This is a genomic window from Kribbella sp. NPDC050124 (assembly GCF_044460355.1).
Taxonomy (GTDB): domain Bacteria; phylum Actinomycetota; class Actinomycetes; order Propionibacteriales; family Kribbellaceae; genus Kribbella.
This window is the reverse complement of record NZ_JBITJU010000006.1, coordinates 224,665-280,465: the sequence shown is the minus strand read 5'-3', so window position 1 is coordinate 280,465 and position 55,801 is coordinate 224,665. Positions and strand designations below refer to the sequence as shown.

The following is a 55,801-nucleotide window of genomic DNA, read 5'->3' as shown; positions in this document are numbered from 1 at the left end:
GGCGAGGTCGTGTTGGAGAACGTGAATCCCACGCTGATCCCGCGCGACCAGATCGAGCGCAAACGCGAGCGTCGCGAGAAGACTGCCTAAGTCTCTTCTGAAGGAGGCCGGGTCCGCTGTACGGCGGAGTCCCGGCCTCCTTCTGTTGGTGGACGTAACGGTAGTGGCGCTCCGCATACGGTCGATTGCGTGAAGCCGACAAGACTCCTTCGAAGACCGTCCGTTGCTGCCGCCGTCGGTGCGCTGCTCGCGCCGGCCACACCCGGTTGCCGGCGACGGACCCGGCGCGCAAGATCGGGACGCTGTTCACCAACCCGGGTGGTCCCGTGGGTCCGGGGTGGACTTCATCCAGCACATGGGTCAGGCCGCGTACCAGCCCGAGGTACGGGCGCGGTTCGACATCCTCGGGTTCGACCCGCGTGGTGTCGGCAAGTCCGATCCGGTGACCTGCTTCCCGACGGCTGCCGAGGAGGCGGCCGCGTTCGAGGGGCAGCCGGCGTACCCGGTGACGACCGACGAAGAGCGCGCGTACACGAAGCTCTGCCGGACGGCTCGACCGTCACGGTGACCTACCAGCTGGCGGTCCAGGCGAGCTTCTTCTCGATGTACAGCCCGTCCGACTGGCCGGCGCTGGCGGAGTCGCTGGCCCAGCTCGCGACTGCTTCGGAGATGACACGGGCGAAGTCTGCCGCCGGGCGGGCGTCCGAGTTGCTGGTTGAGTGGAACCGGCGCGAGGAGGAGTACGCGTCGATCGGCACCGCGCTGCAGCCGTGTGTCGAGGCTCGGCAGTCGGGTCGGCCGCTGGCCTATCCGCAGTACGCCGATGCGGCCGACAGTCGGCACCGCACTTCGGACGGATGCGGTTGTGGGTCGGTCAGCCGTGTGAGTTCCTGGGTGTGCGGGACCACGACGCCTTCCTCGGTCCGTGGAAGCTCAGCACGAAAACGCCGGTGATGGTGATCGGCACCCGCTACGACCCGGCGACGCCGTACGAAGCGACTCGTCCGTACGCCGACCTGTTCTGCAACGCCAGCATGGTCACGGTCGAGGGCTACGGCCACACGGTTCTCGGCAGGAGCACCTGTGCCGACAACCTGATCACCACCTATCTCACCACCCTGACGTCACCGGCCGACGGCTCGACCTGCACGCAGGACCGCAAGCCGTTCGACCCGGCCCCGGCTTCGGCCAAGTTGTTACAGGGCCTGGGCCTGTACTAGAGGGACGCAAACACTGAGTCGGCGACCGCGATCGTTTCGGCGATCTGGGCGTCCGTGTGCTCGGTGGACAGGAACCACAACCCCCTCGGGACGATGTTGATCCCGGCCGCGAACAAGCCCGCGTGGAACTTCGCCATCGCGGGCCTGTCGCAGGCCGCGAAGTCCCGGTAGTCGGTCACCGCCGGCTGGTCGGTGATGTACGTCTGGAACACCGGCCCCGGACCGTCGACCAGCAGCGGCACACCATGTCGCCCGGCGGCCTCGCGCAGCCCATCCATCAATCGTCGGCCCGTGGCGTTCAGCGGGGGATAGACCGAGTCGCGGTCCACATCGAGGTACTGGAGTACGGCGTCCGCTGCCGCCATCGCTACCGGATGTGAGTTGAAGGTCCCGGCGTGGGCCACGGCCCCGTTCGCGATCGACCCCATCACCTCACGCGAACCGACGAGCGCGGACACCTGCATCCCACCGGCCATCGCCTTCCCGAACGCCGACAGATCCGGCACGACGCCCAGCAGTTCCTGAGCACCACCGGGAGCCACCCGGAAGCCGGAGATGATCTCGTCGAAGATCAGCAACGCGTCATGCTGTTGTGTCAGCTCCCTCAGGCCCTCGAGGTAGCCCGGCGCTGGAGTGATGCAGCCCGTGTTGCAGAGCAGGGGCTCGAGGATGACCGCGGCGATCTCGTCACCGTGCTGATCGAACACCGCTGACACTGCTTCGAGATCGTTGTACGGCAACACGATCAGGTCGTCCGCGCCGCCGCGTGGCTGGCCCGCCGTACCGCCGACTGCTGTCGGATGGCGGGCGTCGCCGGCCAGCGCGAGGTCGGGATGCACGCTGTAGAGGACCGGGTCGAGCCAGCCGTGGTAGTTGCCCTCGAACTTCACGATCTTCGGGCGGCCGGTGTGTCCACGCGCCAGCCGGATCGCGCCATGCACTGCTTCCGACCCGACGCTGTTGAACCGCACGAGCTCGGCGGACGGGACCATCCGGCACAGGCGCTCGGCAACGATCGCTTCGAGCTCGTGCTGCGCGGCGTACGCGACCCCGCGGCTGACCTGGGCGGACACTGCCTCGGCGACGATCGGGGAGGCGTGGCCGAGCAGGTTCGGTCCCTGGCCGAGGACGTAGTCGAGGTACCGGTTGCCATCCACGTCCCAGAGCTCGGCGCCGCGGGCGTGGTCGACGAACAGCGGTTTGTCCGCGCGACGGGCGTCGCTGGACACCCCGCCGGCGATCACCTGTTTGGCGCGGTCGTACAGGCGATCCGTCTGTTCGTGGCCTCGGGCAACGGTCTGCACAGCTCCTCCTAGGGGCGGGGTCAGTCGAGCTTCTCGGTGAGCAGCCGGAACTGCTGGCGGGGCCGGCCGCCACCGGTCGAGCGGGCCGGTGGCACCGGCCAGGCCAGGCCCGCCTCGACGAGTTCCTTCAGCATCCGGCGGCCCGTTCGCGGGGTGACCTGCATGATGTCGGCGACGCTCTCGACGTCCACGACGACCTGCTGACCGGCTTCCGACGGGGTCGCGGCCGCGATCGAGCTGACGATCTCGTACGCGCGTTGGTCGACCGGCGAGATGAGATCGAGCGCGGCCGCCGGAGCAGCTGGTGTGGCGGCCGGCAGCTCGGTCCGGACGGTCGTGCCGTCCAGGTAGACCGCGACCTTGCCCTCGCGACCGACCGAGTCCTCGACAGCCATCAGTGCGTTGGCCTCGGCTGCACGCGCCGTCTGTCCCGCCCCGGCGCCGACTGCCACTGGCACGCCGAGCTGCGCGGTCAGCGCACCGAGGAACGGCGCGACGGTGAACTGCTCGGTCAACCGGACGAGCGAACCGTGCGTCGTGGTGACGAGGAACAACGTGTCGGAGCGACGCGCAACCGTCGCTCCCACCTGACGCGCTTCCGCCAACAGCTTCTGATGGGTCAGTACGGCGAGCTCCTGCTGCCAGTAGTCGCCGGACTCGGCCCGCGACGACCCGGTCGGAATCAGCTGTACCGCGATCATCGCGAGCTGATGGGCACCCATTCGCGTGCCCTGGCCGAGTAGCACCGCGGTCTCGAGCGCATCGCGCACACTCGACCGCGTCGGCGCGATCCGCAACACCGGAACGCCCTGCGCCCGGAGCTCACGTTCCACCGAGAGGATCGTGGTCAGCGCCAGCGTGGTGCCGTCCTGCTCCCACTTCTCTCGGTGGAAGGCGGCGAATCGCGGCACCGACTCGGGTCCCTCGTACGGAATGTCGTAGACGTCGGCGGTGTCGAGGCCGATCTCGCCGTACGCCTCCTCGACATCGGCTGCGGAGAGCGAGTCGATGCTGACCCGGCTCAGGTCGACGTCCTCGACGGTCAGCGATGCGCGGAGCAAGGCGGCGTACAGCGCGGCGCCGGTGAGTGGTAGGTGGGTCGACGGGACCGTGAGCCAATGGCCGGCTGTGGCGAGGTCGAACACCCACGGGCCAGGGAATACGGCAGCGTCGATCCGGTCCCGCAGCTTCAGGTACCGCTCCTCGGCTTCGGTCTGGTCGTCGTACCCGCCCGTCACGAACTTCACGCCGTGCGGAGAGCGGTCGGCGAGCTGCTGCCCGACCTCCGCCATCGTCTTCACCAGCTTGCGCGGCCCGAACAGCCCGACCGTGACCGGTGGCAGCCGCTCGCCCGCCGTGGAAAACGCTTCTTCACTCATCTGGATCCCCCGGAAGTGGTCGCCATCGGAACAGTCTGCGGGCGTTCCCGCTGAGAACATCTTGACGTTGACCATCCGTCAGAGGCGCGCACACCACTCGGCCGAGCGACATGCGTTGGTCGATGAACGGGAAATCGGAGCCGAACAGCACCCGCCGGCTGCCGACCTGTTCGACCATCTCCATGATCAGCGGCCCGGTCATCTGCGAGCCACACACCTCCAGCCACAGCGACTCGTGCCGTACGGCGGCCTCGATCGACTCGTCCACCCCAGCCGGCGTGATCCCGGCGTGCCCGAGGATTACGGCAGCGCCCGGGTACCTCGTCGCGACGGCCTCGAACATCGGCGGGGCGTCGTACGCCGACTGGTGCTCGGAGTGGCTGAGCACGGGGCAGCCGGTCGCCTCGGCGAACTCCCACACCGCGGTGTACCGCGAGCCGGTCACCGGGTACCGGTGGAGTGTCGGGTGCACCTTGATTCCGACGAACCGGTCGTCGTCCGCGAGCCGTTTCAGCTCCCGCTCGGGGTCCTGCCAAGGGTTGATCACCGCGTAGGCCGCGATGCGGTTCGGGTAGGCGTCGACCGCGGCGAGAGCTTGGGTGTTGCCGAGGTGGGCGTCCTGCTGGATGGCGCGGTTCGCCGCGATCACGGTGACCTCGGTCCCGGTCCGGTCCATCACCCCGACCATCGCGGCGGCGTCCGGCTCGGGGATGTAGAACAGCGAGTACGGTCCGAGGTGGGCGTGGACGTCGACCACCCTGCGCTGCGGCTGCCGGCCGATCATGACGGCCCTCCGGAGTCCACCAGCGCAGTACGACGGCCGCCGAACAACCGCAGCGCTGTACCGGCACCGATCTGCGCCACGGTGTCGTTGTCGAGACCCGACCAGGCGAGGCGGACGATGCTCTCACCGGGATCGCGCAGCCCGAGCCCGGTCGCGAACAGCAGCCGATCCGCGGCACCGTGGCTCGCCAGCCACTCGATCGCCTGGTGACTGGCGAAGTCGACCTGATCGACGTACAGGTTCCGGTGGTCCCGGATCGCCGCCCATAGATTGCGCAGTTGGCGATACCCGAGGCTGGAGATCACGATCGGCAGGGCGGGGAACCGCGTGGCGATGTGGTCGAGGTGATGCCAGTCGATCTCGGTGAGGTCGATGCATAAGGGCAAACCGTTGGCGGCCAGGCCCGAGTAGAGGCCGTGCATCGCGGTGTGCACCGGCGAGTAGCCATGAGACCGCGGGTACAAGCGGAACGCCGCTACCCCGTCGGCCACCGCTTGGTCGACCAGACCGCCCAAGGAGTGCAGCTCACCAGGCGTTGGCGGCACTGCGGTCCAGCAAGCCAGCACGCCGCGGTCTGCCAGGCTGTGCGCCACTGCGCTGGCCTCCGCGTTCCCGCCGATCGGATCGTGCAGCCACGAGGCCATTGAGCTGACGAGAGCACCCGACATCGAGTACTTGTCCAGGTGAGCCGCGATCGCGTCCCGGTCGCTGGCCGGCAGGAGTGACGCGGGATGCGCACCCGTCACGATGCGAGCGTCGAACCACCCGCTGGTCACGTCGTCACACATGATGCACCCCGTCAATCGTCCAGCGACCGGCGTACGGCAACGTCAGCTGTGCCCACCCCTCGTCGTCGCTCTCGGCGGCAATCGGTACTCCGTCCAGCCGCAACACGTCACCTGGCCGGATCCACAGCGCGCACCGCCCAGAACAGGTCACCTCGAATCGCAGTCCACCGTCGACAATCGTCGCCTCGACATCCACCTCCGCCGCACTCCGCAACAACACCTGATCCCGGTCCCGCAACTCACGAAGCCGCCAGCCGGTTGCCCACGACAACTTCCCGTCGACGGTCCGCACCCAGCTGGACGCGCCGACCCGGTCAACCGTGCACCCGTGATCGACTACGAGCGTCGCCCCATCAATGGCCACCCGAACATCAGCCGCCCGCGCCCCCTCATGCGGAACAAGCACAGTAGTGAAGTCCCCGCTGTCCCGCGTCAACACCAGCGAATACAACGCCCCATACTCCGCCACCCCATCACCAACCGGGCGCCGAGCAACCCCCTCGACCAACTCAACCCCACCCACCCCGACCGAGCTGCCGCCGGTGGCGTCGACGCCGATCACAGCTGGGTCGCCGCCGGCTAGGCCGGATGAGTCGACGCCGGCGACACCGTTCGAGTCGGCTCCGGCCGCACCGTGGTCGCCCGCTTCGATTAGGAGTAGGCCTGGGCCGTTTGGTGGTGAGGCGTCGTAGGTGAGTGGTCCGACTTGTTGCCAGGGATGTAGTGACTGCCAGTGTGCGCGGAAGACGTGTCCGGGGGCCGGCGCGCGGTCGGAGATGACCGCGAAGGCGGGCTGCTCGCGGACCATTGCGATTGTGCGTGACTGGGGTAGGCCGCTGCCGTGGTGCTGCCCGGTGAAGACAGCGACGTGGCTGGTGTCGACTAGCGGGTCGATGGTCACACCGCGATCGGTACCCAGCTCGCGGTCGTCCACCAGCACCGAGTTGTGGCCCCGACCCGACTGGTACCAGGTCAGGTACTCCGGATCGTCATAGCTCGGCGGACCACCTGCCTCCCACAGCAGCGGCTGTCCCCAGCCCTCCAACACCAGATCGAGCACGGCGCGATGCGAATGCGACTCCAGCTCATGCTCGATGTGCGGCCCGAAGTTGATCACCGCACGCAGCTCGTCGCCACGAAGGATCACGTAGCCGGAATCGGCCATCACAGTGGCACCCGCCGGCTGCGGCACCGGAATTTCGCGGGCAGTGGCCAGCGTCTCCATCCACCGCTGCTGCCTGGCCGCATCGTCCCACGCCGGCAACATCGCAGCCTCGGTGGCGAACTGCGCAGGCGTCAGCCACTGCGCCGCGACCCTCGCCAAGGCTGGGTTGTCGAGCACGTAGCTGCCGCGAAGCAGGCTCAGCGCCGGCCACTCGATGTGGCTGTCCTGCAGATGCGGAATCCAGCCCTCGGCAGACGCCAGCTCGGCCAGCCACTCGTGCATCGCACTCAGCTTCGGATGCTCAGCGAACTGCCGATCGACCAACGCCGCCGTCTGCAACGCGGTCAGGCACATCTTGTGATAGCCGGGGGAGCGCTCATAGTGCCCACCGTCGCCGTACACATCCAGCAGCAGGTGCTCGTGGATTCGCTCCCGCGCCCGCGACGCCCAACCCTCCGCCTCGACCAGATCAGGCAGTACGGCGCTGAGGTGCAGCAACTCGGTCGCGCACACGAGCTGCCAGTTCCCGTGCCGGAAAACGTCGTGCTCGTCGTACGCCCATCGGGCACCGCCGACCAGGGTCGCCACCAGCCGGCCCCAGACTCGATCCGAGAGAGCCGACTCGGTCAGAACCTCCAACGCAGGCAGGAGATTCCGGCAACGGGCCCACGTGCCGAGTGAGTACCAGATGACGTCGAGCCCTGGCCACTCGCCGGTCACCGAGTCACGCTGCGAGTACCAATCGTCGAAGTGCTGCTCGAAGGCGGCGAGGTACCGCTCGTCGCTCGTCAGCAACCACGCGTGGACCCCGGGAGACAACCAGCCCAGGTAGTGAAACCCGTACCGCCGGGACCTTCCGTGCTCGCGCCCCGTCACCTCCACACCGGTAAGCAACGGCTCCGCAGCCGCAAGCACCGCATCCACCGCCGCCGATGAGCCGGTCTCGCCGGTGCGACGCGACGAGGTATCTGTCCCGTCAGCGTCCGCCGTGGAGCGGATCGCCTCGATCCATTCCGGCAACGGCCAGGCGGGCCTCCGCATCCGCCTGGCCACGAACGCGCGGAGGGTGCCGAGGTCGTCGACGCCGGCGGGGGCCCCGAACGCCTTGATCAGGTCGTCGGTGCCGATCCGGTTGATCCGGCCATCGATGTGCCGCGGCTTCTCTGGACTCTTGATGGTTGTCATCCGTTCCCCGGGTCGGCCAGCATGGAGACGTCGACGGGTTGCCGAGTCTCGATCGAGGTGTGAGCGGCTTCGAGCACGGCGGTCACGTTCCGGCTGCTCTCGATCGTGATGAGCGGTTGCGCACCGGTGCGGCAGCAGGTGATCCAATGTGCGATCGCGTCCGCGTACGCACCGGCCGGAATGCCGTGCATCACTCGTTGCAGCATGTTCCTGGGATAGGTGTAGCGATCCGGGGTCGCCAGTACGACGCTCTCCTTCTGCCGGTCCAGTTGCACTACGCCGTTGTCGGTGACGACCGCGACGTAGGAGTCGACCGTGGTCGGGAACGTGTTCGGGTAGATCCACGCGGATTCGAACGTGGCCACCGCGCCGCGGGAGTACTCGGCCTGGATCTGGATGGCGTCCGGTGTCTCGATGCCGAGCGAGCGCAGCTTCCCCCAGCGGGCGGTCGCGTAGACCCGTTGCACCTGGTCGCGGAGCAGCCAGGACACCAGGTCGATGTCATGGCTGGACAGGAACCACGCGCAGGTCGTCCGGTCGGCCCAGGACAACATCTCGGTCGGCACGAAGATGGTGTCGTCCTTGCGGGCGTACGCGACCGCGGCCTCGCCGAGATCCGCCAGCAACTCGTGCGCCTGGGCGTAGGCCGGAACCCAACGGTGGTTGAACAAACACATCGCCACGACACCGTGCTCGCGGATCGCCTTGACTGCGGCGTCCGCCTCGGCGACCGAGGTGGTCAGCGGCTTCTCCACCAGGATGTGCTTCCCGGCCTCGGCGGCCCGGACCATCATTTCGCCGTGCAGATGGTCCGGGGTGGTCAGGACGACAGCGTCGACGCCGTCGTCCTGCAGCAGGGTGTCGAGGTCCGAATGGATCGCGGGCCGCGGGGCGCCGCGGCCCTGGATCTCGCCGGCCAGCCGTTCGGCGCTGTCCGCCGAGCGGCTGGTGACGGCGGTGACCTCGACCTCGGGCAGCCCGGACAGGGACAACGCATTGCCGCGTCCCATGATCCCCGCGCCGACGATGCCGATCCGGATGGTGCTGCTCATTTGCTGCCCTTCGCGAGCGTTTCGTTCCAGGCCTTCTCTGCCTCGTCCAGCGCGGACTTGGCCGGCTTGGTGCCCGACATGTACGCCCGGATCTGGTCGTCGAACAACTTGCGCAACTGCTCGTCGTTCCCGGAGCCGAGGGAGGCGTCCACGCTGTTCTTGAACGTGCCCAGCAGGATCTTGCGGGCCTGGTCGGCCGGGGTAGTGCCGCTGATGTCGGTGAAGAACGGATCGGCCAGCGCCTTCAGTGACGACGGGTAGATCGGCACCAGTTTGCACAGTGCGAGCTGCTGCTCGGGGGCGGTGACGAACTTCAGCCACGCGGCCGCGGCGGCCTGGTTGTCCGACTTCGCCGGGATCGTGACGATCTGCTGGCCGGACATGTAGTACTTCCCGTCCGCCCCGGTGACCGGTGGGCCGACGACGATCGAGCCGTAGACGGCCGGCGAGTTCTTCTCGATGTTCAGCAGGCTGCTGGACACGGCCGCGGGGTTGAACGCGATCTGCTTGTTCTCCAGCGACTGGGGGAGCTCACGCGGGTTGGCGCCCAGGCTTCCCGGGGCGATCGCACCGGCGTCGAAGAGCGGCTTGAACTTCTCCACCAGCGCGAGCGTCTCTGGAGTGTTGAACGCGGCCTTCTTCTTGTCCGGTGACAGCAGTGGGATCCCGTTGGCCTGGACGACGGCGGAGTAGGCCATGAAGTTGGTCGCCGACTTCCCGGTGGCGTTCTTGTACGCCGTGGCCAGCGCGAGCGCGTCGTCGTACGTCTTCGGTGGTTTGGCCGGGTCGAAGCCGGCCGTGGCCAGCAGGTCCTTGTTGTAGAAGGCCAGCGACGTGCCGCCGTTGTACCAGGGGATGGCGACTCGCTTGCCGTCGACAACGAGCGGGTCGGAGAGGTTGGTCGCGTAGTCCGCGAGTTCTTCCTTGCTGAACAGGGAGTTCAGGTCGGAGAGCGAGCCGGCGAACAGCCCGGTCGTCGCGGAGGTGATGTTGACCGCGTCCGGGACCTTGCCGCTGGCCAGCGCGGCCAGCAGCTTGGTCGTGATGTCCTGGCCCGGCACGTCGACCCACTTGATGGTGACGTCGGGGTGCTGCTTCTCGTAGGCGTCGATCCACTTCTGGATGTCCGGCCCGTAGTTCTTCTGCAGGTTGATCGTCCACCACTCGACCTCACCGGAGTACGCGTCGCCCGACTGCTCGGGCGCATCTCCGGTGGCCGGGTTGCCGGACACACAGGCGCCCAGGGTCAGCGACAGCCCCAGGGCCATGGCGAGCGTGGGAACCAGCCGGCCCCGCAGCAAGGATCGTGTGCTTCGCGCCATGGCGCGCTCCTCTGAAAGATGGAATGTCCCAAACGGCGTTTCCAGACATCATGTTCGCCGAGTCCGGCCGCGATCGTCAACTGAAGGGTGTGGAAAATTCCTTGAAGTTACGGGTGGCGACCAGCAGGGCATCTGAGCTACGGTCTTCTCCATCGCAAATCCGTAAGCTGGGTTTCAGACGCGAAGGGCGGGATGCCTATGTCGGGTCTCAGCGGCCGAGTGGTCGGCCAGCGCTGGTACACGCCGTACGTCTTCATGCTGCCCGGGCTGCTGCTGTACGTCGCGATGTTCGCCTGGCCGGCGGTGATCGCGATCCAGCTCGCGTTCTCCGACTACGACATCGTCCACCCGATCCAGTGGTCGGGGCTGGACAACTTCGCCCGGCTTGTGGACGACCCGCGGGTCTGGATCGCGCTGCGGAACTCGCTGCTGTTCGTGGTGATGTTCCTGCCGCTGACCGTGGTCGCACCGCTCTTCCTGGCCATGCTGGTGAACGTCAGGCTCCGCGCGATCCAGACGTTCCGGATGCTCTACTACCTGCCGGTGATCACGTCGATGGTGGCCGTCGCGGTCGCCTGGAAGTACGTGTTCAACCGTGAGGGCGTGGTCAACTGGCTGCTGCAGGTGGTCGGACTGGGGCCGATCGACTTCCTGCTCGACCGGCACTGGGCGCTGCCGACCGTTGTCCTGCTGGAGGCGTGGAAGAACGCGGGCCTGTTCATGATGATCTACCTGGCCGGCCTGCAGGCGGTGCCGTCCGAACAGCTCGAAGCGGCGACGATCGACGGCGCGAACGGGCGGCAACGGCTCTGGCACGTGATCGTGCCGTCGTTGCGGCCGACGTTCGCGGTCACCTTGATTCTCAGCATGCTCGAGGCGATGCGTGCCTTCGAGTCCGTCTACGTGCTGACCCGCGGCGGTCCGCTCGACTCCACTCTCACCCTCGGCTACTACATCTGGTCGAAGGCCTTCGAGGACTACGACATGGGCTACGCCAGCGCGGTCGGCCTGGTGCTGTGGGCGATCATGATCGTCCTCGCGGCGGTCAACCTGGTGGTCACCCGCCGGAAGGACGTCTGATGGCGACCCGGCGGCTGTACCGCCAGTCTCGGTGGACGGCGCGACCGAGCCGGCCGACGGTACGACGGATCGCCTTCTACCTCCTGCTCATCGCGGTGGCCGCGCTGTTCATCGGCCCGTTCCTGATCCTGCTCAGCTCGGCGATCAAGCCGGCCACCCAGGACGTCTTCGGGTTCCCGCCGGACCTCATTCCGCGGCCCCCGGTGCTGGACTGGTTCCGGGAGGCGTGGACGACGATCCCGTACGCCCGCTTCCTGGTGAACTCCCTGATCTACGTCGGGATCACGGTCCCGGTCTACCTGGTCGTGTCGGCGCTGACGGCGTACCCGCTGGCCCGGATCGCGTTCCGCGGCCGCGGGCTGTTCTTCATGCTGTTCCTGTCGATCATGTTCCTGCCGGGCGAGCTCATGCTGATCCCGCGCTTCCTGGTGATGAGCCAGCTGGAGCTGACCGACACCTTCGCGTCGGTGATCCTGCCCGCGATCCTGTCCTCATTGGGCATCTTCCTGCTCCGCCAGGCGTTCTCGCAGATCCCGGACGAGATCGTCGAGGCGGCCCGAGTGGACGGTGCCAACGAGTTCGCCATCTTCTGGCGGATCGCCGTCCCGATCGTCACGCCGACGCTGGCGGTGCTCGCGATCCTCGGGTTCGTCTCGGTCTGGAACAGCTTCATCTGGCCGATGGTCGTGCTCACCAGCCAGTCCAAGTTCCCGATCGCACTCGGGATCGCCTACCTGAGCGGCGTGGCCGGCACCGACGTGCGCGGGCTCGCGGCCGGCACGGTGATCTCGCTGATCCCGGTCATCGCGGTCTTTCTCCTGCTCCAGAAACGCATCCTCGACAGCATGGGCGGCGCCGTCAAAGGCTGACCGCTGTACCTCCGCCCAACCCCTCTCCCCGCCCACCCCCTGCCAGCAAGTGAGGCCATCAGATGACCCCGCACATCACCAGACGCACACTGCTGCTGGGCTCCGCTGCCACCGGAGTCCTCGCCTGCACAGGCACGTCCGCCGTCCCCGCCTTCGCCGACGCCCTCGTCTACGACTCACCCGAGGCTTTCGACGCCGCCCAAGCTGCCTATCTCGCGACCGATGCCCAACACAACGAAGCCGGCCTCTACGCCTGGGGTGAGTCCTACTTCCTGCTCGGGCTGCTCAGGATGTACGAGGCGTACGGCGACCTGCGGTATCTGCAGACCTTCGAGCAACGGGCCGCCCACGTGCTGGCGACCACCGACCAGGGCCGCGGAGTCACCGACTACCTCGGCCGCTCAGGCAAGGTCTGGCGCACCGCCGGCAACTACACGGCCGGGCATGCCGAGCTCCCCGACAGCAGTGGAGGCGCGGCAATCCAACTCCGCTGGGCCGGCGCGCGGTCGGCCGAGTCCACAGCGGAGGTAGCCAACGTCGCCGGCAACACCTTCGACCTGATCCTCCGCAACCCTGGCACCACCGCCGTTGTGACCCTGCGCGGCGTCTCGCTCGACCCTTCAGGTGCGTCGTACGTCGTGACCGCGGTCAACAACGCCTACACAGCAGGGCTGCGCTGGACGGCCGTCGACGTGAGGACGTCGCCCGCGGCGGCCAGCCCGCCGAGCCCGCGGACGATCATCTTCCAACCTCAGTACTACGTGTTCGCCGTGCACACCGGGATGGTCGCGTTCCCGCTCGCCCGCTATGTGCGGATGGTGTTCGAGTCGCCGAGGCTGAAGCGAGGCGCGCGGATGCGGACGGCTCTCCAGCTGCTCAGCGCGGTCCGCGAGGCCGTCGCCTTCCACGACTCCGAGTACGTCGCGCGCGCGGACGGATCAGGCGACTACGTCTGGCCGAAGGGTGCGCCGATTCCCTTCGACGGCACGATCCAGCCGTACAACCAGAGTCATGGCCTCGGCCAGGCGCTGGCGGAGCTGTATCGCGCGACCGGAGAACAGCGCTACCGCGCCAAGGTCGAGCAGATGCTCAAGGCCTACCGGGTCGCTCTCGCCCTCGGTGCCGACGGCGCCTACGTCTGGCCCTACTGGCCGCCGTACAGCGAGTTGTATTCCGGTTACCCCAAGACCGCGGGCGTTTCGGAGTACACCCCGTCGTACCCGGCCTCCCGGCAGATCGAGGACATCAGCCACGCGGCGATCAGTCTCGAGTTCGTCCAGGCGGCGTACGAGGCGGGCATCGATGACGGTCTGGCGGCGGATGTGCATCGGTTCACTGCGACGTTCACGAAGAAGGTGATCCGGTCGGCGACCGAGGTGTGGCTCCGCGTCGACGGTACGACGGACGCCGTACCGGCCAATGCGGTCCAATGTGCGCGCTGGGGTGCTTACGCTGAACACGATCCACTCGTCTACCGGCAGTCCCTGCGGGTGTACGACGCCGTACAACTCGTGCCGTCGCAGGGGTCGCACGCACTCGGGATCGCGTACTTGAACTGGGCCAAACAAGGAGCTTGGAGGAAGCAGTGAAGTTTCTGCGTGTCCATACCGACGAGGGTCTGCGGGACGCTGTGCTGACCGAGGACGGCCGGGTGGCGACGCTGCCGGGGGAAGCCGAGGCGTTCGATCCGGATCGTCTGCGCGAACGTGGCGCAGCGGCTGGCGATGGTGTGCCGTTCGAGGACGTGCGCCTTGCCGCGCCACTCAGTCCCGGCAAGGTCGTGTGTGTCGGGTTGAACTACGCCGACCACGCGGCTGAGGGCGGTCAGGCGGCGCCGCCCGAGCCGATTCTGTTCATGAAGGCGCCCGACACCGTGGTCGGTGCGCACGACGACGTGGTCATCCCGCGCGGTAGCGAGAAGACCGACTGGGAGGTCGAGCTCGGGGTGGTGATCGGGCGTACGGCGTCGTACCTCGAGACCGATGCGGAAGCGCTCGAGCACGTCGCTGGGTACGTGCTGGTGAACGATGTCTCCGAGCGGCATTTCCAGCTCGAACGCGGCGGGCAATGGGACAAGGGGAAGAATGCGCCGACGTTCTGCCCACTCGGACCGTGGCTGCTGACTGCCGACGAGGTTGCCGATCCGCAGGCGATCAAGCTTGGCCTCGACGTGAACGGTGAAGTGTTGCAGGACAGTTCGACCGCGGAGATGATCTTCGGCGTCGCCTACCTGGTTCGCTACATCTCGCAGTTCATGACGCTGTATCCAGGCGACGTGATCAGCACCGGCACGCCGGCCGGGGTTGGCGCCGGCCAGAAGCCACCTCGCTATTTGAAGGGGGGCGACGTGCTCCGGGTCTGGGCCGACGGGCTCGGCGAACAGCACACCCGGCTGATCTCTGCATGAACGTCGAGACTTGGCCCGATCCAGCCGCCCTCGGGACGGCCGCGGCAGCCGCGGCGGCGGAGTCCTTGCGGCGGACCATCGACGAGCGGGGCACGGCCCGGCTCGTGCTGGCGGCTGCGCCGAGTCAGCTCCACACGCTCGCCGCGCTCGCCGTTGCTGAGGGCATCGACTGGCGACGGGTCGAGGTCTTTCACATGGACGAGTACGTCGGCCTGCCGCCGGACGCAGAGCAGCGGTTCGGCCAGTGGTTGCGCCGGCACTTCGTCAACCAGGTGCCACCGACCGACCAGCTGCGGTCGACCGACCGGGTGCTGTCGAGCGAGCGGGTGGGACGGGCCGATCAGGTGGGGTCGGGTGGCCGGGTGGGGTCGGGTGACCAGGTGGGGTCGGGCGATCGGGTGAGGTTGGCGGTGATTGATCCGGAGGGTGGGGCGGAGCCGGGGGCGGAGGCGGCGCGGTACGCGAGGCTGGTGTCGGCTGCGCCGATTGACATTGTGCTGGCCGGGATCGGGGTCAACGGGCATCTCGCGTTCAACGATCCGCCGGCTGACTTCAGTACCACCGACGTCGTGCAGGTGGTTGCCTTGGACAACACCAGTCGGCGGCAGCAGGTCGACGAAGGGTTGTTCGGCGCGCTGGACGACGTACCGACACATGCGTGGACGTTGACTGTTCCGTTCCTGTTGTCGGCTCGGGAGATCTTTTGCATGGTGTCGGGGCCGGCGAAGCGGGAGGCGGTACGGCGGACCCTGGCCGGGCCGGTGGATCCCGCCGTACCGGCGACCGCGTTGCACACGCATCCGCGGACGCGGCTGTTCCTCGACCTGGAGGCGAATCCCGATGAGTGAGTACCTGACCGTGATCACGGAGCTCCTCGGCCGGATCGAGGTCGAGGAGAAGGACTCGATCGCCGCGGCGGCTCGGCTGATGGCTGATCAGGTCGCGGCCGATCGGCTGATCCAGGTGTACGGTCCCGGTGGTCACTCGAACCTTGCCGCGCAGGAGATCTTCTTTCGGGCAGGCGGTCTGATGCACATGTCGGCGCTGCTCGACGAAGGGACGTTGCTGTCCAACGGTGCGCTGCGCTCGATGGCGGTGGAGCGTACGCCGGGCTACGGTCGCATCGTGGTCGAGAACGCGGGGCTCGGCGGGGACGATCTGCTGATCCTCGTCAATGCGTATGGGATCAACGCGGCCTTGATCGACGCTGCGCTGACGGCGCAGGAGCGTGGTGTGCTGACGATCGGAGTGAGCTCGCGGCAGCACGCTGAGCAGACCGCGTCGACCCATCCCGCGCGGCACCCGAGTGGCGCAAACCTGCACGACCTCGTCGAGGTTGCCGTGGACACCAAGGTGCCGATCGGGGACGCGGTGATCCAGTTGGCCGGGATGCCTGAGCGGGTCGCCGCGGTCTCGACGTTCGCCAACGCGTTCACCTTGAATCTCATGGTCTTGCAGACGATCGAGCGGCTGATCGAGCTCGGGGTCGTGCCGCCGGTGTGGCGCAGCGGCAACGCGCCGGGCGGCGACGAGGCGAACGCGGAGTTCATCCACCGCTTCCGAGACCGAGTCCGATGGCTCTGACCGGCCGAGACCCGTGGACCGGCCAGCTGCTGCGCGTTGAGCAAGCGGGTGGTCGTGTCACGGCAGTTGAGTTCCTGTCGGGGGATGAGGAGGACTTGCCCTGGGTTAGTCCGGGACTGGTTGATCTTCAGGTGAATGGGTTTGGGGGGTTTGATGTCAATGGGGATGAGTTGTCGGTGGAGGTGGTTGTTGGGTTGTGGGAGGTGTTGCGGGGGGTCGGGGTGACTACGTTTGTGCCGACGCTTGTGACCGCTGGTGCGGAGCGGACGCGGTGGGCTGTCGGGGTTTTGGCTGAGGCGCGGCGGCAGTATCCGGAGGTGGCTGGGGCGGTTCCGTTCGTGCATTTGGAAGGGCCGCATATTTCGGCGCAGGACGGTCCGCGGGGGTGCCATGACGTGAGGTTTGTGCGGGCGCCGGATTTCAAGGAGTTCGAGGAGGTTCAGCGGGCGGCCGGCGGGCTGGTCGGGATGATGACCGTGTCGCCGCATTGGGTGGAAAGTGTGGAGTTCATTGCCGCTGTGCGAGCCACCGGGACCAGGGTGGCGATCGGGCATACGCATGCCACCACCGCGCAGATTCGTGCCGCGGTGGATGCCGGGGCGCGGCTGTCCACGCACCTCGGGAATGGTGCGCACGCGCAGCTTCCACGGCACCCCAACTACCTCTGGGCGCAGCTCGCCGACGACAGGCTGAGCGCGGGATTCATTGCCGACGGCCATCACCTTCCGGTCGAGACGTTCGTGGCGATGGTTCGGGCGAAGGGAGTCGAGCGGTCCTTCCTGGTGTCCGACTCGGTGGCAGTCGGAGGTCAGTCGCCCGGGTGCTACGAGACCGCTGTCGGTGGCGACGTGGAGCTCACTGACGACGGACGATTGCTCGTCCGAGGTACGCCGTACCTGGCCGGAGCAGCCGCCCCGCTGAAGGACGGGGTCGGCTGGGCAGCCGCTGCGTTCTCGTTGCCGGAGGCACTTACCATGGCGACGACGAACCCTGGCCGGATCGTCGGCGGCATGACAGGTCAGCTGAGACCGGGGACGCCGATGTCGAGTGTGGTCACGTTCCGGTGGAAGGACGGCACGCTGGACTTCAGCTGATTCAGGCCGTCCGCTCAATGGTGTCGCCGAGGATCGTGTCGATGGCGTCGAGCAGCTCCGGGTCGAGCTTGATGCCGGATGCGGCCGCGGAGTCGGCCAGCTGTGAAGGACGCGAGCCGCCGACGATCGCGGACGAGATCCCGGGCTGCTGCAGCACCCACGCAATCGAGAGCTGGGCGAGCGACAGCCCGGCGTCAGCCGCGAGTGGTTTGAGTCGCTGGATCCGCTCGAGCAGGTCGTCGTAGAGGAGCCGTCCGATGAACTCGGATCCGGTCTCGTCGGTTGCTCGCGAACCGGCGGGCGGCGGCTGTCCGGGCAGGTACTTGCCGGCCAGCACGCCTTGCGCCAGCGGCTGGTAGACGATCTGCCCGATGCCCTCGGATGAGCACAGCGGTACGACGTCGGCCTCGATCGTGCGACGCAGCAGGTTGTACTGCGGCTGGTTCGACACGATTCGGTCCAAGCACATGCTGTCCGCGATCGACAGTGCCCGCCTGATCTGGTCGGCCGACCACTCGGACACCCCGACGTACAGCACCTTGCCCTGCCGGATCAGGTCGTCGAACGCTCGCAGCGTCTCCTCCAAAGGCGTGTCGTCGTCGTACCGATGTGCCTGGTACACGTCGATGTAGTCGGTGCCGAGCCGTCGGAGCGATGCGTGTGCCGCCTCCATCACGTGCTTGCGCGACAGCCCACGCTCGTTCGCACCAGGGCCGGTCGGCCAGTAGAGCTTGGTGAGGATCTCGACCGACTCCCGCCGTACGCCGGCCAGCGCGAGGCCGAGCACCTCCTCCGCGCGGGAGTCGGCGTATGCGTCCGCGGTGTCGAACGTGGTGATCCCGGCGTCGAGCGCTGCCCGGGTGCAGGCCAGGGCCTGCTCCTGGTCGATCTGTGCGCCGTGGGTGATCCAGTTGCCGTAGGCGATCTCGCTGATCCTCAGGCCGCTGCGGCCGAGCCTGCGATGGAGCATCGGGGGTCCTCTCATCCGAGCGCCGCAAGCAGAATCTGGGAGCGCTTCCAGCCGAAGTGTAGTCAGCGAGAGGTGCACCGCACACCCTCAAAACCGAAGTGAGCAACCGAGAGCGCGGCCTTGACGTGCAGCGACGACGTCGGCACCATGCCTGGTGACACCGCCATCAACGCGGTCAGATTGAAAGCGCTCCCGGACTGTCTTCCGCCCACATCATCAGACAGGAGAGCAGCACTCATGAGATGGATCACCCGCGGCCTGCTAGCGGCCGCGCTCGCCCTGGGTGTGGTCGTCCCGGCCACGACACCCGGCGCCGGCGCGGCCACCGAGCTCATCAAGAACGGCTCCTTCAGCAGCGGTACGACGAACTGGTGGAGCTCCGGCAACACGCCGATCACCATCGACGCCGGTCAGCTCAAGGCGGTCGTCCCGAGCGGCACCGCCAACAAGTGGGACGCCATGCTCGGCCAGAAGGTCCCCGCGTTCCCGGTCCACAAGGACCACCGCTACGTCCTGTCCTTCGACGCCCGCGCGAGCGCCGCTCGTGAGGTCCGGACCACCGTGCAGCTCAACGTCGCCCCCTACACGGCCAACCTCGACAAGACCTTCACCGTCGGCACCACGACCAAGCGCTACGCGTTCGCCTTCACGGCCACCCAAGAGATCACCAACTCGGAGCTGACGTTCCAGCTCGGCGGCGTGGCCGGATACACGCTCTGGCTGGACAACGTGTCGCTGGTCGACAACTACGGCAACGTGGCCGGCGATCCGGTGTCGATGACCAGTGGGTTCTACGTCGACCCGGACAACAACGCCAAGGTGTGGGCGGACAAGCCGGCGAATGCCGGTCATCCGGATCGGCAGTTGATCATCGACAACCTCGCGACCAAGCCGATGGCGCGCTGGTTCGGTGGCTGGAGCGGCGACATCGCCGACGCGGTCCACCGGTTCGTCCGCGACGCGGACGCGGCGGACAAGCTGCCGACGCTGGTGGCGTACAACATCCCAGGCCGAGACGCCTGCGGCGGGCACTCCAGCGGGGGAGCGCAGGCGGTGGCGGCCTACAAGGACTGGATCGAGACGTTCGCAGCGTCGATCGGCAACCGGCCGGCACTGGTCATCCTGGAGCCGGACTCGATCGGCGACTTCCAGTGCATGAAGACCGAGCAGGACCGGACCGATCGCGTCGAGATGCTGAGTTTCGCGCTGCGGGCGTTCAAGGACCTTGCTCCGAACACCTGGACCTACGCGGACGGCACGAACAAGGGCTGGGCCGTGGAGATCACCGTGCCGGAGGTGGCCCGGCGACTGAACCTGATCGGGGTCGCGAGCGCCCATGGCGTCGCGGTGAACGTGTCGAACTACTACACCACCGCCGACAGCGTCGCCTATGCGAACGAGCTCAACGGCCGGCTCGGGGCGTCGAAGCCGTTCGTGATCGACACCAGCCGCAACGGCAATGGGCACAACGGTGAGTGGTGCAACCCGGCGGATCGCAAGCTCGGTGTGACCTCGCGGGTCGGTGGCGGTGCCGAGATGCTGCTCTGGATCAAGGTCCCTGGTGACTCCGACGGCGACTGCGGTATCGGGGCCGGGATCCCGGCCGGCAGCTTCGATCCGTATCTGGCGAAGTCGCTGATCCTCGGCGACAGCACTCCCTGAGGGCTGACCGGGCCCGAGTGGGCCGTCCCGTCGGCTCGGGCCCGGTCTTCGACGCTGGTACGGCGTACGGTGGACAGGCGCCCGTACGTCGTACCAGCTTTCACTGCTTCAGAGCAGTGGCGATCGTGTCGGCGATCGGCGTGGTCGGGCGGCCGATCAGGCGGCTCAGGTCACTGCCACGGCCGGCCAGCAGGCCGCGCTCGATGGCGGCGTCGACATCGACCAGGATGTGCGCCATCGGCTCCGGCACGCCGGCGCCGGTCAGGATGCCGAGCAGCACGTCGCCCGGAACGTTGTTGTGGGCAACATCCTTCCCGGTCTGCCGAGCCAGCTCGGCCGCGTACTCGGCCAGCGACCACGCGGTGTCGCCGTTCAGCTCGTAGGCCTTCTTCTCGTGCCCCGAGCCGGTCAGTACGGCGGCCGCCGCGGCAGCGTAGTCGCGCCGGGACGCGGATCCGATCCGGCCCTCACCCGCGGCGCCGACGACACCGTGCTCGAGCTGGACGGACAGCTGCTGGGTGTAGATCTCGCTGTACCAGCCGTTGCGCAGGAAGGTGTAGCTCAGGCCGGAGTCGAGGATCGCCTGCTCAGTCGCCTTGTGGTCGGCGGCCAGGTCGAAGTCGGCCTCGGGTCCGCCGAGCACACCGGTGTAGGCGATCCGGGCGACACCGGCTTCCTTTGCGGCGTCGATGACCGCCATGTGCTGAGCGACCCGGTTGCCGACCTCACTGCTCGAGATGAGCAGCACGGTGTCGCCTTCCTTGAATGCGGTCGCCAGACTGGCGGGGTCGTTGTAGTCGGCGATCCGGATCTCGACGCCACGGGCCGCGATTCCGGCGGCCTTCTCGGCGTTCCGCACCGCGGCGACGACCTGGTCGGCCGGGACGCGCTGCAGCAGTTCGTCGATGACGAGGTGGCCGAGCTGGCCGGTGGCGGCGGTGACGACGATGCTCATCCGTTCTCCTTTTGGTTGATCGTTGTATTACCCACAGCTTAGGAGTCAAGCGGAAGCGGTTCTATGTCTACCCAGCGCTGATTTATGTCTGATCGTCTTGCTAAGGACGCGTATGATGAGAATCATGGATGTTCTAGCTGACGTGCTGGCCGCGATGCGGTCCGGCCCGGCCACCTCCGGGCGGACCGAGGTGCGCGGGCCGTGGGGGCTGCGGTTCCGCGAGGCGCCGACCGCGGCGTTCCATGTCGTGCACCAGGGGACGTCGTGGCTGCTGGCGCCGGACGAGTCGCCGCTCGCGCTCGGACCAGGAGATGCCGTCCTGCTGCCACGCGGACTCGAACACACGTTGGCGGATCAGCCGGACTCGCCGGTGGTCGACTTCGATCCCGAGGACATACCGGCGGGCGGTGACGGAGCCAGGTCGCTCCTGCTGTGTGGTGCGTACCGGCTCGATCGGCAGCGTCCGCACCCGGTTCTCACCAACCTGCCCGAGGTCGTGCACGTCCCGGCCGATCCGGGCCGGCACCGAACCCTGCACACCGCGATCGAGATCCTCGGCGAGGAGCTCGACGCGAACCGGCCGGGGGCGGCGGCCGTCGTACCGGCGCTGGTGGACGCGCTCCTCGTGCTGATTCTTCGCGCCTGGCTCGAGGATCGGCGGTGTCCGACCGAGGGCGGTTGGTCGCGTGCCCTCACCGACACCGCGGTCGCGCAGTCGCTGGAGTTGATTCACTCGAAGCCAGGCGCCAACTGGACTGTTGCCGACCTCGCCGCCGATGTGGGTCTGTCTCGTGCGGCCTTCGCCCGGCGCTTCACCGAAGCCGTCGGCGAACCGCCGCTGACCTACCTGTCCCGCTGGCGGATGACGACGGCCGCGCGGCTGCTGCGGGACCACGATCGTCCCCTCGCCGCGGTGGCCAAGGAGATCGGGTACACCTCGGAGTTCGCGTTCGCGAAGGCGTTCAAGCGCGACTTCGGGATCGCGCCTGGTGCCTACCGCAAGCAGCCGGCGCTCAGTGGTACGTGAGGTCGTCCGGTCGTAGCGTCGCCACCAGCTCGCCCCGGCTGCGGACTCCGACCTTGGCGAACGCCGCCTTCAGGTGGTCCTGCACGGTGTGCGGCGAGATCGACAGCCGGTCGGCGATCTCCGGGGTCGTGTGACCGGAGATCACCTCGAGGCAGATCTCGCGCTCCCGGGTGGTCAGTCCGTACGCCGCCAGCAGCATGCCGACCAGGTGACGGCCGGACGCCGGCTCGATCGTCACCACGACCTCGGACTGGTCGTCGTCGCTGATCAACCGGCTGCCTTGCAGGACCACCCAGCCGCCGGCCGCGGTCTGCACCCGGGCCTGGAACGACCCGGACGCGGCGGCCAGCGTCCCGGTCACCACTGCCCGCAGCAACGTGTTGAACCGGCCGGGCGCGATGTCGTCCAGCGCGTCCTGCCAGGTCCGCGCGGCCGGCGTGACCGCGCGGGGCTCGCCGCCCGGCCCGGTCACCACAATGGACGGTCCGACCCCTCCTCGATACCCGTGGGCATCGGTGCGCACCGCCACTCTCGTCGCCGCGCCGATCGCCGGCGCCACCGAGCCGAGGAACTCCACCTCGCGATCGGTGAACTCCGTCCCACCCCGGACGAACCCGGCCGCACCCCAGCAGTCCCCGTCGACGATGAACGCCGCTCGCAGCTCGTGCTCGATCCCGAGCGGTCGCCAGACCTCGTTGAGCCGCCGGTGCCGGACGACCTCGCGGTACGGCAGATCGGACAGTCGCGCCACCGGGTACGGCAGTTTGGCCAATTCGGCGAACGAGTTCGGGTTGTCCGCGGCGTACTCGGTCTCGGCCAGCGTCGGTTCGTACTCCGCTGGAATCTTCACGCTGCCACTGGTCATCGAACTGATCACCAGCGTGCCGGGGTCCATCGACGCCCAGCAGGTCAGGTCGTCCCCGATGACCTGCTCCAGCACCTCGATCGCCGCGGCGTGCAGTTGCGCGACGCCCAGTCCTGACGTCGCCAGTGCCGCGATGTCGCGCCGCGCCGTCCGCGCCCGGCCCTCCCACATGCGCTCAGTATGCGCCGCCACCGACAGCCCGGCCATCCCCGAAATGTGGGGATTCGGGTCCCGCGACGAGCCCAGCCGGACGGGATGGATCGCGCTACAAAGCCTTCCTACGGTCGGCACAACAACCGAGCAGGGGAGGACATCATGACTGAATCGGTGCACCTGAGCACAGCGGGCACAGGCGCGGAGTACGTCGCTCCGGACGCGACCGTCACGGTGAAGGTCGGTGGAGAGCACACTGGAGCGCAGTACGAGATCTTCGAGATCGACGCGCCCCGCGGACCGGCCGCGCCGCCGCACAGCGAGACCTGGAGCAAGGCGTTCTACGTGCTGCAGGGCCGCATCCTGGTGCAGGCCGGCGACGAAGGCTACGACCTGGGTCCCGGCGCGTCGATCAGCATCCCGGCCGGGACGGTGAACACGTTCTCGGTGCTGACCCCGTCGGCGAAGTTCCTGGCCGTCAGCCAGACCGGAAAGATGGGCGACTTCTTCGCGGACCTCGCGACCGTCGACCCGACCGACTACGCGGCGCTGGGCGAGGTGTCGAGCCGGCACGGGGTCACGCTCGCCGGAGTCCCGACATGAGTACGGCGGCGCAGGTGCTGGCCATCGCGATCGCGGTGATGCTCACGGTCGTGTTCGTGATGGAGGCGATCCTTTACCGGAACCCGCGGCTGTACCCGATGTTCCTGACCAGGCCCGGTGACCTGGACGCGGTCCGGTTGTGGACGGTCAACATGGGCTGGTACAACCTCACGACCGCGGTTGCGCTGGTGGCGGGCGTCGTGCTCGTGCAGACCGATCACCTGCCGCAGGGGGAGGCGCTGATCGTCTTCACCGCCGCGCAGCACACCTTCATGGCGGTCGTCCTGGTGATCTCGCAGCCCAAGCTCTGGCTGAACGCGCTGCTGGAGGGGGTTCCTGCCGCGATTCTGCTCGTCCTTGCCCTCAACTAGGCAGCTATGAACGGTAGGAAAGTTACACAAATTGTCCCACTATGGGTATCAAGCACCACGCACTCTCAAGGTTCCCCGGATGGCTCCGTTCGCTTCACCGTCCGGGGAGCCCACCGCCCTGAGTAGTAGTGAAGGTGAGGCCCATGAGCCCAATCAGTCGCAGAACCCTGGTCTTCGGCGGGATTGCCGCCGCCGGAGTCAGCGCTCTTCCGGTCCGCTCCACCGTGATCGCGGCGACAGCGGCAGTCCCGTACCCGTTCCAGCTGGGGGTCGCGTCCGGTGAGCCGGACGCCAGCAGCGTCGTGCTGTGGACCCGGCTGGCGCCATCGCCCCTCAATGCCGACGGCCAAGGCGGCATGGCGAACGCCAACGTCACCGTCGACTGGCAGGTGTCCACCACGGACACCTTCAGCACCCTCGTCGCCTCCGGCACCGTCACTGCGGCGTACGCCGCCGCCCACTCGGTGCATGTGGTTGCCGGTGGCCTCAATCCCGACTCGGACTACTTCTACCGATTCCGTGCCCAGGGCCACATCTCGCCGGTCGGCCGGACCCGTACGGCGCCCGCCGTCGGCACCAACGGGCGTGACCTGGTCATGGCGTTCTCCTCGTGTGCGCACTACGAGGAGGGCTACTACACCGTCTACCGCCGGATGGCCGAGGAGAACCCGGGCCTCATCCTGCACCTCGGCGACTACATCTACGAGTACGGCGCTGTCGCCGGACGCACCCGGACCCACGCGGGCACGACCGAGATCGTGACGTTGGCGGACTACCGTCGGCGGTACGCGCAGTACAAGTCCGACCCGGACCTGCAGGCCGCCCACGCTGCCGCGCCGTGGATCGTCGTACCGGACGACCATGAGGTGGAGAACAACTACGCGAACATGGTGCGGGCGGACAGCACTCCGTCGCTCACCACTGCGCAGTGGACGTCTCGGCGGACGTCGGCGTACCAGGCGTACTACGAGAACATGCCGCTGCGGCCCGCGCAGGCCAACAGCGGCAACAGCATCCCGTTGTACCGCCGGCTGCGGTGGGGGAACCTCGCGACCTTCCACATGCTCGACACCCGGCAGTACCGCAACGACCAGGCATGTGGTGACGGCTGGAAGGTGTGCTCCGATGCGGACCTGGCGTCGCGCAGCCTGCCCGGCAACGCCCAGGAGACCTGGCTGCTCGATGGACTGGCGCAGCACTACGGCACCTGGGACATCATCGGTCAGCAAGTGTTCTTCGCCCGGCGGTTCAACGCGAGCGGCGCGAGCATGGATTCGTGGGACGGCTACCGCGCGTCCCGGGCCCGCATCCAGCAGGGCTGGGTGTCCCGCGGCACTCGCAACCCGGTCGTCCTCACCGGAGACGTCCACCGGGCCTGGGCGAGCGACCTGAAGGCCGACTACAACAACGCGAGCTCGGCCACGATCGGCTCGGAGCTCGTCACCAGCTCGGTCACCTCGAGTGGCGACGGCGACGGCGCGACCACGATCCCCGACGTTGGGACCAACCCGTGGCTGAAGTTCTACAACAACCGGCGCGGCTACGTCCGTACGACGATCAGCCCGACCCAGCTGCAGGCCGACTTCCGCGCGGTCGCGAAGGTGTCCGAGCACGGTGCCGCCGCGTCGACGGTGAAGTCGTTCGTCATCCAAGAGGGCCAGCCCGGCCTGCAGGCTGTGTGAGGGGAACGATGAAGAAGACACTCGCCATCACCGCGCTGGCGGCATCGTCGCTCGTGTTCACCGCCCTGCCGGCGCAGGCTCACATCGCCACCCCGACCTGGTCGACGGCCAACAGCGTGTCGACGGGGGACCAGGACAACCCGGCGATCGCGACCAACCGCAACGGCTACACCGCTGTGGTGTGGGAGGACGACCGCGACACCGACGACGCGACGACCAACGTGCACAGCGAGATCTACCTACGAACCTTCCGCAACGGTACGGCGCTCTACGAGGTGAAACTGTCCGCCGCGGGAAGTAGTGGCGTCACCAACTGGCGGCACCTGCACCCGGACGTTGGGCTGGACGACAAGGGCAACGCGGTCGTCGTCTGGCAGGACGACCCGGACGGCAACGGCTACTACAACATCCCGTACCGGGTAGTGAACACGGCCGGCACGGTCACCGCCTCAGGCTCCGCCAACAGCAGCGCGGACGGTCAGCAGATCAACCCGCGTGTCTCGGTGGACCCGGACGGTGCGCCGACGAGTGGTGCGGTCGCGTTCACCGTCGTGTGGGAAGACATTCAGGGCACCGCGCCGGCGACCGTGAAGGCGGCCGGGTACACCGGTCCGACCACGCGAGCCTGGGAAGTCACCGCATCGACGACGACCGGGCAGCACCACAACCCGGACGTGGCCGTGTCCGCCTCGGGTGACGCGGTCGTGGTGTGGGACGACGACGGTGACGCCAACGCGTCGTACGAGGTCGGGCTGATCCGGCTGGGCCGGACCAACGGTGCGGCCACGTTGTCCCGCCGGGTCGCGAACTCCAACACCACGGGCCAGCAGAGGCATCCGGCCGTAGCGGCCAACTTCAACGGCGACTTCGCGGTCGCGTGGGAGTCCGACCACACCGGTACGGCGGGAGCGTGGACGCGGAGCTTCACCGCCACCGGGGCCGCGCGGTTCGCGGATGTGCAGGTGGCGGCCGGCGGCAAGGCGCCGTCGATCGGCATCGACGACGTGTCCCAGACCGTCGTCGGCTGGACTGTTCAGGCCACCGATCTCAACGTCTGGGTCCGTGGCTTCGGGACCGACGGCACCGACACCGGCCGGCTGTCTGCACAGCAGCTCAACTCCCTGCCCGACGGGCGGCAGGAGCAGATGACGGTCGCCGTCTCGCCGTATGCCCAAGTCGCCGTGGCCTACACCGACGACAACGACGGCAACACCTACGACCAGATCTACCTGGGCCAGGACTTCTCCAACAACAGTTGGTGAGTCAGTTGACCGCGAACCACAACACCGCGGCCAGCACGACCTCGACCCAGAAGTAGAACCAGATCGGATAGAAGGCGGCCGGCCGGTCGACCACCCGCCCAACCAACCGGCCGGCTGCCATCCCACCCAGCGCAACCGCGACCGCGATCACGGCGCCGCGGCGGATGTCCGCGTCGATCGCCGCGACGACGAGCATCCCGGCGACGGCCAGCCCGAAGCCGCCGTACACGGCTCGGACCTCGGTGCGGGCGTGCGGTCCGGCCGCCTGGATCCCGAACGGCCGGACGAGCGCGGCCGGAGCGGCGAGCCCATACAGTCCCATGCCGGCGAAGAACACCGCCACGACCACTATTGCAATCATTGCAAGAGGCTACCGCGTCGTCGATGTGACCGTGCTGATCACGGTGTTTCCGGAGGTGACCACCTCGAGGCGGTCGATGTCGTCCAGCGGGATCGACGTGCTGGCCGGGACGTCGGCCCGGTAGGTGCTGGTTGTCGCCCACCAGCCGGCGATCTCCGTGGTGCCGTCACGGCCGTGCACGATGAGCTTGCAGTGCTCGGCCGGTGGTAGTCCGGCCATCTGCAGCTTGATGTCGGTGCCCCACGCGTGGCTGGTGAGCTGGGCGGTCACGTCGACGCCGTCGGTGGCTGTCCAGGTGACTTCATCGCTCGGTGCTTGCCAGCCGAGGATGCCTCCGATGACTGCGGCGATCACCACTGCGGCCGCCGCCAGGATCAGGCTGCGTCGGCGCGGCCTACGCCGTACCGGCAGTTGGAGAGGTGGCGCCGGCTCGTCGGCCTCGATGTCTTCGATAGGTACGGCGTGGAGCAGCCCAGGCAGGTGGGCGAACTGGAGGAGCGCCTCGCGGCACGAGTCACAGGTGACTAGGTGCCGTTCGGTCGCTCGGCGTTCCTCGACGTCGAGGGCGCCGAGCACGTACGCGCCGATCGCGATGGTCTCCGGACACGTCATGAGCCCGTCACTCCCTTCTCCTCCAGGGCGGCGCGTAATGCATGCAGGGCGTAGTAGCTTCGCGACTTGACCGTCCCGGGCGGGATGCCCAGGACGGCAGCCGCTTCCGCGACGGTGTGGCGCCGGTAGAACAGCTCGACGATGACCTGCCGGTGGTCGTGACTCAGCCCGCGCAGGACCTCGGCGACCTGCCACGCCTGTAGCACCCGGTCGATGTCGTCGCCGAGCGCCGCGAACTCGCGCCCCTCGATCGCCACCTCCGTCACCCGGGCGGCGCGCCGGCGCTGCCCGGAGATCACCAGGTTCCGCGCGACCGTGAACAACCAGCGCCCGGCCCGGTCCGGGTCGAGCTCGGCCGAGTGCGCCCAGGCGCGCGTCATCGTCTCCTGGACGATGTCCTCGGCGTACTGGTGGTCACCGCCTACCGAACGCAGGACGTAGCCGAACAACGGTCGCCGGTACCTGTCGTACAGCGCGCGGATCACGGTCTCGTCATCCACACTCAAGAAATACGCAGCAGAGCCGTCAAAGGTTCAACTGAACCCGGACGGCCCGCCGTGCGTACTTGCTCAGGTGAAGAACTTCAATTTGTTGCTTGGAGCAACGGCGGCGCTGGCCTTGCTCACAGCCTGTGGTGGCAGCGCACGGGAAGCGGCCGGCGATCAGCCGGCCGACGGCACCGTCTCGGTCCAGGAGGTCGACGGCCTCGGCCAGACCCTCGTCGACTCCTCCGGCAAGACCCTGTACTTCGCCGACCAGGAAGCCGACGGCACGATCAAGTGCACCGAGAGCTGCCTGTCCTTCTGGTTCCCGGTCGAAGGATCCGACAGTACGGCGAAGTCCGTCGACGGACTGGCGGTCGTCAAACGTCCCGACAACGGCGCGAGCCAGCTCACGTTCCAGGGCAAGCCCCTGTACACGTTCAAGCTGGACACCGGGTCGGGGCAGCACCAGGGACACAACCTCGAGGATGCCTTCGGCAACACCACGTTCACCTGGCACGCCGCGACAACCGGTGCCGCCCCGACCGAAGCTCCGTCGAACCCGGGCTACGACTACTGACTCGGTTCCACCAGCACCCGCACGTCCCACGGACCGAGGTCGAGCTTGTCGCTGACCGTGGTATCCGCGAGTACGTCGTGCAGCATCGACGGCAGGTCGATGCTCAGGCTGTCCCACGACCAGTTGTGCACGAAGCGCAGCCGGCGCCCGTCGGGGGCGGTGGCCGACGTAATGGTCACACTCGAAGGCAGATCGGTCCATGGTGAGGGGCTGATCCAGTGGAACAGCGCGACCGCGAGCGGGCCGTTCGGAACGGTGCCCACATAGGTGATCCGGCCGTCTCCGTGCGCCCGCGTGGTGATTGCCGGCCACCGCCCGAAGTGCGGGTGCTCGTAGCTGGCCAGTACGTCGGCGCCGTCGACCTGCAGTCCGTCGGCCCAGCGTGTCGCTGCCGCGTCGTCGCCGAGCTGCAATGGTGAGTCGGCCGCGGCACGGACCGGCAGGTCCACGCTGAGGTTGCTGTACTCGTCGTACGAGACTCCGGCTGCTGCAGCGAGTCCGGCAGGCATGGTGGCGGTGCGAGCCCGTGCCTCGAGGTCGGCGTACCCGGTGCGCGGTCCGACGACCAGGTGGCCGCCCGCCGCGGCATAGGCGAGTAGTTGCTGCAGTAGTGCATCGTCGGCCAGGTAGAGACCCGGGACGACCAGCACCGGGTCCGCTGTGCCGGTGAACTGGCTGGCATGCAGGATGCGCACCTGCAGTCCGGCGTCGAAAGCGCCACGGTAGAAGGGATCGAAGAGGCCGTGGTACGAGCGGTCGTCCGGACTGCCGTCCTCATGGGAGAGGGCCGGGTACTTCTGCATCAGCCACTTGCTCGGCAGCGAGTACAGCATGGTGACGTCGCTGTCCGGGGTCAGCTCGGTCACCAGCTCACCGGCGGCTTCCAGTTCGGCGCCTAGCTGAGCGATCTCCCGATAGGTCCGGCCAGGCTTGCCGTTGTGGGGGAGTACGCCGCCCCAGTAGGTCTCCGCACCGAAGTGCAGCGTGTGCCAGTGCCAGTACTCGATCATCTTCGCGCCACGCGAGACGAGTGCCCAGGCTGCCTGCCGCCACTGGCCGTCGTACGCGGGCCGGTTGTCCCACGGGTAGCCGATCGACTGCGCGTTCGTCTCGGTCACCAGGAACGGTCGCTGCTGTGACGAGTACATGCGGTCCGCGCTGAGGTAGAGCGCCCACGTGCCCCGGGTGGTCCAGTTCTGCTGCGCTGACCCGGTCTGCGGGTGCAGCAGTCCGTCCTGCATCGCGTAGTACGGATTGCCTGCCGTGACGTCCAGCCGCCGTACCAGCTCGTCGTCGGCCATGGCAGGGCGCTCGTAGGAGATGCAGGTGGTGACGAATTGGTCGGGACGGGTGTACTCGCGGACGATGTCGGCCTGCCAGCCGATGAACTCGGTGGTCTGGTCGGCCTGGAACTGCCGCCACGCGACGTCGTACTGCGGCTGGTAGTTACCGTCCGGTGTCCACAGGTCGGCCCAGTCCGACAACCGGTGCGACCAGTAGACGAGCCCCCACTCGTCGTTGAGCGTCTGCACCTCGCCGTACTTGTGCCGCAGGCTGTCCACGAACCGCTGGAACACCCCGTGGTTGTGGAAGAGCTCGTTCCCCGGCTCGTTGTCGACCTGGAACCCGATCACCGCCGGATGGCCGGCGTACCGGTCGGCGATCTTGCGGATCACCCGCTCGGCGTGGAACCGGAAGCCGGGGTGGGTGAAGTCCACCTCCTGCCGTGCGCCCCACGGGATCCGCTGACCCGTCCTGCGCTCACCCGCTATCTCCGGGTAAAGCCGGACCAGCCACGGTGGTACGGCGTACGTCGGAGTCCCCAGCAGTACGGCGATGCCCCGGGCGTGCGCGCCGTCGAGGACGGGCTGAAGCCAGTCGACGTCGAAGCGGCCGTTCTCGGGCTCCCAGGTCGACCACACGGACTCGCCGACCCGGATGACCGAGAACCGGGCCGCGGCCATCAGGTCGAGGTCCTGCTCGAGCCGGTCGTGCGGTTGGTATTCGTGATAGTACGCAGCCCCGAAGAGCACACGCTCTTGCACAGTTTCTCCAAGGATAGAAAGGGAATCAGCCTTTGACGCCGCCGGTCGACAGGCCGGACTGCCAGTAGCGCTGCAGCAGCAGGAAGGCCGCGACCAGCGGGATGATGGACAGGAAGGACCCGGTGATCACCAGTGACAGCACCGCTCCGGTCGTCCCGCCACCCGCGCTGGCCTGCGACGACCACGCGGCCAGGCCGACGGTGACCGGGTACAGGTCGGGGTTGTTGAGCATGATCAGCGGCAGGAAGTAGTTGTTCCAGGTCGCGACCAGGGTGAAGAGCACGACGGTGACGATGCCTGGGGCAAGCATCCGGAGCGCGACCTGGAAGAAGATCCGGAACTCGCCGGCCCCGTCGATCCGGGCCGCCTCGATGATCCCGTCCGGCACCGCGTCCTGCGCGTAGATCCGCATCAGGTACAGGCCGAACGGGCTGACCAGTGACGGCAGGATGATCGCCCACGGCGTGTTGACCATCCCGGCCTTGCTGAACAGCAGGTACGTCGGGATCGCGAGGGCCGTGGTCGGCACCATGATCGCGCCGAGCACCAGCGCGAACATCGGCACGTTCCCGCGGAACCGGTACTTGGCGAACCCGTACCCGCCGAGGGCGCAGAGCAACGCGGCGCCGCCGGCACTGGCCACCGAGTAGAAGATGGTGTTGCCCATCCAGCGCGCGAACACCCCGCCGTCGGTCGTCACCGTGTCCCGGATGTTGGTGAACAGTGAGAAGTCGCCGGCGAACCACAGCCCGAAGCTCGAGAACAGGTCGGCGATCGTCTTGGTCGAGGCCACGAACAGCCAGAACAACGGCAGCAGGAAGTAGATCAGCAACGCCAGCATGGCCAGGGTGAGCACGTTGCTGCGGCGTTCGGTCATGACCGGCTCCTCCGTGCGGTGACGAACAGGACCGCGTACGACGCGACGACGATGACCGCGCCGAGGAGGAACGAGACCGCCGCGGCGTAGTTCACCTCCTGGCCGGTGAAGGCCAGCGTGTAGGCGTAGAGGTTCGGCGTGTAGGCGCTGTCGATGACGCTCGGCGCCAGTCGCTGCATCAGTTGCGGCTCGTTGAACAACTGGAAGCTGCCGATCACCGAGAAGATCAGGCACACCAGCAGTGCCGGCCGGAGTGCGGGGATCTTGATGCTCCACGCCGTACGGATCGCTCCGGCGCCGTCGACTGCCGCGGCTTCGTAGAGCTCGTGCGGCACGGCCCGCAGAGCGGCGTACAGGATGATCATGTTGTAGCCGGTGAACTCCCAGGTGACGACGTTCGCCAGCGAGCCCAGCATCCAGCTACTGGTGAGGAACTCGGGCGCCGGCAGGCCGAGCGCGTCCGTGAGCTGGGTGAACGGTCCGAAGTCGCGGCCGTAGAGGTATCCCCACATCAGCGCGGCGACCACGCTCGGCACGGCGTACGGCAGGAAAATCCCGAGCCGGAAGACCTTCGCCATCCGGAGCAGGCCGCTGTCGATCGCGAGCGCTGCCACCAGCGCGATGACGAGCATGAGCGGCACCTGGATCAGGAAGAACAGCCCGACCCGACCGATCCCTTCCAGCAGCCGCGGATCGGTGACCGCCCGGCTGTAGTTCTCGAGTCCGGCGAACACCGTGCCGCCGATCAGCCGCTCCCGGAACAGGCTGAGGTACGCCGCATAGGCGAGCGGCAGCACCAGCATGGCCAGGAACACCAGCATGAACGGCGCGACGAAGAGGTAGCCGGTCGAGGCGTGGCTGACGCCACGCCTCCGCCGGCGAGCCTCACTGCGGCTCGGTGTCGCCGACTCGAGCCTTTCGGTGACGTTGACACTCATTGCTCGACCTTGAAGCCCTGGTTCTCCGCGTACGTCGTGGTTCGCTGCTGCCACTGGTCGAGCGCGGCGCCGGTGTCACTCTTGTTCGCGAACGACTTGCCGACGGTCTCGTCCCAGTCGTTGACGGCCTGGTCCAGGAACGGCGGCCACTGGAACTTCGTGTCGACCGTGTCGCTGATCTCCGCGAACAGCTTGTTCACCGGCTGGCCGCCGTAGAAGGGCAGCGGCCGGTCGACGAAGGCCGGGTCGGCCAGCAGCGCCTTGGTGACCGGGAACAGGAACTGCTCGGTCGCGAACATCTTGGTCGAGGCGGGATCGGTGTTGATGAACTCGGCCAGCTTCGCCGCGGCGATCGGGTTCTTGGTGCCCTGGACGACGGCCGTCGTCGAGCCGCCCCAGTTTCCGGAAACGTTCTTACCGGCTTCCCACTGCGGCAGCGGCGCCGCCCGCCACTTGCCGGCAGTCGCCTTCGCGCTGCCCTCGAGGAAGACCGGACCCCAGGCGGCGGTCAGCCAGGTGGCGTACTTGCCGCGGTTCAGCGCCTGGTACCAGGCGTCGTTGAAGTCGGCGTCGGCGGAGACCACGCCTTCCTTGATCAGGCCGCCCCAGTAGTCGCCGAGCTTCTTGGAACCCTCGCCGTTCAGGTCGACCTTCACCGAGTCCGCGCTGGGGTTCTCGAACGGCTTGATGCCGGCCTGCCACAGCAGGCCGAACCAGACGCCGGCCTGGTTCTGCGCCAGGTTCGTCATGTAGACGTTCGGGTCCGCGGCATGCAGCTTGCGGGACGCCGCCGCGAACTCGTCCCAGGTCTTCGGTACGGCGATGCCGTGCTTGTCGAAGATGTCCTTGCGGTACAGCATCCCCATCGGCCCGCTGTCCTGCGGAACCGCCCAGACCTCCCCGCCGGAACCGACCACCTGTTGCCAGGTCCAGGGCACGAACTGGTCCTTCAGGGACTCGGCGCCGTACGGCCGCAGGTCCATCAGGCTCTTGGTGAGCGAGAACGTCGGGATGTACTGGAACTCGATCTGGACCGCGTCGGGGAAGCCGCTGCCGGCCTTCAGCGCCGTGCGCAGCTTGGTGTACTGCGGTTCGCCCTGGCCGGCGTTGACCACCTTCACCTTGATCGCCGGGTACTTCTGCTGGAACAGGGCGACCTCCTTCTGAATGTTCGGGACCCAGGTCCAGAAGGTGAGCTCGGTCGGGGTGGTCATCGCCTTGTCGATCTCGGCCTGGCTGACGGCCTGGGCCGGCGCGGCGCCGTCGGACGACGAGTCGTCGCCGCCTCCGCCGCAAGCGGCGAGAGCGAGCGCGGCGGTGAGTGCGAGTGCGATGCCGGCGCGTCGCCGGCCTTTCGGGAACGAGAACACGGGGAACAACTCCTCGGAAGTTGGCAAGGCGGCGCCCAGGTAGGGGCGGACGAGCGCCCTACCTGCTGGGTACGTCGGTCAGGACGCGGGAGCGGTGGAGTGACGGATGACCAGCCGGAGCGGTGGTGGCTCCGGTGCGGGGGAGCGGTCGCCGGTGGGCGACTCGATCTCCGTGACCAGGTTCGCGATCCCGCGGGCGACGTGCGCGTCGAAGTCCTGCGGGACGGTGGTGAGCGGCGGGCTCAGGTAGGCGGCCGACGGGATGTCGTCGAAGCCGACGATGCTGACCTCGCCGGGGACGGAACGACCGGCCTCGGCGAGCGCGCGCAGCACCCCGATGGCCATGTCGTCGTTGGCGACGAAGATCGCGGTGACCTCGTCGTTGCGGGCGAGTTGCCGGCCGGCCTCGTATCCCGAGGCCGGCAGCCAGTCGCCTTCGAGCACCGGCGGTTCCGGAACACCCGCGGCGGCGAGCGCCTGCCGCCAGCCTTCGAGCCGTTCCCGGGCCGCCCACCAGCGCTGCGGCCCGGCAACGTGCCAGACGGTTCGGTGTCCGAGGCCGAGCAGGTGCTCGGTCGCCAGCCGGCCGGCGCCGGTGTTGTCGCCGCCGGTGTAGAGCGCGGAGCGGGCGGTGAGTCCGGGGAACTGCCCGAAACTCAGCACCGGGAGGTCGACGTTGATCGGCTGGTCGTCACCCTCGTCGATCGGTTCCGACAAGATGATGCCGTCGACGCCCTGCTCGAGCAGGTGCTCGACGGCGCCCGCGACCCCGCCGGTGTCGCCCTCCAGCGTGTTGACGATGCTCAACGAATAGCCGGTACTGCGCAGGGTCCGTTCGATCGCGACCAACTGGGTCGACGGGCCGAAGAGCGCCGTACCGAGGCAGACCACTCCGATCCGCCGGGTGCGGCCGGAGTTGAGCGCCCGGGCGGCGTTGTTGCGGCGGTAGCCGAGCTCACGCATGGCGGCCTGGACGCGGAGGCGGACCTCTTCCTTCACGTACGGCTCGCCGTTCAGCACCCGGGAGACGGTCTTCTGCGAGACACCCGCCAGCCGGGCGACATCCGTGCTGCCGGGACGGCGGCCGCGACCGCCGTTCGGTGCCGGTTTCGCCTCGCTCATGGGCCCTCACCTTATGGGGGACAGTCGTTCTGACTGCGTAGTCAGAATGTGTCTACGTAGTCAGAAACGTCAATCCCCAGTTACGGGACTGTGACATGCAGGGGACATCTACCGCTGGTACAGACCGGTGAGACGGCCGCGGGCCAGGGTTCTGGCGTCGATGGCGGCGAGGGCTTCGTCGAGCTTGGTGCCGTCGGGGAGGCCGGTCGCCTCGGAGAGGGCGTAGACGGTGAAGCGGTAGTGATGGGTGCCGCTCGGCGGGCAGGGGCCGAAGTACGTCGGTCTGCCCGCCGAGTTGTTCGCCTGCTTGGCGCCTTGGGGCACCTGTCCTTCGTTGATGGTGGTGGTGTTCGGCTCGAGGTCGAGCAGCACCCAGTGGGTGAAGGTCCCGCGGGGTGCGTCCGGGTCGTCGACCACGAGGGCCAGTGAACCCGCGGTCGGCGGAAGGCCTTCCCAGGCCAGCGGCGGGGACACGTCGTCCCCGTCGCAGGTGAATTTCCTCGGGATGCTCCCGCCGTCCTGGAACGCTCTGCTCGTCACCGTGATGCTGCTGGGTGCGGTCATGGCCGGCTCCTTCCCGGACTCCGGCTGCGTGCCGCCGCAGCCGGCCATCACCAGGCCGGTGAGGAGTAGGGGCAGCAACCGCAGTCGCACACCTTCAGAGTCGCACGACCTGGTGGTTGCCGCCCCCGGCAACCGTTAGCGGCCCGGGACGAAGACGATCGCGTCGCCGACCGCCCGCTCGGCGCCACCGGCGCCACTCGGGTGGCTGACCAGCGTCCCGTCGCCGAGCGCCATCGCGGTCGAGCCGCCGCCGTCCAGGTTGATCGCGTCGTGCATGCCCAGCGCGTCCGCGACCGCGGCCGTCTCGTCCATCGTGGTCCCGACGCTGGTGGTCTGCCGGCCGTCGATCGTGGCCAGCAGGATCTTGCCGTCCTGCGTCGTACCGGCGATCGTCCGCGGGTTGCGGTCGAAGAAGCTGCCGGTGCCGTCCGGTACGACGATCTCGCCGCCGGAGGTCAGCTGGTAGCGGCCGGTCACGCCGTACAGGCCGCTGCGCAACGGCACGTCGTCGCCGTTCTGGTTCGTCAGCTTGATGTCGCGGTTGAGGCATCCGTTCGCCACGGCGGCGAGGAGCGCGACGGTGTCCTTGCCCGTCGCCTGCAGCGAGGTCTGGCCGGGGGCGAGGGCCGTGCCGCGCGTCGTGGCGGTCCGGACGACGCAGCCGTACCGGTCGAGCACCACCTCGACACCCGCTCCGGCCGGCGTCGCGGCCGCGAACTCCTTGGTGAACAGGACGACGTCACCCGGCTGGGTGCACGCCGTCTGATCGGGCAGCGTCGCGCACGCGGCCGGAATCACCGGCGGGTGGTTGACGAACTCCAGCGGCAACCGCACGTCGGTGGTGCGGTTCACGACGCTGCCGGACCAGCGCAGGTGACCGGCGACCACTTTGTTGCTGTTGGCATCGATCACCAGGTTGGCCTCGGCCGGGTCGGTCAGCGGCTCGCTCAGCAGCTTGCCGTCGAAGACGCCGAGGCCGACCTGCTCGCCCGGGTACAGCTGGCTGGCGGTGAAGGTGAAGAACGACGCGTTCACACCGGCCACGGCGCCGGCGGTGCGGACCAGGTCAGAGGTCTTCTCGACCTTCGCCAGGTCCGGTCCGTACGTCGCCTTCAGCCGGCCCTTGGACTTGGCCGGGTCGATGGTGAGGACGTTGACGACCCACGGGCCACGGGTCGTGGTGTTGATCTGGTCGGGTGCCGCGGGCTCGGTGCCGCGGACGATCTTGGTCAGCGTGACGCCCTGGGCCAGCTCCTGGCTGGTCCGGGTCTCGGCCAGGTCCTGGTCGCCGAGGGGCAGCGCCTCGGTGAGTTGCTCGGATGCACTGCTGTCGGCGTACGCCGTGGGGACGGCGCTCAACGTTGCCACGGTCGCGAGCACGGAAGCTGCGGTCACCGCGGCGCGGGGGAGTCGCGCGAAGGTAGTCATGCCGGCCATCCTGTTCGTCGCTGGTGGAATCTTTCCGATCAAGTCGCTAACTCGTCAGCATCTGACAGGTTAAGGGTTCGTGCCGGTGCGGGGGAGATCTCACAGGCTGAGTTGTCAGCGGAGTTCAGGCGCCGTTTCATATACGATCGCGGCCGTGCCGACGTTGCCGAATGCCTGACCCGCTGTGTCAGCGGTCGTTGGCGCCTTCGTCGCACTGGTCTCCGTCGCCGTCCTCGGGTACGTCGTCGGACTGCTCGGCGTACTGCGCGCCCAGGACGAGTTGGTGCTGTCGCGGTTGGCCTTCTTCGTGGCGACGCCGGCGCTGCTGTTCACCACCGTCGCGCGGGCGGATCTGCACTCGATTTTCTCGGCGGTGCTCGTCACGAACGTGATCAGTCTGTTCGTGGTGCAGCTGATCTTCCTGCTGGTGGCCGTGGTGATCTGGCGACGGACGCGATCCGAGGCGACGATCGGCGTACTGGCGTCGTCGTACGTGAACGCCGGCAACCTGGGTGTGCCGGTGGCGGCGTACGTGCTTGGTGATGGTGCCTTGGTGGCGCCGATCGTGTTGTTCCAGCTCTTGGTGATGGCGCCGATCGCGTTCGCCGTACTCGACGGAGACAGGCAAGGGTCGGGGCGGCGGGTGTCGCTGAAGACCGTGCTGACGCGGCCGTTGCGCAATCCGCTGACGGTGGCGTCATTGCTTGGCCTGGCGGTCGCTTCGGTGAATGTGGAGTTGCCGACGGTCTTGATGCGGCCGATCGATCTGCTTGCTGCGGCTGCCGTTCCGGTCGGGCTGATTGCTTACGGACTCAGTCTGAGTGGCGGTACGCGGGACTCGATCACGTTGCGGCGGGACGTCGTACTCGCTGTGCTGCTGAAGACGGTGGCGACTCCGTTGGCCGCGTACGCCGTTGCCCGGTGGGTGCTCGATCTACGGGGCGCCGCGCTGTTGGCGCCGACCTTGTTGGCCGCCTTGCCGACCGCCCAGAACGTCTACGTCTACGCCGTCCACTACCGCAGCAGCCGAACCCTGGCCCGCAGCGCAGTCCTCCTGAGCACGCTCCTGTCTATCCCCCTGATGACCCTCATCACCGGCCTACTTGGCTGACCTCTTCCGTGCAGCTCGACAGGACGTATACGACCACTGCGGGCTGTTCCCTGCGTGAACCGACTGAGGGATTGCGCTCGAGCACCGCACACCTCCTGTCGAAATGCACACAACGTTGCTCGACGCGGCATCAGCGGCCGAGGTTGTCGAGTTCTGCCCGGTAAGCGGTGACATCGACCGGTTCGTGGTCGGTGAGAGCGGTGTGCAAGTGGGTCATGACCGCGTGGCCGATGGTGTGCAGGATGTCGTGGCGGTCGTAGCCCGCAGCGAGGAGGCGATGGGCGGCCGCCCAAACCTCCGGCGGATCGTTGTCCCACAACTGGTTGGCGACGATCTCGTGGATCGCCAGGTGCAGGCGGGGATTCACGCCGTCGATCTCGCCCTCGAACGCCGGATCGGCGAGAGCCTCGTGGTACTCGGGGTGCTCGCCTTGGATCAGGATCGACCGCTCGTCCGGGTCGTTGGGATCCAGTCGCGGGAAGTCTTCCTCACCGATCCTCGTGCCGAAGTACGGCATCGCGAATCTTCGCCGGTCGAGTGCGTCCTGCAGTTCCGCGACGCTCTCCGTCTCCGGCAGGCCGCTGAGCAGTGCACTGGCTTGCGATGAGTCATCGGCATCGTCGTATGCGCTGTCGAACTCCTCCGCGCAGATCCGCGCCGCCTCGTGCAACTCGTCGACGGCGGCGGGAGGTAGTCCTTGGCGACGTGCGGACCAGCGGACCCAGGCCCTCATCAGCTCTGGCAGCAGAGCGCGGTCGCCTGGGTCGAGGAGGACCTTCCGCGGCACCCAGCCGAGCATGAAGATCTCGGTCTTGGCCGGGCTGACGCGCAGTAGCTTGCCGTCGTCGTAGTCCGCCCCGTAGTCGACGATCAGCCGAGCGCAGTACTCCGGGTCGCCGACCGAGGGGAGGTCAGCGGCTTCCGGTGAGGCCAGAAACTCCTGAACGATCCCAGCTCGTTCGCCATCGCCGGGCTCGGCCCGAATCGTCGGATCCGGCGATTCGGGCAGCACCTTCAGGCGAGACAGCGCGAGCGCCCGCAGCTCAACGAACTCGTCGGAGACCTCCGGCTGCCAGGTGCTGTCGGTGGCGGCGAAGGCGCTTTCCAGCAGATGTCGCGCCTCGCCCGGACCGATCTGCTCCAGGTACATGGTCTGACTGGCATCGGACGCGCCCTCGTGCATCAGCTCGAGCATGGCGTCGACATCCTCGGCGAGCAGGATGTCTTTCGCCCATCCACCGAGATGGTTGAAGTCGACCAGTACCGAGAGCCCGTGGCGACGTCCGGCGCGCTCGAAGGAGCACAGCACGCTGGCTCCATCGCCGTACACGTCACGCAGCGCCCAGCAATCTCCGGCGGCGACCTGATCGAGCATGGTCGACCAGGACGGCTCAGGAGCGCCACGGGCAACCAGGTCGTCGGCCACGTCCCGGGCGCGCGCGGCGAGGTCTGCTGTCGGAGCCATCGAGGAAGCCGCGCGAGCCAAGGCCACCGCTCCAGGACGTGCGGTACGGCGTTCCGCGGCGTCGAGGAGAGCTTCGAGGGGCGTGTGCTCCGCACTTGTCTCGTCGGACTGCCAGCCATCGCCGGCGAGCATCGAGATCAGCACTTCCGCGTCGAGCGGATCCCCACCGCGAGCGATCTGGTCGAGGCCGGCCAAGACCTCGCGATAGGTCGCGTCCAGTCTGGACACTGCCGAGCGGCGTCCGCGGGACCGATCGCTGTGGACCTTCTTGCTCGCCTTCTTCCGGCCGCGGCTCTTGGGCATGCCTCACTCTCGCAGCAGACCGTCTCACGACCAAGCCGACGATCACTACTTCATCGCGTTGAAGGCTTCTTCGGCTACTGGGGAGACTGCGTCGACGGTGACGCCTTCGTTGGCGGACTGGGCGATCACGGTGAGGGTGTTGGAGCCGCGGTAGCACTGGGTCGGCAGGTTGCCGGACGACTCCACGCAGGTGGCGCGGCCGACCTTCTTGACCTTGTCGGGGGTCGCGCCGGAGTCCGCGACGGTCTTGTCGATGTCGACCTTGCCGCGCAGGGCGATCACCACGAACATCCGGTTCCCGTCGAGGTTTCCGTACGCCTCGACCGTCGCCTGCTTGCCGTCGTTGATCCGGCTCAGCGCCTCGCGCGTCTGGTCGAGCTGCAGCTGGTTGCGGATCTCCTGGTCGGTGATCCGGTCCAGCCCCGCGAGCTGTCCCGGCGGCGTGATCCCGCGCGCGGTGTTCAGCCGATTCATCGGCCCGAGCCCCCACACGTACCCCAGCGCCGCCAGCACGACCAGCACCACCACGGCCCCGCCGACAGTCAGCCAGGGCCCCCGCTTCAACCCCCGCAACCGCGACTTCTTCGTCTCAACCACCAACTTGCCGCCAGCCGCTGCCTTCCCCTCGGGCGTCCCGGTGGCCGCTTGGTCCTTGCCGCCGTCCTCGACCTTCCCGATCTCAAGGGTGTCCTCGACACTGCTGCTCGACCCACCAGCAGCAGGCATGCCTCCAGCAGCCGTCTTCTCAGCCGCGGGCTTCGTGGAAGCGGGAGTGGTGGGAGCCTCCGGGGTGGGGCGGTCCGGGGTGGTGGGGTCGCTCATGCAGGGCTCCTCGAGACTGTGGTCGCGCGGTTCGACCTGATGGTTCCACATCGGCACAAACGCGGTTCCGCAGCGTAGTCGTTCGAGTGGAAAACGGTAGCGCCCGCCTCCCCGGAAGGAGACGGGCGCCGGCGCGAAACGAACGTCACAGGGTCGCGACGACCTTGACCGCGTCGGAGTCGTCCGGGCTCCAGACGATCTCGCCGGTGATCCGGCCGGCCGCGCGCAGGTCGGGCTCGGCCCGCTCGGCCAGCGCCAGCCGGGCCGCCGGACCGCTGACCTCGACCTTGCTGACCTCGGTCTTCATCGAGACCTGAGCCTCCGACTTCGCCCCGCGGATCCCGGCCAGGACCTCCGAGACCGCGTCCAGCACCTCGGGCTCCTGCGCCGCGACCGCGAGGTCGACATCCGCCTCGGGCCACCGCGTGACGTGGATCGAACCCTCCTGCCACCACGACCAGACCTCTTCGGTCGCGAACGGCAGGTACGGCGCCAGCAGCCGGAGCTGGACCGACAGCGCAACGGCCAGCGCAGCCTTCGCCGACGACGCTGCCGCCTCACCCTGGCCGCCGTACGCACGCTCCTTGACCAGCTCGACATAGTCGTCGCAGAACGTCCAGAAGAACCGCTCGCTGACCTCGAGCGCACCGGTGTAGTCGTACCGGTCGAAGGCCGCCGTGGCGTCCGTGACCACGGACCGCAGCCGCTGCAGCATCGCCAGGTCGACCGGCTCGGTGACCGCCGCGGCGTCGACCGTCGTCGCCCCGAACCCGAGGACGAACTTCGACGCGTTCAGGACCTTGATCGCCAGCCGCCGGCCGACCTTCATCTGCGACTCGTCGAACGGCGAGTCCAGCCCCGGTCGCGCCATCGCCGCCCGCCACCGCACCGCGTCCGAGCCGAATTTGTTCAGGATCTCGTCCGGGATGATCGCGTTGCCCTTGGACTTGCTCAGCTTCTTGCGGTCCGGGTCGACGACGAACCCGGAGATCATCGACCGCTCCCACGGCAGCGTGCCGTTCTCGAAGTGGGCCCGGACGACGCGGGAGAACAGCCAGGTCCGGATGATCTCGTGCGCGTGCGTGTTCAGGTCCATCGGGAAGGTACGGCGGAACAGGTCGTCGTCCCGCTCCCAGCCGCAGACGATGTGCGGGCTCAGCGACGAGGTCGCCCAGGTGTCCATCACATCGGGGTCGGCCTCGAAACCGCCCGGCTTGCCGCGCTGGGACTCGTCGTACCCCCGCGGGGCCTGCGAAGTCGGGTCGATCGGCAGCTCGGCCTCGCTCGGCATCAGCGGGTGGTCGTAGTCCGGCTCGCCCTCGGCGTCGATCGGGTACCAGACCGGGAACGGGACGCCGAAGAAGCGCTGGCGGGAGATCAGCCAGTCGCCGTTCAGCCCCTCGACCCAGTTCAGGTACCGGTGCCGCATGTGCTCCGGGACCCAGGCCAGCTCGTTGCCGCGCTCGAGGAACTCCTGCTTGAGCCCTGCGTCCCGGCCGCCGTTGGTGATGTACCACTGCCTGGTCGAGACGATCTCCAGCGGCTTGTCGCCCTTCTCGAAGAAGTTCGCCATCCGCTGGGTCGGCTTCGGCTCGCCGTCCAGGTCGCCGCTCTCGCGCAGCTTGTCGACGATCAGCTCCCGCGCGCTGAACACGGTCTTGCCGGCGAGCTCGCCGTACAGCTCCGAGCCCTCCAGCCAGGCTGGGGTCTCGCGCAGCAGCCGGCCGTCGCGGCCGATGACGGTGCGGACCGGGAGCTGCAGCTCGCGCCACCACTGGACGTCGGTCAGGTCACCGAACGTGCAGCACATCGCGATGCCGGCGCCCTTGTCCGGCTCGGCCGCCTCGTGGGCCAGAACCGGTAGCTCGACGCCGAACAGCGGGGACTTGACCGTCTTGCCGAACAGCCCCTGGTATCGTTCGTCGTCCGGGTGGGCGATGAGCGCGACGCAGGCCGGGATCAGCTCCGGCCGGGTGGTCTCGATGTACACCGGCCCGTGCGGAGCGTGGAACGCGATCCGGTGGAAGGCGCCCGGGTAGTTCCGCGCCTCGAGCTCGGCCTGCGCGACCGCGGTCTGGAACGTGACGTCCCACATCGTCGGCGCCTCGGCCAGGTAGGCCTCGCCGCGGGCGAAGTTGCGCAGGAAGGCGCGCTGCGACGTACGGCGCGAGTCCTCGGAGATCGTGGTGTAGAGGTGCGACCAGTCGACGCTCAGGCCGACCCGGCGCCACATCGCTTCGAACGCCTGCTCGTCGATGTGGGTCAGCTCACCGCACAGGTCGACGAAGTTCTGCCGGGCGATCGGGACCTGCTTCTTCGGGTCCGGCTTGGCCGGCGGGGTGAAGTCCGGGTCGTAGGGCAGCGACGGGTCGCACTTGACGCCGTAGTAGTTCTGGACGCGGCGCTCGGTGGGCAGGCCGTTGTCGTCCCAGCCGATCGGGTAGAAGACCTTCTTCCCGCGCATCCGCTGGTAGCGCGCGACCAGGTCGGTGTGGGTGTAGCTGAAGATGTGCCCGACGTGCAGGGATCCGGAGACGGTCGGCGGCGGCGTGTCGATGGAGAAGACCTCGGCCCGCTCGGCCGTCCGATCGAAGGCGTAGGTCTGCTGCTCCCTCCATACCGCAGCCCACTTCTCCTCGAGGCCTTCGAGGGTGGGCTTGTCTGGAACACGGGACGTCTGGCTCATGCGCACAATCGTAGTGGTTGTCAAGGGGTGCTTCCGACCGGTTATCCACAGCCCTTACTAGACTCGGTCTCCTGATGAGCGACCTCTCCTATGCCGAAGTATCGGCGCGGCTCCAGCAAAGATGGCCGGAGCACAAGATGGAACCCACGCTGGACCGGGTCCGGCGGCTCGTCGAGCTGCTCGGCGATCCGCAGAAGGCGTACCCCGTGGTGCACCTGACCGGGACGAACGGAAAGACCTCCACCGCACGGATGGTGGACGCCCTGGTCCGCGAGGCCGGGCTGCGGACCGGCCGGTTCACCAGCCCGCACCTGGAGTCGGTCCGGGAGCGGATCACGCTGGACGGCGAGCCGATCAGCGAGGACCGCTTCGTCGAGGCGTACGCCGAGCTCGAGCCGTACCTGGACGTGGTCGACGCCGAGCAGGAGCACCCGCTGTCGTTCTTCGAGGTGATGACCGCGATGGCGTTCGCCGTCTTCGCGGACGCGCCGGTGGACGTGGCGATCGTCGAGGTCGGCCTGGGCGGCGCCTGGGACGCCACCAACGTCGCCGACGGCACCGTCTCCGTGATCACCCCGGTCGCGGTCGACCACGCGCACATCCTGGGCGCGGATCCGGTCACCATCGCCCAGGAGAAGTCCGGCATCATCAAGCCGGGCGGTACGACGGTGATGGCGCAGCAGAGCCTGGACGTGTTCGAGGTGCTGATTCGCAAGGCCGCCGAGGTCGGTTCGCAGGTCGCCCGGGAGGGGATCGAGTTCGGTGTCGTCAGCCGCTCGCTCGCGGTCGGCGGGCAGCTCATCTCGCTCAAGGGCCTGGGTGGCGAGTACGACGACATCTTCTTGCCGCTGCACGGTGAGTATCAGGCGCACAACGCCGGTACCGCGGTCGCGGCGGTGGAGGCGCTGTTCGGCGCCGGCCCGCAGGCCGAGGGCCGGGTCACCACCGAGCTGTTGCAAGCCGCGTTCGCCGAGGTGACCAGCCCGGGCCGGATGGAGGTCGTCCGGACCAGCCCGACGATCGTCGTGGACGCCGCGCACAACCCGCACGGCGCCGAGGCGACCGCGGCCACGGTCTCCGAGGCCTTCGCCTTCCAGCCGCTGATCGGTGTCCTGGGCTGCATGAAGGACAAGGACGTGTACGGCCTCCTGGAGGCGTACGAGCCGATCATGGAGACGGTCGTCTGCACCCGGAACAGCTTCCTCGAGCGGTCGATGCCGGCCGAGGAGCTGGGTGAGCTCGCGGCCGAGGTGTTCGGGGAGGACCGGGTGCTGGTCCGGCCGCACCTGATCGACGCGATCGACGACGCGATCCGGCTGGCCGAGGAGAACGCGGTCGCTCTCGGTACCGGCGGCGTACTGATCACCGGTTCCGTGATCACTGCCGGTGAGGCCCGCGCGCTGCTGGTCCGCAAACCCAAGCAGGGTGACGAATGAGGTCACTCGCGTCGATCGTGCTCGGGTTCGAGTCGCTGGTGCTCGCGCTGGTGACGCCGGTGATGATCTCGATCGCCGGTATCCGGCCCGCGATCGCGCTGCCGGTCTGCCTCGGGCTCGCAGTACTGGCCCTGCTGGCGACCGGTCTGCTGCGCAACCGGGTCGGCTACGCGCTCGGCTGGGTGGTCCAGGTCGGTGCGGTCGGGCTCGGGTTCGTCGTACCGGTGATGTTCGTGCTCGGCCTGGCCTTCGCCGGCTTCTGGGTCGCAGCCATCGTCCTCGGCCGCCGCATCGAGGAAGCGAAGCAGGCGCACACGGGTTAGGCTCAGCGCGCCCGACCTACTTCGAGAGAGAGTCTGACTGATGTCGCAGCGCACCCTGGTCCTGCTGAAGCCCGACACGGTACGCCGTGGCCTGGTCGGGGAGGTGCTCGGCCGGTTCGAGGCCAAGGGACTCCGGATCGTCGCGATGGACCTGCGCACGATCGACGGCGACCTGGCCGACCAGCACTACGCGGAGCACGTCGAGCGGGACTTCTACCCGCCGCTGCGCGCCTTCGTCACCAGCGGCCCGCTGGTCGCCCTGGTGCTCGAGGGGGACGAGGCGGTCGAGGTGGTCCGGGCCCTGAACGGCGCCACCGACGGCCGCAAGGCCGCCCCCGGCACCATCCGCGGCGACCTCTCGCTGTCCAACCGCGAGAACCTCGTCCACGGCTCCGACTCCGAAGAGTCAGCCGCCCGCGAAATCAAGATCTGGTTCCCCGACCTGCCCTGATTTCAAGGCTCCGGCCGCTCACCCCGGCAGTCTCCACAGGTGCTCGGTCGGATACGATGCGTGGGCGACCTGGTGATCCGGAGCCGGGCCCGTGTCGATGCGTCGGCGACGGTGGTCGCGCGTTTAGCCTGAAAACCGGATCGAGCGGGAGGCGCCTCGATGGCGAACAGCATGCTCGGCCGCGACATGGCGGTCGACCTCGGTACGGCGAACACCCTCGTCTACGTGCGCGGCCGTGGAGTGGTCCTGAACGAGCCGTCGGTGGTCGCGACCCGGACCGACGAGCCGCGTGAGGCGGTCGCGTTCGGTCACGAGGCGAAGAAGATGATCGGCCGGACGCCGGGCAACATCACCGCGATCCGGCCGCTCAAGGACGGCGTGATCGCGGACTTCGACGCCGCCGAGCAGATGCTGCGCTACTTCATCCAGCGGGTGCACCGGCGCCGGTACTTCGCCAAGCCGCGGATCGTGGTCTGCGTGCCGTCCGGGATCACCGCGGTCGAGCAGCGCGCGGTCCGCGACGCCGGGTACATGGCCGGCGCCCGGAAGGTCTACATCATCGAGGAGCCGATGGCCGCCGCGCTCGGCTCGAACCTCGAGGTCCGCGACGCCACCGGCAACATGGTCGTCGACATCGGCGGCGGTACGACGGAGGTCGCGGTCATCTCGTTCGGCGGCATCGTCACCAGCCAGTCGATCCGGGTGGCCGGCGACGCGATCGACAAGGCGGTCGTGAACTACTGCAAGAAGGAGTACTCGCTGCTCCTCGGCGAGGCCACCTCCGAGCAGATCAAGATGACCATCGGGTCGGCGTTCCCGACCACCGACGGGCCGGACAGCGAGATCCGCGGCCGGGACATGGTCTCCGGGCTGCCGCGGACCGTGAAGGTGTCGTCGGCGAGCATGCGGCAGGCGATCGAGGAGCCGATCACCGCGATCATCGACGCGGTCAAGGCCACCCTGGACAAGACCCCGCCCGAGTTGGCCGGTGACATCGTCGACCGCGGCATCGTGCTGACCGGTGGCGGCGCGCTGCTGAAGGGCATGGACGAGCGGTTGCGGCACGAGACCGGTATCCCGATCCACGTCGCGGAGAACCCGCTGGACGCGGTCGTGCTCGGCGCCGGCAAGTGCGTCGACAACATCGAGACCCTCAACCGCATCCTGGTCACCGACAACCGGCGCTGAGGTTCCACCGATGCTCAAAGACCTCGGGACCCCGACGGCCAGGAGCGCCTTCCGCTCGGCGGGCGAGGCGCCGCTGCGCTCGGCCGGCACCCCCAACTCGGTCCGCCGGCGACGGACCGTGCTGGTGCTGGTGATCCTGGCCTGCTTCACGTTGATCGTGCTCGACGCGCGGCGTTCGGCCGGCTCGCCGGTGGACCCGCTGCGGGAGGCCGCGGCGAGTGTGTTCGGCCCGCTGGAGTCGACCGCGAGCTCGGCCCGGCAGCCTGTGGACAACCTCCGCGACCGATTCGCGGAAATGGATAGGTTGAAGGCCGAGAACGAAAAACTGAAGAGTGAGAACGAGAAGCTCCACCAGGACCTGAACACCACCGACTACGCCCGCAACCGGGCCGCCGAGCTGGACCGGCTGCTCAAGCTCGCGCCGGCGTACACGATGACCCCTGCCCGGGTGATCGGGATCGGCAGTGCGCAGAGCTTCAACCACACGGTCACGATCGACGCCGGTACGGCGGACGGCGTGCACGTCGACATGACCGTGCTGAACGGGGACGGCCTGGTCGGCCGCGTGGTGCGCACCACCCAGGCGACCGCGACCGTGCTGCTGATCGGCGACCGCAACTCGACCGTCGGCGGCCGGCTGAACGCCTCGATGGCGCTCGGCTTCGTCTCCGGTCGAGGTGAGGCGGGCGGCACCCTCGACTACAAGCTGGTCGACCTCAAGGCCAGGCCGACGGTCGGGGACCGGATCGTCACCTGGGGCTCGAGCGGCAACGCGCCGTACGTGCCCGGTGTGCCGATCGGCGTGGTCACCTCGGTGACGCCGAATCAGGGAGCGCTCGGGTCCACGGCGACCATAAAGCCGTACGTCGATCCGACCCGGATCGACACCGTGGGCGTGGTGACCGGTCCGCCGGCCCGCACGCCGCGGACACCACTGAAACCGACGACGACCCAAGGCAGTGCATCCAAAGGAGGGGGGAACTGACGTGATTGCCTTACGCATCGGGTTGGCAGCCCTGTTCCTGATGGTTGCCGTCACCGTGCAGACGTCCGTGCTGTCGAACGTCGCGGTCGCCGGGGTCACGTGTGACCTCGTGCTGATCGTGGTGATCGCGCTGGCGTTGTCCCGCGGGCCGGAGTGGGGTGCGATCGCCGGGTTCACGGGCGGTCTGCTGCTGGACGTCGTACCGCCGGCCGATCACACGGCGGGTCGGTGGGCGCTGGCGCTGGCGATCGCGGGGTACGTGGCGGGGCTGATCCGGCGGGAGACTTCGACCGGGCCGGTCGGGCCGGTCGGGCCGTTGATCGTCGCGGCGACCGTCGTGCTCGGGGCCACGTTGTCGTTGTTCATCTACTGCGCCACCGGGTCGCTGTTGCACGATCCGTCCGTCGACTGGGGTGAGTTCGGCGTCCGGCTCGGGATCGCCGCCGGGTACGACGTGGTCGGCGCGATCGTGGTGATCCCCCTGGTCATGTGGGTCATGGGCCGCCTCGTCCCGCCGAGAGAACGCCGCCGGGTGCTGTCATGAGTTTCGACGGCTTCGAAGCCCCTCTCAAAGCCCGACTCCGGTTGTTTGTGATCGGGGTGCTGGTCTTCTCCTTGTTCTGCACGTTGTTCGCGCGGCTCTGGTACATGCAGGTGATGTCCAACGAGGACTACACCCAGGCCGCGACGCAGCAGCACACGCGGCAGGTGCTGGTGCCGGCGCCGCGCGGGACGATCGTGGACTCGCAGGGCCGCACGCTGGTCGGCAACCGGGTGTCACTGGTCATCACGGTCGACCGGTCGGTGCTGGCGAAACTGCCCGAGAGCCAGCAGAACGTCGTGATGGCCCGGCTGGCGAAGGTGCTCGGCCAGAAGCCCAAGGACCTCAAAGCGCGGACGATGCTGTGCGGCGAGCCGGGCGCGTCGAAGCCGCCGGCCTGCTGGAACGGTACGCCGTACCAGCCGATCCCGGTCGCGAAGGACGTCAGCGAGCAGATCGCGATCGAGGTGATGGAACGCCGCGAGGACTTCCCGGGCGTCGCCGCCGAATCCCAGGCGCTGCGCGCGTATCCGGCGCCGTACAAGGTGAATGCGGCGCACATCCTCGGCTACCTGTCACCGATCACGACCGAGGAGCTCGACGACATCGAGAAGTCCGGCGGCGACTCGGTCCCGCACCGCTCCGACCTGGTCGGACGTGCCGGTGTGGAACGCACGTACGACAAGCTCCTGCGCGGTGCGCCGGGCGTGAAGGATGTCATCGTCGACGCGGTCGGGTACACCACCGGCGTCCGGAAGCAGACCGCGCCGGTCCCCGGCGCCACGCTCGTGACCACGATCGACGCGCGGATCCAGGCCTCGGTCGAAGCCCAACTGCGCAACGCGATCCTGACCGCGCGGAAGCAGTACGACAAGATCACCAAACGCAAGTACGTCGCCGACTCCGGCGCAGCGGTCGTGATGGACACCAAGACCGGCCGGATCGTGGCGATGGCGAGCTACCCGACGTACGACCCGGGCGTCTGGGTCGGCGGTATCACGCAGCGCGAGCTGGACGCGCTGTACTCGTCGAAGTCCGGAACCCCGCTGGTCTCCCGGGCGCTGCAAGGGCAGCTGGCTCCGGGGTCGACGTTCAAGCCGATCACCACCGCGGCTGCGCTGAGCGCCGGCTACAGCACCAAGACCCGACTGGACTGCTCGTCGTACTTCGAGGTCGGGAACCGCCGGTTCAAGAACTACGAGTCCGCGTCGTACGGGTCGATCGGGTTCGACCAGGCGCTGTCGCTGTCGTGCGACACGTTCTTCTACCGGATCGCGTACGCGCTCTGGCTGAAGGAGGGCGGCAACTCCAGCGACGTGAACACCCGGGACCCGCTGGTCGAGATGGCGCAGAAGTTCGGTCTCGGCAAGCCGACCGGCGTCGACCTGCCCGGCGAGGTCAGCGGCCGGATCGCGGACCGCAAGTGGAAGAAGGAGTACTACGACTCGCAGAAGGACTACTACTGCAAGCTCGCGGACAACCCGCCGGCCGGGACATCGGCGTTCCTGAAGCAGTTCTCCCGCGAGTTCTGCGCCGACGGGTACCGGTACCGCGCCGGTGACGCGGTGAACTTCGCCATCGGCCAGGGCGACACCACAGTCACTCCGTTGCAGTTGGCAACGGTGTACTCGGCGCTGTCCAACGGCGGCACGCTGTACGAGCCGCGTGTCGTGCAGTCCTGGATCGGCGCGAACGGCAAGCCGCACGAGATCCAGCCGACGGTGAAGGCGAAGCTGCCGGTGTCCGCCTCCAACCTGCGCTACATCGACAAGTCTCTGAAGGAGACGGTCAAGACCGGTACGGCGGCCTGGAAGTTCAACGGGTTCCCGGTCGACCAGGTGCAGATCCGGGCCAAGACCGGTACGGCGGAGGTCTACGGCAAGCAGACCACCTCGTGGTTGGCGTCGTACACCGACCGCTACGCCGTGGTGATGATGATCAGCCAGGCCGGCACGGGGTCGGGCGCCGGTGGTGACGCGGTCCGCAAGATCTACGAGACGCTGTACAACATCAAGCCGACCCCGCCGGCCGAGCAGCAGAAGCCGAGCAATGAGTAGCCCAGGATTTAGCGCAGAGTCCAGCACTGGGTCCGGCCGGGCCGCGGGGAGGTCGCGGTCATGGCGCTGCTGACTCCGATCCGGACCCGGCCGCGGATGGACCGGCGGTCGACGGTGTGGCACGTGGACTGGGTGCTCGTGCTGGGCGTGGTCGCGTTGTCCACGATCGGCGCGATGCTGATCTGGTCCGCGACCCACGGCCGGACCTCACTGACCGAGGGGAACCAGTACGCCTTCCTGCTCCGGCACGCGCTGAACTTCGCCATCGGCTCGGTGCTCGCGATCCTTGCCGCCGTCACCGACCATCGCCGGGTCCGCATCCTCGCCCCGGTCCTGTACGCCGCCTCGGTAGTCGGCCTGATCCTGGTCCTGGTGCCCGGAGTCGGTGCCGTGATCAACGGCTCGCGGTCCTGGATCCAGCTGCCCTGGATGTCGATCCAGCCGAGTGAGTTCGCCAAGCTCGCGGTGATCGTCGGGATGGCGTTGCTGATCGCCGAGAAGGGTGAGACCGACCACCGCGAGACCGCCCGGACGATCGACGTCGCGCAGGCGATCGCGGTCGCCGCTGTGCCGGTGGTGCTGGTGATGCTGCAGCCCGACCTGGGCACGGTGATGGTGCTCGGGTCGATCGTGTTCGGCATCATCGCGGTGTCCGGTGTGCCGAAACGCTGGATGCTCGGGCTGGTGACCGCCGGCGTGCTGGTCGCGGCGCTGGCGATCAAGCTGCAGGTGTTGAAGGAGTACCAGCTGGCACGGTTCATCGCGTTCGCGGATCCGTCGCAGGACCCGCAGGGCATCGGGTACAACGTGAACCAGGCGCGGATCGCGATCGGCAACGGGGGCGTATTCGGCCAAGGCTTGTTCCACGGCGGTCAGACGCAGAACGCGTTCGTGCCCGAGCAGCACACCGACTTCGTCTTCACTGTCGCGGGGGAGGAGCTCGGCCTGATCGGCGCTGGCGCGATCATCGTACTGTTCGCGATCGTGCTGTTCCGGGGGCTGCGGATCGCGATCAACGCGCGGGACGCCTTCGGCCGGCTGGTCGCGACCGGGATCGTCTGCTGGTTCGCCTTCCAGACCTTCGAGAACATCGGGATGACGCTCGGCATCATGCCCGTGACCGGCCTGCCGCTGCCGTTCGTCTCCTACGGCGGCTCGTCGATGTTCGCCTGTTTGCTCGCCATCGGTCTACTCCAGAACATCCATCTCCGCTCCCACCGCTTCTAGCCAGAACCCCGCGCCACGCCCGCGGCCAGGGTCCGGCGGAACGACCTGACGTGTCAGGTACGCTGCTGCCTGCTCGGCCACCGGTGGGCCCGCCCGGCCCTCGAGGTTCTGGAAGGCCCCCCATGACTCTGCTGACTGCGCGCCCCCGGCGCGGCGGCTCCGTATTGCTTCCGTTCGTGCTCGTCACCGCTCTCAGTCTGTCGCTCGCCGCATGCGGTGGCGATGACACGAGTGACGCGGCCGCCCAGTCCTCGCCTGAGCCGAGTACGCCGGCCACGACAGCCGCACCGGAGACGCCTACGGCGACCGGCACGGTGAAGCGGACCTCGGCCGAGCTTGCCAAGGCGCTGCTCGAGCAGGCGGACCTTCCCGACGGTTACCAGCCGGAGAAGGACGACCCGGCCGGTGACGCCGAGAAGCCGTTCTCGTCGGCGAGCAGCAAGTGCAAGACGCTGGTCAAGTTCCTCAACGCCAGCGAGGCGCCGGGCGCGAAGGCCACCACCCACCGGTCGTTCTCGGCCGGCCAGGAAGGCACCTTCATCGACTTCGGTCTCGATGCGATGGGCAACAGTGCCGAGGTCGCCTACCTGCAGCACGCGTACAAGAAGGCGGTCACCTCCTGCCCGAAGGTGACGATGAAGATCGGCCAGGGCAGCTACTCGATGGAGGTCGAGGAGATCGAGGCGCCGCAGTTCGGCACCGACCCGTTCGCCTTCCGCCTCACCGTGACCTCGGGCTCGCGGCGCGGCCTGGAGTTCACCGCGGCCACCACGGGTGTCGAGGACGTCGTCGTCTCCGTGACCCTGCTCGCCGGCCAGGAGGGCGAGCTCGAGGGCGCGACCGAGGCCGCAGTCTCCAAGGCCCAGCAGGTCCTCAAGAAGGGCTAGTGAGCGGCGTCACACCTGCCACTGTCACGTCAGGCCGGTGCGAGACCGTCGTGGCGGCATGGAACAACGAATGGATCTCAGCAAGGTCGTGCCGGCCGGCTTCCGGGCCGTGTTCGGCCTGGAGAAGTATGTGCAGGGCGCGCTCGACCACTCGGTGCTCGCGCTGATCAAGGTGCGCGCCTCGATGGTCAACGAGTGCGCGTTCTGCGTGGACATGCACACCACGGACGCCCTCAAGGACGGCGAGAGTTCGCAACGCCTGTTCGGTCTGGCGGCGTGGCGCGAGTCGTCCTTCTACGACAAACGCGAGCGCGCCGCCCTGGCGCTGACGGATGCGGTGACTCGGCTCGGACAGGGCGGCGTACCCGATGAGGTGTGGGACGGCGTGGTCGAGCAGTTCGGGGAGGAGGGTGCCGCGAACGTGCTCCTCGCGGTTGGCACCATCAACCTGTGGAACCGTCTGACGATCACGAGCAGGAAGCAGCCGGTGCTCGCCGCTTGACGGGCGCTCTGGACGAGTTCCAGGCGGCCCGCGGGATGCTCGCGAGCCTCGCCTACCGGCTGCTCGGGAGCTGGCAGGACGCCGAGGACGTGCTGCAGGAGGCGTACCTGCGCTGGTCCGGTGTCGACCGGGCCACCGTGCACGAGCCGCGTCGCTACCTCACGAGGGTGGTGACCCGGCTCGGCGTCGACGTACTGCGGACCCGGCAGGCGCGGCGGGAGAGCTACGTCGGGGAGTGGCTGCCGGAGCCGGTGCCAACGGACCCGTTCACCTCGGTCGACACCTCCGACTTGTCGATCGCGGTCCTCCACCTGATGGAGCGGCTCACTCCACCGCAGCGCGCGGTCTACGTACTGCGGACCGCGTTTCTGCTCCCGTACGACGAGATCGCGGAGAACCTCGAGCGATCGGTTGAGGATTGTCGACAACTGCACAATCGGGCGATCAAGGCGCTGGATCGTGAGCGACCGAAGTTCGAGCCGACGCGGGTCGAGCAGCAGCGACTGTTGCTCGACTTCGTCGCGGCTGCCCGGGACGGTGACCTGCCCCGGCTCGAGGCCATGCTCAAGGAGTCGGTGACCGAGTGGAGCGACGGCGGTGGCAGGCCCCGGATCGCCCGGAAGCCGGTGGTCGGACGCGAGCAGGTCGCGCAGTTCTTCGCCCGGATCTACGCCCGCGACGAGGTCAGCGTCGTACCGCTCGACCTGGTGACCGGGCCGGCGCTGGACGTTCGGGTCCCGGGGCTCCGGCACGTCCTGCACCTGGAGTTCGACGGTCTCCAGGTCGCCGCCGCCCGGATTCAGGCGAACCCCGCGAAGCTGTCAGCGCTCGGGTAGCGGCATGACCGTCGTACGGCGATGGTGCTCGAAGACGACCGAGCTACGGATGTCGGCGATCTCCTGCCGCTTGGCCAGCGCCAGAACCAGGTCGCGGAGGGCTTGGGTGTCCTTGACCGCCACATGGGCCAGGAAGTCGGACGCGCCGGAGACCATGAACATCGCGAGCGTCTCGGGGAGCTGGTTGACGTAGTCCTGGAACGCGGTCGCCACCGCCATCGCCTGCGGGCGGAGCTTGATCGAGATGATCGCCTGGGTGGAACGGTCGATCGCCTTCAGGTCGACCTCGGCGTGGTAGCCGCTGATCACCCCGCGGTCGCGGAGGCCGCGGATGCGCTCCAGACAGGTGGACGGCGCGATGCCGAGCTCGGCGGCCATGTCGCGGTTGGTCCGGCGCGCGTCGTTCTGCAGCATCCGCAGCAGCGCCGTATCAAGTTCGTCCATGACAGGAAGTTTGGCAGATCCACCGAACGATGTTCGGTCAGCCACTCGCAATGCTGGCCGACCGGCTAGCTTCGAGCCCGTGCTGACGAACAAGCTGGTCGTGGTCATCGCGGCCGAAGCGCCGATCGGCGTCGCCCTGAACACCGCCGCGTTGCTCGGTGTCGCCCTCGGCCACCACCACGAAGGCGTGGTTGGCCCGGACACCAAGGATGCCTCGGGAAACGCGCACACCGGCATGTGCGCGCACCCGATTCCAGTACTGCGGGCCTCCGCCGAGCAACTGCACGAGCTCCGGGCCCAGGCCGCGGCTCGGGACGGCGTAACGGTGCACGACATGAACCAGATCGCCCAGCGGGCCCGCACCTACGAGCAGATGTCCGCGACGCTGAGCGGCACCAAGGCCGAAGACGTGGAGTACCTGGGCCTCGGCCTGTTCGGCCCGCGCGCCGCCGTCGACTCGCTCACCGGCGCGCTCGCTCTGTACCGCTAGCTAGAGCTGCAGTTCGATGCGGCCGACCGGTTGGCCGCCGCCGAGGACGGGGACCTCGAGCAGGTCAGCCGCGGCGGACACGTCCACGCCGCATTTGCTCAGGAGGATCAGGCCGAGCGCTGTCGTGGCCCGGGGATTGCCGTCGATCACCTTGACCGCCACCGCGTGACCGTCCGGGGTGGCCATCGCGATCACCCCTTCCGCACCACCCTTCGCGATGACGCCGGGGAGCTGCTGCATCACGAGCGTGTTCTGGTGACCGCGCCCGCCGACGAACTCCGGGTACTGGCGCATCGCCGTTGCCACGACGTGTTCCGGCGTACCGGGGGCGGCTGTGGCCAGGCGGCTGAAGCTGAGTGCTAGGCCGCGAAGGGGTACACCGACCAGCGGTGCGCCGCAGCCGTCCACGGTGACGACTCCGGTCGTTGCCCCGGTCAACCGTTCGATCTCGGCGGTGATCGTCTTCTGCACCCGGCTCGACGGATCCAGGTAGCCGGCCGGCTCGTCGGCGGCGGTGAGCATCGCGGCGTGCTTGCCCGAGCAGTTCATCAGGACCCGGGACGGACCGATGCCTGCGGCAACCAACCGGTTCCGGGTGTCCGGGTCCTCGGGCAGGTCCGGCGGGCAGCCCAGCGCACCGCGGTCGAGGCCGGCGCGCGCCAGCATCCGGTCGACCACGGCGACGTGCCGGTCCTCGCCGGTGTGGCTGCCGGAGGTGATCGCGGCCTCCTCACCTTCGAGGGGTGCGCCGGCCACGATGCACCCGACGGCCTGCAGCGGCTTCGTGGTGGACCGGGGCAGCACCACCGCATCCACGTCCCCGACGGCGACGATCGGCGTACCGGCGGGATCGATCGCGACCGCGATCCCGAAGTGCCGGCTCTC

Annotated in this window: 56 protein-coding genes (2 of these 56 running past the window's edge); 30 read left to right on the top strand and 26 right to left on the bottom strand. The window is 68.2% G+C overall.

All coding sequences use genetic code 11. From position 1 onward, the window contains the following. Both clpX and ACIBL3_RS17730 read left to right on the top strand, forming a co-directional pair. On the top strand, window positions 1-90 hold the final stretch of the coding sequence (clpX, locus tag ACIBL3_RS17735; protein ID WP_396354463.1) for an ATP-dependent Clp protease ATP-binding subunit ClpX. Its footprint begins 1,206 nt before the window's first position; 90 of the gene's 1,296 nt are visible here — the last part of the coding sequence; its start codon lies off the left edge, out of view; it ends in the stop codon at window positions 88-90. A 247-nt stretch (window positions 91-337) separates the two neighbouring features. Then, the gene (locus ACIBL3_RS17730) at window positions 338-568 is read left to right on the top strand and encodes a hypothetical protein (protein WP_396354462.1); all 231 of its coding nucleotides are present in this window, start codon (window positions 338-340) and stop codon (window positions 566-568) included. Between the two features lies 1 nt (window position 569). On the opposite strand, the gene ACIBL3_RS17725 is transcribed toward ACIBL3_RS17730, so the two are convergent. After that, complete coding sequence (locus ACIBL3_RS17725; RefSeq protein WP_396354548.1) at window positions 570-758, bottom strand: hypothetical protein; 189 nt, start codon at window positions 756-758, stop codon at window positions 570-572. Between ACIBL3_RS17725 and ACIBL3_RS17720 the strand changes: the two genes are divergently transcribed. Beyond that, window positions 720-1,220, top strand: coding sequence for an alpha/beta hydrolase (locus ACIBL3_RS17720; RefSeq protein ID WP_396354461.1), 501 nt, complete (start codon window positions 720-722; stop codon window positions 1,218-1,220). The genes ACIBL3_RS17725 and ACIBL3_RS17720 overlap by 39 nt on opposite strands. On the opposite strand, the gene ACIBL3_RS17715 is transcribed toward ACIBL3_RS17720, so the two are convergent. The 7 genes from ACIBL3_RS17715 to ACIBL3_RS17685 are packed head-to-tail and all read right to left on the bottom strand — an operon-like array spanning window position 1,217 to window position 10,199. Further along, a complete protein-coding gene (locus ACIBL3_RS17715) occupies window positions 1,217-2,524 on the bottom strand; it encodes an aspartate aminotransferase family protein (protein WP_396354460.1) in 1,308 nt (435 codons plus the stop codon). The two genes, ACIBL3_RS17720 and ACIBL3_RS17715, sit on opposite strands and share 4 nt — an antisense overlap. 20 nt (window positions 2,525-2,544) lie before the next feature. Then, window positions 2,545-3,903, bottom strand: coding sequence for a hypothetical protein (locus tag ACIBL3_RS17710; protein WP_396354459.1), 1,359 nt, complete (start codon window positions 3,901-3,903; stop codon window positions 2,545-2,547). Then, window positions 3,896-4,687 carry an amidohydrolase family protein gene (locus ACIBL3_RS17705; protein ID WP_396354458.1) on the bottom strand — a complete coding sequence of 264 codons (792 nt, stop codon included), beginning with the start codon at window positions 4,685-4,687 and terminating at the stop codon, window positions 3,896-3,898. The genes ACIBL3_RS17710 and ACIBL3_RS17705 overlap by 8 nt, the downstream gene beginning before the upstream one ends. Then, window positions 4,684-5,475 carry an amidohydrolase family protein gene (locus tag ACIBL3_RS17700; RefSeq protein ID WP_396354457.1) on the bottom strand — a complete coding sequence of 264 codons (792 nt, stop codon included), beginning with the start codon at window positions 5,473-5,475 and terminating at the stop codon, window positions 4,684-4,686. Before ACIBL3_RS17700 ends, ACIBL3_RS17705 begins: the two co-directional genes overlap by 4 nt. Further along, entirely contained in the window at window positions 5,468-7,825 is a 2,358-nt protein-coding gene (locus ACIBL3_RS17695) for a heparinase II/III family protein (protein ID WP_396354456.1), read from the bottom strand. The genes ACIBL3_RS17700 and ACIBL3_RS17695 overlap by 8 nt, the downstream gene beginning before the upstream one ends. Further along, complete coding sequence (locus ACIBL3_RS17690) at window positions 7,822-8,877, bottom strand: Gfo/Idh/MocA family protein (protein WP_396354455.1); 1,056 nt, start codon at window positions 8,875-8,877, stop codon at window positions 7,822-7,824. Before ACIBL3_RS17690 ends, ACIBL3_RS17695 begins: the two co-directional genes overlap by 4 nt. Further along, window positions 8,874-10,199 (bottom strand): ABC transporter substrate-binding protein, encoded by a 1,326-nt coding sequence (locus tag ACIBL3_RS17685; protein ID WP_396354454.1) that lies wholly within the window; start codon window positions 10,197-10,199, stop codon window positions 8,874-8,876. Before ACIBL3_RS17685 ends, ACIBL3_RS17690 begins: the two co-directional genes overlap by 4 nt. Before the next feature lie 198 nt (window positions 10,200-10,397). Between ACIBL3_RS17685 and ACIBL3_RS17680 the strand changes: the two genes are divergently transcribed. The 7 genes from ACIBL3_RS17680 to ACIBL3_RS17650 all read left to right on the top strand — a co-directional run bounded on the left by ACIBL3_RS17680 (window position 10,398) and on the right by ACIBL3_RS17650 (window position 17,233). After that, complete coding sequence (locus ACIBL3_RS17680; RefSeq protein WP_396354453.1) at window positions 10,398-11,279, top strand: carbohydrate ABC transporter permease; 882 nt, start codon at window positions 10,398-10,400, stop codon at window positions 11,277-11,279. Next, window positions 11,279-12,148 (top strand): carbohydrate ABC transporter permease, encoded by an 870-nt coding sequence (locus ACIBL3_RS17675; protein WP_396354452.1) that lies wholly within the window; start codon window positions 11,279-11,281, stop codon window positions 12,146-12,148. Before ACIBL3_RS17680 ends, ACIBL3_RS17675 begins: the two co-directional genes overlap by 1 nt. Window positions 12,149-12,210: 62 nt before the next feature. Continuing rightward, a complete protein-coding gene (locus ACIBL3_RS17670) occupies window positions 12,211-13,737 on the top strand; it encodes a hypothetical protein (protein ID WP_396354451.1) in 1,527 nt (508 codons plus the stop codon). After that, on the top strand, window positions 13,734-14,555 hold the full coding sequence (locus ACIBL3_RS17665; protein WP_396354450.1) for a fumarylacetoacetate hydrolase family protein: 822 nt from the start codon (window positions 13,734-13,736) through the stop codon (window positions 14,553-14,555). The genes ACIBL3_RS17670 and ACIBL3_RS17665 overlap by 4 nt, the downstream gene beginning before the upstream one ends. Next, window positions 14,552-15,403: a 6-phosphogluconolactonase gene (locus ACIBL3_RS17660; protein ID WP_396354449.1), complete on the top strand. Its 852-nt coding sequence runs from the start codon at window positions 14,552-14,554 to the stop codon at window positions 15,401-15,403. Before ACIBL3_RS17665 ends, ACIBL3_RS17660 begins: the two co-directional genes overlap by 4 nt. After that, a complete protein-coding gene (locus ACIBL3_RS17655; protein WP_396354448.1) occupies window positions 15,396-16,139 on the top strand; it encodes a sugar isomerase domain-containing protein in 744 nt (247 codons plus the stop codon). The genes ACIBL3_RS17660 and ACIBL3_RS17655 overlap by 8 nt, the downstream gene beginning before the upstream one ends. Then, entirely contained in the window at window positions 16,130-17,233 is a 1,104-nt protein-coding gene (locus tag ACIBL3_RS17650; RefSeq protein WP_396354447.1) for an N-acetylglucosamine-6-phosphate deacetylase, read from the top strand. The genes ACIBL3_RS17655 and ACIBL3_RS17650 overlap by 10 nt, the downstream gene beginning before the upstream one ends. A 1-nt stretch (window position 17,234) precedes the next feature. Here the strand turns inward: ACIBL3_RS17650 and ACIBL3_RS17645 are convergent, their stop codons facing one another. Next, a complete protein-coding gene (locus ACIBL3_RS17645; RefSeq protein WP_396354446.1) occupies window positions 17,235-18,203 on the bottom strand; it encodes an aldo/keto reductase family protein in 969 nt (322 codons plus the stop codon). A gap of 237 nt (window positions 18,204-18,440) precedes the next feature. Between ACIBL3_RS17645 and ACIBL3_RS17640 the strand changes: the two genes are divergently transcribed. Next, window positions 18,441-19,865 (top strand): glycoside hydrolase family 6 protein, encoded by a 1,425-nt coding sequence (locus tag ACIBL3_RS17640; RefSeq protein ID WP_396354445.1) that lies wholly within the window; start codon window positions 18,441-18,443, stop codon window positions 19,863-19,865. 100 nt (window positions 19,866-19,965) lie between these two features. On the opposite strand, the gene ACIBL3_RS17635 is transcribed toward ACIBL3_RS17640, so the two are convergent. Further along, window positions 19,966-20,820, bottom strand: a complete 855-nt coding sequence (locus ACIBL3_RS17635) for an SDR family oxidoreductase (protein WP_396354444.1) — start codon at window positions 20,818-20,820, stop codon at window positions 19,966-19,968. Between the two features lie 124 nt (window positions 20,821-20,944). On the opposite strand from ACIBL3_RS17635, the gene ACIBL3_RS17630 reads away from it, so the two are divergent. Continuing rightward, entirely contained in the window at window positions 20,945-21,847 is a 903-nt protein-coding gene (locus tag ACIBL3_RS17630; RefSeq protein ID WP_396354443.1) for an AraC family transcriptional regulator, read from the top strand. On the opposite strand, the gene ACIBL3_RS17625 is transcribed toward ACIBL3_RS17630, so the two are convergent. Next, window positions 21,834-22,883 carry a LuxR C-terminal-related transcriptional regulator gene (locus ACIBL3_RS17625; RefSeq protein WP_396354442.1) on the bottom strand — a complete coding sequence of 350 codons (1,050 nt, stop codon included), beginning with the start codon at window positions 22,881-22,883 and terminating at the stop codon, window positions 21,834-21,836. The genes ACIBL3_RS17630 and ACIBL3_RS17625 overlap by 14 nt on opposite strands. A gap of 144 nt (window positions 22,884-23,027) precedes the next feature. On the opposite strand from ACIBL3_RS17625, the gene ACIBL3_RS17620 reads away from it, so the two are divergent. From ACIBL3_RS17620 to ACIBL3_RS17605, 4 genes are all read left to right on the top strand, one after another. Next, window positions 23,028-23,468, top strand: a complete 441-nt coding sequence (locus ACIBL3_RS17620; RefSeq protein WP_396354441.1) for a cupin domain-containing protein — start codon at window positions 23,028-23,030, stop codon at window positions 23,466-23,468. Then, window positions 23,465-23,839 (top strand): DUF1304 family protein, encoded by a 375-nt coding sequence (locus ACIBL3_RS17615; protein WP_396354440.1) that lies wholly within the window; start codon window positions 23,465-23,467, stop codon window positions 23,837-23,839. Before ACIBL3_RS17620 ends, ACIBL3_RS17615 begins: the two co-directional genes overlap by 4 nt. Before the next feature lie 143 nt (window positions 23,840-23,982). Then, a complete protein-coding gene (locus tag ACIBL3_RS17610) occupies window positions 23,983-25,521 on the top strand; it encodes an alkaline phosphatase D family protein (RefSeq protein ID WP_396354439.1) in 1,539 nt (512 codons plus the stop codon). Between the two features lie 8 nt (window positions 25,522-25,529). Continuing rightward, window positions 25,530-26,783 carry a hypothetical protein gene (locus tag ACIBL3_RS17605; protein ID WP_396354438.1) on the top strand — a complete coding sequence of 418 codons (1,254 nt, stop codon included), beginning with the start codon at window positions 25,530-25,532 and terminating at the stop codon, window positions 26,781-26,783. Between the two features lies 1 nt (window position 26,784). Here the strand turns inward: ACIBL3_RS17605 and ACIBL3_RS17600 are convergent, their stop codons facing one another. Genes ACIBL3_RS17600 through ACIBL3_RS17590 form a run of 3 tightly spaced genes read right to left on the bottom strand, consistent with a single transcriptional unit; the run spans window position 26,785 to window position 28,256 of the window. Next, on the bottom strand, window positions 26,785-27,144 hold the full coding sequence (locus ACIBL3_RS17600; RefSeq protein WP_396354437.1) for a DUF4345 domain-containing protein: 360 nt from the start codon (window positions 27,142-27,144) through the stop codon (window positions 26,785-26,787). Window positions 27,145-27,153: 9 nt separating this feature from the next. Further along, window positions 27,154-27,756 carry an anti-sigma factor family protein gene (locus ACIBL3_RS17595; protein ID WP_396354436.1) on the bottom strand — a complete coding sequence of 201 codons (603 nt, stop codon included), beginning with the start codon at window positions 27,754-27,756 and terminating at the stop codon, window positions 27,154-27,156. Beyond that, on the bottom strand, window positions 27,753-28,256 hold the full coding sequence (locus ACIBL3_RS17590; RefSeq protein ID WP_396354435.1) for a sigma-70 family RNA polymerase sigma factor: 504 nt from the start codon (window positions 28,254-28,256) through the stop codon (window positions 27,753-27,755). Before ACIBL3_RS17590 ends, ACIBL3_RS17595 begins: the two co-directional genes overlap by 4 nt. A 73-nt stretch (window positions 28,257-28,329) precedes the next feature. Here ACIBL3_RS17590 and ACIBL3_RS17585 point away from each other — a divergent pair, with 73 nt between their 5' ends. Beyond that, on the top strand, window positions 28,330-28,818 hold the full coding sequence (locus tag ACIBL3_RS17585) for a hypothetical protein (protein WP_396354434.1): 489 nt from the start codon (window positions 28,330-28,332) through the stop codon (window positions 28,816-28,818). Here ACIBL3_RS17585 and ACIBL3_RS17580 read toward each other — a convergent pair. The 7 genes from ACIBL3_RS17580 to ACIBL3_RS17550 form a co-directional block, all read right to left on the bottom strand. Beyond that, window positions 28,812-30,863 carry a beta-galactosidase gene (locus ACIBL3_RS17580; protein ID WP_396354433.1) on the bottom strand — a complete coding sequence of 684 codons (2,052 nt, stop codon included), beginning with the start codon at window positions 30,861-30,863 and terminating at the stop codon, window positions 28,812-28,814. The genes ACIBL3_RS17585 and ACIBL3_RS17580 overlap by 7 nt on opposite strands. Window positions 30,864-30,888: 25 nt before the next feature. Further along, on the bottom strand, window positions 30,889-31,740 hold the full coding sequence (locus ACIBL3_RS17575; RefSeq protein WP_396354432.1) for a carbohydrate ABC transporter permease: 852 nt from the start codon (window positions 31,738-31,740) through the stop codon (window positions 30,889-30,891). Continuing rightward, window positions 31,737-32,678: a carbohydrate ABC transporter permease gene (locus ACIBL3_RS17570; RefSeq protein WP_396354431.1), complete on the bottom strand. Its 942-nt coding sequence runs from the start codon at window positions 32,676-32,678 to the stop codon at window positions 31,737-31,739. Before ACIBL3_RS17570 ends, ACIBL3_RS17575 begins: the two co-directional genes overlap by 4 nt. After that, window positions 32,675-34,048 carry an ABC transporter substrate-binding protein gene (locus ACIBL3_RS17565; RefSeq protein ID WP_396354430.1) on the bottom strand — a complete coding sequence of 458 codons (1,374 nt, stop codon included), beginning with the start codon at window positions 34,046-34,048 and terminating at the stop codon, window positions 32,675-32,677. Before ACIBL3_RS17565 ends, ACIBL3_RS17570 begins: the two co-directional genes overlap by 4 nt. Window positions 34,049-34,126: 78 nt before the next feature. Beyond that, window positions 34,127-35,170: a LacI family DNA-binding transcriptional regulator gene (locus ACIBL3_RS17560; RefSeq protein WP_396354429.1), complete on the bottom strand. Its 1,044-nt coding sequence runs from the start codon at window positions 35,168-35,170 to the stop codon at window positions 34,127-34,129. Between the two features lie 108 nt (window positions 35,171-35,278). Further along, window positions 35,279-35,824, bottom strand: coding sequence for a YbhB/YbcL family Raf kinase inhibitor-like protein (locus ACIBL3_RS17555; protein WP_396354428.1), 546 nt, complete (start codon window positions 35,822-35,824; stop codon window positions 35,279-35,281). 45 nt (window positions 35,825-35,869) lie between these two features. Further along, window positions 35,870-37,162 carry a phosphodiester glycosidase family protein gene (locus ACIBL3_RS17550; protein ID WP_396354427.1) on the bottom strand — a complete coding sequence of 431 codons (1,293 nt, stop codon included), beginning with the start codon at window positions 37,160-37,162 and terminating at the stop codon, window positions 35,870-35,872. 184 nt (window positions 37,163-37,346) lie between these two features. On the opposite strand from ACIBL3_RS17550, the gene ACIBL3_RS17545 reads away from it, so the two are divergent. Continuing rightward, window positions 37,347-38,273, top strand: coding sequence for an AEC family transporter (locus tag ACIBL3_RS17545; protein WP_396354426.1), 927 nt, complete (start codon window positions 37,347-37,349; stop codon window positions 38,271-38,273). A gap of 130 nt (window positions 38,274-38,403) precedes the next feature. On the opposite strand, the gene ACIBL3_RS17540 is transcribed toward ACIBL3_RS17545, so the two are convergent. From ACIBL3_RS17540 to valS, 3 genes are all read right to left on the bottom strand, one after another. Then, window positions 38,404-40,041 carry a DUF1841 family protein gene (locus tag ACIBL3_RS17540; protein WP_396354425.1) on the bottom strand — a complete coding sequence of 546 codons (1,638 nt, stop codon included), beginning with the start codon at window positions 40,039-40,041 and terminating at the stop codon, window positions 38,404-38,406. 45 nt (window positions 40,042-40,086) lie between these two features. Then, window positions 40,087-40,863 carry a hypothetical protein gene (locus ACIBL3_RS17535; RefSeq protein ID WP_396354424.1) on the bottom strand — a complete coding sequence of 259 codons (777 nt, stop codon included), beginning with the start codon at window positions 40,861-40,863 and terminating at the stop codon, window positions 40,087-40,089. Between the two features lie 145 nt (window positions 40,864-41,008). Continuing rightward, entirely contained in the window at window positions 41,009-43,549 is a 2,541-nt protein-coding gene (gene valS / locus ACIBL3_RS17530; RefSeq protein WP_396354423.1) for a valine--tRNA ligase, read from the bottom strand. Window positions 43,550-43,623: 74 nt separating this feature from the next. Between valS and ACIBL3_RS17525 the strand changes: the two genes are divergently transcribed. From ACIBL3_RS17525 to ACIBL3_RS17475, 11 genes are all read left to right on the top strand, one after another. After that, on the top strand, window positions 43,624-44,985 hold the full coding sequence (locus tag ACIBL3_RS17525) for a bifunctional folylpolyglutamate synthase/dihydrofolate synthase (protein ID WP_396354422.1): 1,362 nt from the start codon (window positions 43,624-43,626) through the stop codon (window positions 44,983-44,985). Beyond that, window positions 44,982-45,308, top strand: coding sequence for a DUF4233 domain-containing protein (locus ACIBL3_RS17520; RefSeq protein WP_396354421.1), 327 nt, complete (start codon window positions 44,982-44,984; stop codon window positions 45,306-45,308). The genes ACIBL3_RS17525 and ACIBL3_RS17520 overlap by 4 nt, the downstream gene beginning before the upstream one ends. A 40-nt stretch (window positions 45,309-45,348) precedes the next feature. Next, window positions 45,349-45,759, top strand: coding sequence for a nucleoside-diphosphate kinase (ndk, locus tag ACIBL3_RS17515; protein WP_396354420.1), 411 nt, complete (start codon window positions 45,349-45,351; stop codon window positions 45,757-45,759). 159 nt (window positions 45,760-45,918) lie between these two features. Continuing rightward, window positions 45,919-46,947, top strand: coding sequence for a rod shape-determining protein (locus tag ACIBL3_RS17510; RefSeq protein WP_360519612.1), 1,029 nt, complete (start codon window positions 45,919-45,921; stop codon window positions 46,945-46,947). A 10-nt stretch (window positions 46,948-46,957) separates the two neighbouring features. Further along, window positions 46,958-47,932 carry a rod shape-determining protein MreC gene (gene mreC, locus ACIBL3_RS17505; RefSeq protein WP_396354419.1) on the top strand — a complete coding sequence of 325 codons (975 nt, stop codon included), beginning with the start codon at window positions 46,958-46,960 and terminating at the stop codon, window positions 47,930-47,932. 1 nt (window position 47,933) lies between these two features. Beyond that, the gene (gene mreD / locus ACIBL3_RS17500) at window positions 47,934-48,476 is read left to right on the top strand and encodes a rod shape-determining protein MreD (protein WP_396354418.1); all 543 of its coding nucleotides are present in this window, start codon (window positions 47,934-47,936) and stop codon (window positions 48,474-48,476) included. Further along, window positions 48,473-50,530 carry a penicillin-binding protein 2 gene (gene mrdA, locus ACIBL3_RS17495; RefSeq protein WP_396354417.1) on the top strand — a complete coding sequence of 686 codons (2,058 nt, stop codon included), beginning with the start codon at window positions 48,473-48,475 and terminating at the stop codon, window positions 50,528-50,530. Before mreD ends, mrdA begins: the two co-directional genes overlap by 4 nt. 60 nt (window positions 50,531-50,590) lie before the next feature. Beyond that, window positions 50,591-51,757, top strand: a complete 1,167-nt coding sequence (gene rodA, locus ACIBL3_RS17490; RefSeq protein WP_396354416.1) for a rod shape-determining protein RodA — start codon at window positions 50,591-50,593, stop codon at window positions 51,755-51,757. Window positions 51,758-51,879: 122 nt separating this feature from the next. Continuing rightward, the gene (locus ACIBL3_RS17485; protein WP_396354415.1) at window positions 51,880-52,644 is read left to right on the top strand and encodes a hypothetical protein; all 765 of its coding nucleotides are present in this window, start codon (window positions 51,880-51,882) and stop codon (window positions 52,642-52,644) included. 70 nt (window positions 52,645-52,714) lie between these two features. Then, on the top strand, window positions 52,715-53,146 hold the full coding sequence (locus ACIBL3_RS17480) for a carboxymuconolactone decarboxylase family protein (RefSeq protein WP_396354414.1): 432 nt from the start codon (window positions 52,715-52,717) through the stop codon (window positions 53,144-53,146). Continuing rightward, window positions 53,095-53,982: a sigma-70 family RNA polymerase sigma factor gene (locus ACIBL3_RS17475; RefSeq protein ID WP_396354413.1), complete on the top strand. Its 888-nt coding sequence runs from the start codon at window positions 53,095-53,097 to the stop codon at window positions 53,980-53,982. Before ACIBL3_RS17480 ends, ACIBL3_RS17475 begins: the two co-directional genes overlap by 52 nt. Here ACIBL3_RS17475 and ACIBL3_RS17470 read toward each other — a convergent pair. After that, entirely contained in the window at window positions 53,968-54,426 is a 459-nt protein-coding gene (locus ACIBL3_RS17470) for an Lrp/AsnC family transcriptional regulator (RefSeq protein WP_396354412.1), read from the bottom strand. The genes ACIBL3_RS17475 and ACIBL3_RS17470 overlap by 15 nt on opposite strands. Window positions 54,427-54,505: 79 nt before the next feature. Between ACIBL3_RS17470 and ACIBL3_RS17465 the strand changes: the two genes are divergently transcribed. Beyond that, complete coding sequence (locus ACIBL3_RS17465; protein WP_396354411.1) at window positions 54,506-54,916, top strand: DUF2000 domain-containing protein; 411 nt, start codon at window positions 54,506-54,508, stop codon at window positions 54,914-54,916. On the opposite strand, the gene ACIBL3_RS17460 is transcribed toward ACIBL3_RS17465, so the two are convergent. Then, window positions 54,917-55,801, bottom strand: the 3' portion of a protein-coding gene (locus tag ACIBL3_RS17460) for an asparaginase (RefSeq protein WP_396354410.1). Its footprint extends 72 nt past the window's final position; the window shows 885 of its 957 coding nt (coding positions 73-957); its start codon lies off the right edge, out of view — the gene reads right to left on this strand; it ends in the stop codon at window positions 54,917-54,919.

Coding starts and splice junctions, on each gene's coding strand:
- ACIBL3_RS17675 (WP_396354452.1), top strand. CDS start 11,279: ATGGCGACCCGGCGGCTGTACCGCCAGTCTCGGTGGACGGCGCGACCG.
- ACIBL3_RS17520 (WP_396354421.1), top strand. CDS start 44,982: ATGAGGTCACTCGCGTCGATCGTGCTCGGGTTCGAGTCGCTGGTGCTC.
- ACIBL3_RS17695 (WP_396354456.1), bottom strand. CDS start 7,825: ATGACAACCATCAAGAGTCCAGAGAAGCCGCGGCACATCGATGGCCGG.
- ACIBL3_RS17645 (WP_396354446.1), bottom strand. CDS start 18,203: ATGCTCCATCGCAGGCTCGGCCGCAGCGGCCTGAGGATCAGCGAGATC.
- ACIBL3_RS17655 (WP_396354448.1), top strand. CDS start 15,396: ATGAGTGAGTACCTGACCGTGATCACGGAGCTCCTCGGCCGGATCGAG.
- ACIBL3_RS17510 (WP_360519612.1), top strand. CDS start 45,919: ATGGCGAACAGCATGCTCGGCCGCGACATGGCGGTCGACCTCGGTACG.
- ACIBL3_RS17540 (WP_396354425.1), bottom strand. CDS start 40,041: ATGCCCAAGAGCCGCGGCCGGAAGAAGGCGAGCAAGAAGGTCCACAGC.
- ACIBL3_RS17610 (WP_396354439.1), top strand. CDS start 23,983: ATGAGCCCAATCAGTCGCAGAACCCTGGTCTTCGGCGGGATTGCCGCC.
- ACIBL3_RS17480 (WP_396354414.1), top strand. CDS start 52,715: ATGGATCTCAGCAAGGTCGTGCCGGCCGGCTTCCGGGCCGTGTTCGGC.
- ACIBL3_RS17670 (WP_396354451.1), top strand. CDS start 12,211: ATGACCCCGCACATCACCAGACGCACACTGCTGCTGGGCTCCGCTGCC.
- ACIBL3_RS17620 (WP_396354441.1), top strand. CDS start 23,028: ATGACTGAATCGGTGCACCTGAGCACAGCGGGCACAGGCGCGGAGTAC.
- ACIBL3_RS17705 (WP_396354458.1), bottom strand. CDS start 4,687: ATGATCGGCCGGCAGCCGCAGCGCAGGGTGGTCGACGTCCACGCCCAC.
- valS (WP_396354423.1), bottom strand. CDS start 43,549: ATGAGCCAGACGTCCCGTGTTCCAGACAAGCCCACCCTCGAAGGCCTC.
- mreC (WP_396354419.1), top strand. CDS start 46,958: ATGCTCAAAGACCTCGGGACCCCGACGGCCAGGAGCGCCTTCCGCTCG.
- ACIBL3_RS17680 (WP_396354453.1), top strand. CDS start 10,398: ATGTCGGGTCTCAGCGGCCGAGTGGTCGGCCAGCGCTGGTACACGCCG.
- ACIBL3_RS17595 (WP_396354436.1), bottom strand. CDS start 27,756: ATGACGTGTCCGGAGACCATCGCGATCGGCGCGTACGTGCTCGGCGCC.
- ACIBL3_RS17640 (WP_396354445.1), top strand. CDS start 18,441: ATGAGATGGATCACCCGCGGCCTGCTAGCGGCCGCGCTCGCCCTGGGT.
- ACIBL3_RS17560 (WP_396354429.1), bottom strand. CDS start 35,170: ATGAGCGAGGCGAAACCGGCACCGAACGGCGGTCGCGGCCGCCGTCCC.
- ACIBL3_RS17690 (WP_396354455.1), bottom strand. CDS start 8,877: ATGAGCAGCACCATCCGGATCGGCATCGTCGGCGCGGGGATCATGGGA.
- ACIBL3_RS17710 (WP_396354459.1), bottom strand. CDS start 3,903: ATGAGTGAAGAAGCGTTTTCCACGGCGGGCGAGCGGCTGCCACCGGTC.
- ACIBL3_RS17635 (WP_396354444.1), bottom strand. CDS start 20,820: ATGAGCATCGTCGTCACCGCCGCCACCGGCCAGCTCGGCCACCTCGTC.
- ACIBL3_RS17570 (WP_396354431.1), bottom strand. CDS start 32,678: ATGAGTGTCAACGTCACCGAAAGGCTCGAGTCGGCGACACCGAGCCGC.
- ACIBL3_RS17550 (WP_396354427.1), bottom strand. CDS start 37,162: ATGACTACCTTCGCGCGACTCCCCCGCGCCGCGGTGACCGCAGCTTCC.
- rodA (WP_396354416.1), top strand. CDS start 50,591: ATGGCGCTGCTGACTCCGATCCGGACCCGGCCGCGGATGGACCGGCGG.
- ACIBL3_RS17605 (WP_396354438.1), top strand. CDS start 25,530: ATGAAGAAGACACTCGCCATCACCGCGCTGGCGGCATCGTCGCTCGTG.
- ACIBL3_RS17470 (WP_396354412.1), bottom strand. CDS start 54,426: ATGGACGAACTTGATACGGCGCTGCTGCGGATGCTGCAGAACGACGCG.
- ACIBL3_RS17660 (WP_396354449.1), top strand. CDS start 14,552: ATGAACGTCGAGACTTGGCCCGATCCAGCCGCCCTCGGGACGGCCGCG.
- ndk (WP_396354420.1), top strand. CDS start 45,349: ATGTCGCAGCGCACCCTGGTCCTGCTGAAGCCCGACACGGTACGCCGT.
- ACIBL3_RS17485 (WP_396354415.1), top strand. CDS start 51,880: ATGACTCTGCTGACTGCGCGCCCCCGGCGCGGCGGCTCCGTATTGCTT.
- ACIBL3_RS17535 (WP_396354424.1), bottom strand. CDS start 40,863: ATGAGCGACCCCACCACCCCGGACCGCCCCACCCCGGAGGCTCCCACC.
- ACIBL3_RS17625 (WP_396354442.1), bottom strand. CDS start 22,883: ATGTGGGAGGGCCGGGCGCGGACGGCGCGGCGCGACATCGCGGCACTG.
- ACIBL3_RS17630 (WP_396354443.1), top strand. CDS start 20,945: ATGGATGTTCTAGCTGACGTGCTGGCCGCGATGCGGTCCGGCCCGGCC.
- ACIBL3_RS17575 (WP_396354432.1), bottom strand. CDS start 31,740: ATGACCGAACGCCGCAGCAACGTGCTCACCCTGGCCATGCTGGCGTTG.
- mrdA (WP_396354417.1), top strand. CDS start 48,473: ATGAGTTTCGACGGCTTCGAAGCCCCTCTCAAAGCCCGACTCCGGTTG.
- ACIBL3_RS17615 (WP_396354440.1), top strand. CDS start 23,465: ATGAGTACGGCGGCGCAGGTGCTGGCCATCGCGATCGCGGTGATGCTC.
- ACIBL3_RS17685 (WP_396354454.1), bottom strand. CDS start 10,199: ATGGCGCGAAGCACACGATCCTTGCTGCGGGGCCGGCTGGTTCCCACG.
- ACIBL3_RS17525 (WP_396354422.1), top strand. CDS start 43,624: ATGAGCGACCTCTCCTATGCCGAAGTATCGGCGCGGCTCCAGCAAAGA.
- ACIBL3_RS17650 (WP_396354447.1), top strand. CDS start 16,130: ATGGCTCTGACCGGCCGAGACCCGTGGACCGGCCAGCTGCTGCGCGTT.
- ACIBL3_RS17600 (WP_396354437.1), bottom strand. CDS start 27,144: ATGATTGCAATAGTGGTCGTGGCGGTGTTCTTCGCCGGCATGGGACTG.
- ACIBL3_RS17700 (WP_396354457.1), bottom strand. CDS start 5,475: ATGTGTGACGACGTGACCAGCGGGTGGTTCGACGCTCGCATCGTGACG.